Origin of the sequence: Halobacteriovorax sp. CON-3, from assembly GCF_043196995.1 — a bacterium.
GTDB lineage: Bacteria > Bdellovibrionota > Bacteriovoracia > Bacteriovoracales > Bacteriovoracaceae > Halobacteriovorax_A.
Map to the genome: position 1 here is coordinate 1,433,409 of NZ_JBEBNA010000001.1, position 57,671 is coordinate 1,491,079.

Consider the following 57,671-nt stretch of genomic DNA (forward strand, 5'->3'; position numbering starts at 1 on the left):
TCAGTATCACGCGCTCCATTCTTTAAATAAATAAGATATTTCCATTTTTAAACGATACTCTAGCGCTGACCTGAACAGTAATCGCAAATTAATCAAAACCTTTCTTTAAAAATAATTAAATCTTATCTGCTAATAACTCCTCTTATAATCATCTTGAAAGAAAAGCTTATAAGGAGAAAAAAATGGCGATTAAAGATATGATTCAAAAAAATACTGTCATCATAAATTCCAATGCGACCTTGAAAGACGCTGCTAAGCAGATGTATGAAAAACATGTGGGCGCTATCGTTGTTGTGGATAATGTTACAGGAAAGAAGAACACGCCTATTGGAATTTTAACCGATAGAGACATCGCAATTTCATTTGGCAAAGAAGGAAAGATTGAACCAAATTCAAAAGTGAGTGAAATCATGACTCAAAATGTTGTTCTATGTACACCAAAAGATAGCGTGGTCGATACGATTAAAAAAATGCAGGCCAATGGTGTGAAGCGCCTTCCCGTTGTTAATGGAAGGGATCAGATTGTAGGAATTATTTCGTCTGATGACATTATTCAAACAATTGGTAATGAGCTCTATGACTTATCTCAAATTGTGAAATTAGAAATTGAAAAAGAGTCTGCTATCCAATGTCCAATCGATGAAAAGCGACAAGTTAAGATTGCCTAAGAGGAAGTGAAGATGTTCAAGAGTCGAAACGAGGCAGGCAAACTACTTGCTGAAGAATACAAAGATAAAATACTCGCAGATAGTAATACTGTGGTGATTGCACTTCCTAGAGGCGGTGTTCCAGTTGCCTATGAGATTGCAAAAAGATTCGAGTTACCTCTCGATGTGTTCTGTGTAAAGAAAATTGGGGCGCCAAGAAATCAAGAGTTGGCAATTGGTGCTGTTACTGAGTTAGGTGATATTTATTACAATAAAGAGTTAGTAAGTCACTTTGGCCTCAATGATCTACAACTACGACGATTAACTAATGCAAAAAAGCAAGAGGCAATTGAGCAAGCGAAGTTATTGAGAAAGAACCATACGCCAATGGATCTTTCCGGCCGCGATATTCTCATCGTCGACGACGGTATTGCAACAGGTGCGACAGTAAGGGCCGCGATTAAATTGATCAAACAGCACCAACCGAATAAAATACAAGTTGTTGCTCCAGTGTGTTCAAGAGAGGCATGGAGTAACATCACAAATTTAGTAGACGATATGCTTATACTTGAAACACCTCACAATTTTCTTTCAGTTGGTGAATTCTATCTAGAGTTTCCACAAGTAACCAATACACAAGCTCGAGAGTTCTTGAATGAGATTTACTCCTTAACTCAAGAGAAACGCAAACAAGAACAACTTGAAAGATTTGAAAATGAGGGTGGGCCAATAAAGAAGAGCAGGAATTAATCTTTACTTCTCGCTAATGCAAGGCCAAAAAATAAAAAAGCTGAACCGCTTAATATTTCAACAATGCGCTTAGTTCTCCCCTTTTCAAAATGGCCCTTAAAGAAAGTAATAAAGCTTCCAAATAGGAAAAGCCAAGCTAGATTTAAGCTAATATGAACTAGCGACAAGCCTATTGATTGAGTAAGTGGATTTGAATTAATATCAATAAATTGAGGAAGAAAAGTTAAATAGAAGATTGCAACTTTTGGATTCAATATATTTGTTAAGAGTCCTTTACGGAATTCACTTGAGACAGAGACTTGTCTCTCTTCACTCCTAGAACCGAATACTAAGTTTGAATTACTACCAGTAAACCATGCTTCATATAAAGCACGTACACCTAAATAGATTAGATAGCCTGCACCAATCATTTTAACAACGTGAAACAGTTCAGCAGATTGTTGTAAGATTGCAGAGAGCCCGAGAGATGACATCACAGCGTGAATAAAAAGCCCTGAACAAATCCCCAAAATAGTGGCCATAATATTTTTTCGATTACCACTTATTGAACTTTTTAAAACTAATGCGGTATCTGAACCAGGAGTAATAGTTAAGATAAAACACAAAAATAAAAAAGCACTAAAAGAGTTTTCCATTTGGACATACTACATTCGATAAAGTGTTAGAGTCAATATCTTACAACTTTGCCTCATACTCCTTTTTTGGTGTCTCAATTGTTCTCATCCACTTAACTGAACGCACTTCCCAATTGGGATCGTTTTCTTTTAAAAGTTCAAGAACACCTGAGAAATGTTTTGCACCATAAGTGATGAAAATCTTTTTATTAGAATCATTGATAATTCTTTTAGCAAGTTCACGATTTCTGTAGTCCAAAATAACAGGCTCAATACTTAACACTTTTCCAGATTCCGATTTCCCCATATTCTTAGACATAAAACCACGGCATACAATTCCAGCTAATTTCTTCTGACCTTCGCTTCCAGATTTTAAAAATGATACAAGTGCAGCACTTGGATCATCACCACTTCCCTGCTCAGCAACTTTAAAGAAGTCTTTATTGTTCTTTGCAAATTGTTTATCAGTTTTCATTAAACGTTCAAACTCAGCTTTTAACTCAAGTGCATCAACATCGGCAGTAATATGCCTTTCAGGATGCTCTTTCTTATCAGCTTCAAGAAGTTGAAAGTAATCCAATTGAAACTTTAGTCCACAAGCTTTACCAATTGCAGAGTATGTTTCAGCTAAGTTTTTTTGCCCACCGGTAATCCCGGCAGTCATCTTCTCAAAGAAGTCTTTTGATTCAGGCGAATTAGTTTGAACGCCCTCATAGTAAATAACAAAGCCATTTGCGAGAGCTTCTTCAACATCATAAATAACAGATTTATAAAAATTTTCAGAACCAATATGTTGCATCCCTTGGAATGTAACTGTTTTATCACCGTTAACTAAAACAGTCTGTGGCTGAAGAGCGGGATTCGTTTCTGTTATGACAATTGAATAATAGATTGGTAATGAAACAATCCCAGTAGAAAAGAAAAATAGCCCTAGCGAACAACGTAGCCAATTTGTTTTAAGAGTATGTGAATTACAAATTTTTGTCATTAGCCAGCCGAGTGGTAAAGCTAAAAAGAAACTGGCTATCAATATATAGATATACATTGTAGGCCAATTTAGAATTACAGGTAGACTTGAAAAAAAGCCGAGAATTAGCACAAGCCAAATTATAGTTTGTAGACGAATTTTCCAAAATACTTTTGTATGACTTTGCATTATCTCTCCCGAAGTTAATTCAGGAGAGATTAAACAATATTAAACGATATTAGTAAAGCTTGTTACTATTCATCGTCAGCAAGATATTCAGTTCCAAGGTGAGCAAAACTCGTCCATGGGAAAATATCTGAAGCGACCTCTTTAACACTTTCGTTAATACTTTCAGTATCTTCGATAAGAATTTGAGTATTCTTTAAATCAAAGAATGAATTCTCTACTTGTTTTGAAACGATACCAAATACCGATAAGCTTTTCTTTCTTGAAGATGTTTTTGAGTTAACAGCTGCAAAATGATTCTTGAAGTCGCAAATATAGACAGCGTTATTCACAACGGTAGTCAGTTGAGAAAAGACTTCAACATTTGGGACAGACTTAAACTCTTCACTAATCATCTCGAGGAAATTTCCATTACCTTCAAAGAATAAGAATATTGGCGGTTGATTTCCTCTTAATTCATCAAGAGTTGCAACGATCTTCTTCTTATCACTAAAGCTTCCAACAAAGAAGCGCGCCTTTGTGTCTGGTGATTTAATATCAAAGCTCTTTTGGAATGAGCGGTCAATGCGAGTCATCGCTGTTCCAGAGTTAAGGAATGACATTTTAATTTTGTTCTTAATCTCTTCCGCTCTTTCAGAAAGATTATTAAGAGCAGGTTTTTCAACAAAGTCACATGCACCATTGTTAAGAGTTTCTTGGGCGTAGCGAGTATCTTCTCGACTGGCACTTGAAACAACAATGACATTTGGGTGACCCATACGATAGTTCTTTTTAAGGTATTCAACACCATCCATCTCAGGCATGTGAATATCAAGCGTCATGGCATCGACCTTATTACTTCTAAGAAATTCTTGTGCCTCAACACCATTAGCGGCCGTTCCAACAACTTCAAAGTCCTCGTCTTTTTCAAAGATTTTTGTCAGTAGCTTCACAACTGAAGAACTATCATCCACAATTAGCATACGAATAGGCTTTGGAATGGATGAAAGAATTGAACTCGGTCTTGAAGTCGTTCTCGTAATTGGTGTACCACCATCTTTAACAAGGCTAAGAGTTCTCTCAGTTTTAGCTGGTACTGACGGATCAAGACAGTAAACACTAGGTGCTAATGTTTGAACTTTTAAGCTAGTCCCTTTAAGAGACTCGCTAATCCCCGTGACAAATAAAGCATCCTTATGAAGATACTTCTTAAAATTTACGACGATATTTTCAATTGATTTTTGGTCGAAGTAGATAAAAACGTTGCGACAAAAAATCACATCAAATTTCTTACTTCCTAAGAACTTCTCAGGTGAAAGTAAATTCATAACACCAAATTGACAGTTATCCTTGATATTAGCGTTCACTTTTGCGAACTTTGAAATTTCACCAGAGCCACGCATCCAATTTCCAGTTAAGTATACTGTAGGAATTGATTTAATTTCACGGTAGCGATAGACACCATTCTTAGCAATCTTTACACTTTCCGGATCAATATCAGTTCCGATAATTTCAAAGCGCATACCTGGGTAATTCTTCAAGTGGTGATTGAAGAACATTCCAAGAGAATACACTTCTTGTCCACGACTACAAGCGGCCGAAAGAATTCTAATAGTTGAATCTCCACGCTTCTTAGCATTTGCAACGATACTATCAATATTTTTTAAGAGATATTCAAAGTGTGAAAACTCTCTAAAGAAGTAAGTATGGTGAGTCGTCAGCATCGAAATGAGATGAGACGATTCCTTATTATAATTCTTCGTAAGATAACTATAGTAATCTTCTGGAGTCGAACAACCTAAGGTCATCATTCTCTTTTTTAGACGACTTGTTACCATCGATTGTTGTGCTGGCCCTAAAATGTTTCCACTTTCTTTTGAAACAATTTCTGACACATAATTAGCAAGACTGATAATATCCCACTCAATACCTTTCTTAAAAGCTTCGCTCACATAGTTCTCCGAAATATAAAAAATCCCCATAGATGAAAAATCTATATCTCTACTTATCGACAACTATTACGATTTCTTAACAGTAATTTCAGATAGTTAAATTATAAAATGTAATCGGAACAAAATTTATATCAATCTCGAACTAAGATATTGAAAACTCATTTTTGAATTTAAATTAACCTGTCAGATGTCATGATTTCAACTCCACTTTTTCCCTCAATTGCGGCCATTAACATGGCATTTGCAATTGATGAAGCAGGGTTAATACGCAACTTTTTTGGTAAGACATAGTGTAGTGACTTTAAAATTATTTTCCCGAGAAGCTCACCAGGACGAAACTCTTTTCTCTCTCCACCAATGAGCCCAGGCCTTATGAGATAGAGAGATCTGAACTTTAAATCTTTTAAGGCATTTTCTATTCTCCCCTTAACTTGGTTATAGAAGAATCTTGAGTTTTCGTCTGCACCCATTGCTGAGTTTAAAACAAAGATTTCAACACCGGCCTCTTTTGCACATTTTGCAAATGAGAGAGGGTATTCATAATCGACTTTTGAAAAAGCTTCCCTACTCCCGGCCACTTTAATGGTTGTCCCAAGAGCACAAATGACTGCATCAATATTCCATTCCTTAAGCATAGCTGTCGTTATATGATCAAAGTCGATAATAGGTGCACTTAGTTTAGTGTGTGAACCAATTTCTCGGCGTACGGGTGCAACCACAAAATCAACACTTTGATTCTCTAATGCTTGTTTTAATATTTGGCCGCCAACCAGTCCTGTAGCACCTAAAAGAAGTATTCTCATAAACTATCCTTATCAGCATTTCGTTTACATATTCACGACAATAAAGTTTAATTTATATAAACAAAATTAGACTTAAACATAGCGAGACATTAATGCAAAGATTTGCGATTTTAATTGCCTTTATATTATCAACTTCTTTTCACACATTGGCCCAACATAATTGGGCAAATACTCAAAGCCCCCCTCAAAATTGGTCAACGGTAGAAAATGAGTTTGTTCAAGTTATCTATCCAACAGGCTTTAAAGATAATGCAATTTATATGGCAAATCTTATGGAGCACTACTCAAAATATGTTGGACTTTCATATGGCCTGCAAAAACCAAAGCAAGTAAGCTTAATTTATCGTCCACAGATGGGTGACCCAAATGGTTTTGTTACTCTTGCACCTAGAAGAACAGAGTGGTTCGATTCAACGAACTTTTTTGCTCACGTTAGTACAGTTGAATGGCACGAAAATTTATCCATTCATGAGTATCGCCACATTATCCAACAAGATATTTTCAACAAGAAAACGGTTAAAGCTTTTGATGTACTGATGGGAGATTCTGGCCAAGCGATATTAAGTTATGTAGCTAGAAAACCATGGTATATGGAAGGTGACGCCGTTTACGCTGAAACAAAGTATACTCAGTCAGGGCGTGGACGCTCTTCTCGCTTTATGGCAAGACTTAAAGCAATCCTCTTAAAAGGAGAAACACCAACATATGACCAATTTGTAAATGGTACATACAATGACCAACTCGTGAGTTGGTATATTTATGGTTATGTTCTTATTTCTCATGGTTACAAAAAGTACGGTGATAATTTTTGGGACGTTGTTATGGACAATGTGACAGCAAGGCCATATCCAAATGGTATTGTTGGTGCAATCGAAAATGCTTCAGGTGTCGACTTTTACGACTTCTACTACGAAGCATTTGAAGAACTTAGAAAGAAGTGGAAAAAAGATAGTTTTCCAGAATTAAAAACAACAGAATTTAAGATTAAGACTAACCAATTTAAAAATGGTGATGATTTATATTACTTAGAATATGACCTTAATAACTTCTATCGTTTAATTAGAGAATCTCATGGGGAAAAAGAAGTTCTTACAGATATCCCCTACAGCGAAGATTTAACACGACTTGATTATAGTAAGACTCATGCTATTCAGTCTCACTTTTTACCACATTGGCGCTATGGATTTAAAAGCTATTCTGATTTAAGTCTTATCGATTTAAAAGATGGCAGCAAAAAATATATTACTTCAGGACAGCGATTATATAACCCTCATTTTAATAAAGCTGGAGATAAAATCACTGCGATTAATTTTGACTCAAAAAACAAGTGGCTTGTCCAAGAGATTGATCTTGCGGGAAATATGTTACGTCACATTAAAAATGAGAAGTATAAATTTCTTGAAGCAGTGGCCATTAACAGCAATGAAGTTATCGCTCTAGTAACAGTCGACACAGGTGGAAAGGGAATTGTAAAAGCAAATTTTGAAACACAACAAGTAACACCTTTAATACCAATTAGTTTTAACAATCTATACTGGCTACAATCAGATTTTAAAAATAATATTTTATTTGAAGGGCAATACAACGGTGCGGTAGAAGTTTTCAAATTCAATTTTGATACCAACTCATTAGCGAAGTGTACAACTTCTAAAATCGCGGCCTACGCACCGACAATGACTAATGGTGAAATTCTATTTTCTGAACAAACAATCAATGGAAAAAGAATTAGTAAAGTGACAACAGATAATTGCCAGTCCATTCCTATTTCATACCTTACAGATCCCAATAAATACTACTCTAAAGATAGTCCTAGTGATCGTTTAAATAACTTTGAAAGAGTTGATTTTAAAGATCGTAAAGAAGTCGCAACTAAGAACTATGAACAATACAAAGAAAAAGATTACTCAGGATTTGATTGGAGGGCCTTCACACCTCACTCATGGAGCTTCTTTGTTGGACAAGGTTATGGCCTATCCCTGTGGGCAGACAACTATCTAAGAGACTTTGGTTGGAATGTTAACCTTGGCTATGAAGCTGCTGAGAATACACCTTATTCTTCACTACAAATAGACTTTAAGAGGTATTGGCCAATCTTTAGCTTACTTGCTGACTTAAGAGAAAGAGAAGTAAGTCGTCTCGGTACAGATAATGATGATTACGGTTGGGATGAGAATGCTGTTGGAGCTCAAGTACAACTCCCATTTGTTTCTCGCCATAACTTATACAATCTAAATATTACATTGGGTTACAGCGCAGAGTACGTGCAAACAAAAGACTATAACTCAAATGATATTGATATCAGTGGTGAGGCCGATTTAATTCGTCAAACGACATCGCTGAATATTGAACTTTATAAAGACTTCACTGCAAGATCAATTATTTCTCCATGGAGTTTCTCGCTACTAGGTATGTATCAAGATGCAAGCACGGATGATACGACTGGTCTTGTTGGAGATTATCGCTGGTTTGGTGATATCACACTAACAACGCCAGGCCTGTTTAGAAATAACGGATTTAAATTTTCAGTCACTGGGGAAGAATATGGAAATGGAACGAGTTATCGTTTCCAACCAACATCACAAGAGATTATGGGATATGTATTTTCTCGTGGATATGATTATTTCGCATCAAAGAGATATATTAAAACAAGTTCAAATTACCTATTCCCTCTTTTCTATCCGGACTACAATATTGCAGCTCTTATCTACTTTAAGCGTATCTATATGAATCTCTTCTATGATAATACGAAAGTCTATCCTATTTCAGCGGACAATGGATTTCATATCAGTAGCTATGGGGCAGAGCTTGTCTTTAATACGTCTATCTTCAGGGCAATCCCTGTCGACTTTGGTTATCGTTTTGTTAGAACACATGAAACTGAAGAAAGTATTAATGAAGTATTCTTAGGAATTGGACTTACATTCTAAAAAAAAAAGGCCCTCTTTCGAGGGCCTCATTTTTATCGTTCTTCTAATTTATGATCTAGTTTTAATTTCTTACGTACACTCTTTTTAATACTTGATTCAACAAGGGCCCCCATCGAAACCATTAGTTGTCTAACAACATATGGTGGCATTGCCTGTAGTTCATCAATCGACTCTTTTGCTTTTTCGTACTCAGTACTTGTAACAACAAGAGAAGAGTCATATGGAATGTAGTTAAAGATTAATTCTTCAATTTTTTCAACACGAGTTGATGATTTTGGGTGACTCGAAGTAATTGCTTGAAAGAAAGTCTCATCATAATCAGGAACCGATGAGAAGTACTTTCCAAGCCCGTAAGGAGAATATCCTGCTTTATACGCATATTGAACACCTAGCTTGTCGGCCTCGAGTTCCTGAATACGGCTAAATCCCATAAGTGGAATATCTTCTAACTTGTCATAGACATAGTAAGTTGCAGCTCCACCAAGAATTCCGAAGTTTGCCCAAACAAAACCAGCTCCAACAAACTTAGTAGCAATTGACTTTAAGTTTCTTGTCACAGATTCTGTACCGTGTCTTTCAGTTACGTGCGCCCATTCGTGTCCTAAAACACCTGCAAGCTCTGCTTCTGTTTCTAGAGAATCAACGAGACCTCTAAAGACAAATACATAACCACCAGGAAGAGCAAAAGCATTTTCGATTGGTGCATTAATAAAGAAGACCTTTGGTTCAACTTCAGGCATATCTGATGCCTTAGCAATTTTTGTGATCATTGTTTTTAAGTATTCCGCCATTTCACCATCTTGATAAATATAGCGCGAAAAATTATTTACGATTTCATAAGCAGCTTCTTTCCCAAACTGAGAGTCAGTTGCAAACTTAAAGAAGTTTCGTCCAAAACCATTGTGTAGACGACCTTCTTCACCAATACGATTATAATTTTTGTACTTTCCTACAACTTTACAAGATGCAAGACTTTTGAATTTTGACATATCAACGATAAGCTCACTTCCATCAACTTTGAAATCAACTGTATTAGTACAATTTGTTAATTTTAGTTTATCACCTTGAAGTTTTACAGATCCTGCTTTTCTAAGATCTACACTTCCCTCTTCAGAATCGTAGTTACGTACTTCAAATTCCATATTAATTTCAGTTGCTGAAAGCTTATTAAGCTCAGGCCCATGATTATAGTCTAGCTTTAGCTTTAACTTTCTTGGATACATCGGCTTCACTTCAAATGACTCTTCAGCTGATCCAGATAGATTTAACTCTTGCCCGTTAATTTTCATTTCACCAGAAAGAGATTCCCCCTCTAGAGCATGGACAAATTTAACCTTTGATATTTTCTCGGCATTACATGACACAAGTAGTGCAAGTGTCATCAACGTCGCAATATTGACCATTTTTTTCATACGCTTCTCCCATTTTTGTAATAGTCATTACTACCAATGAAAGCCTGTATATGTCATAGAGTGTGTAATAATGAACACAATACTTAGGCCACATAATTATTGATGAGGAAATCTTGTCTCCTAAATGCCCTAACCCCTTATAAAATGGTATAATTCGAGTGGTAATAAGAGGACTAGTATGATTAAGATTTCAACTATAAGTATCTGTAAAGTGGTGGCGCTTTTAGCTCTTCCAACAATGGTAATGGCCGCTTCAGCAAATGACTTCATCTCCACGATGAAAAAGCACGTTGGTGAATACAAAACCCTAGTAAGAAACTCTGACTTTTGTGATGCTTCAGATATTCAATTTGTTGATGAAAAGTCACCAAAGAAAGGTCTTAGAATTGGTCATCGAATTTTTATCGGTCCCCTTAAAGATAAGAAAGAAGTTGAGAAATCGGATTGTACCTACACTTCAACATTCGCTTATACAAAGACAAAAGTAACTCAAATTAGTGAAGTAAAGAACTGTAAAGTTTCTGCAAAACAGAAAGACTCAATCAGCACACAATCTATAGAAATCAAAAAAGATACGATCAACTATGAATCAAAAGAAAGTGGTATAAAGTGCGTCTATAAGAAAGTTCAAAAGAATAAGGAGGCAAAATAATGAAGTCTCTCATTCTTCTTTCGACTCTATTTTTAAATTTTAATTCTTATAGTAACGATCTCAATTCAAGAAAGACCGATTTCTTGAATGAGCTCAATAGTGTTATCAATAGCGTCACGAACCCTCCCGATGGAAATTGCCACAATTGCCAGGTGGAAGACAATACAATCTCTCAAGGAGATCCTCTTCCTACTGAACACCGCAGAGATGGAAAGTACTTCAACAAGGGCTGTGAGATGTTCATTACTGAAGATGGTAATGAAGGTGTTTGGGGACAGATGATTACGGAATATATCGATAACGAAAAAGGTGCTTCAGAGATGTTTCTCTATGATGAAATCAAGGGAATGACTGCAAGGCCATATACGTGTCCAAATTGGTATAATCTTAATAAAGAACAAAGAAAGAGATTTTGGGTTTGGATGTTCGCTTCCATTGCCCAAGTAGAATCTTCATGTGATCCAACAAAAGTAAATACTGGACGAGTCCCAGATGCTACAGATCGCCCTACTGGCCTCTTCCAATTAAATCGAAAAAGAGATGCGCGTTATTGGCGCGGAAAGAATTGTCAATTTGCCTCAGGATATGAAACAACAATCGAGCCTATCAATCAAATTCGCTGCAGTATGGATATTATGTACAACATCCTTCTTGGTAAGAAAGGTATGTATAAGGCGAATGGTAAGATTTTTCCAACGAACTCTTATTGGGAAAAGCTAAGACCGAATCATAGCCAGACTGGTGGGCCTATTGGAGAGCTTGCTCGTATGTATCCACCATGTAATGCAACCCCTTAATAATTGGAGGGTAAGCCCAAAAAAATTGGCACCTCCAGGCCCTAAATTGGAAATATTGTCCACTTAACTACCTAAATTTCATTTCTTTAATGTTTCGTAATAATATGACGATATGCCACTGTAAACACAGGGGAACTTTGTTGTACGTTAGTAGAATCTTTACATTCATTTTAGCGTTTAGTTTAAGCTTCTTATCCTTAAACCTGCACGCTTCGACAAGTAAGCTCGGTTACTCGGGACGTCTTGTGCAAAGTAATGGAACTCCTATTACAGGAACTCCTAATCTTCAATTTGACCTCTTCTATTCAAATGATCTTTCTACAGTTGTTGCAACCCAAACGATTAATAACGTTCCACTCTCTAATGGAATTTATACCGTTGAATTAGATTTTGCCGGTATTGCAACAGTTATTAATACTATTCCTGTAGGAGAGACCTTAGTTATTCGTGTGACAGATACGACGAACTCAATCGTTTTTGATTACCAAAATATTCTTGCAAATCCAATTGCTATTTATGCAAATCACGCAGCCCTTGCCGAGACGATTGCAAATGATGCGATCACTCCTGATAGCGTTGATTTTACTGGCGCTTGTTCGACTGGACAGGTCGTTTCTGTAAATGCATCAAATGAATTTGAATGTGTGGATCAAACGGCAGCAGTTAGCGTTGATTCGACTCTTGTTGATAATACGGGAGTTATTGGTCAAGCAAACATTGGGTCTGCCGGAACATACACATCGGTAACAGTTGATAACTTCGGACGTGTAACCAGCGGTTCAAGTCCAGAAATTGATTCAAGTGGAATCCAAGATGGCTCGATTATGGATGCAGATATTAATGCATCGGCAGCTATCAGTTGGTCAAAAATCAATGCACCAACAATTGATAAAACTTACGTAGGACTTGGTAATGTTGCCAATGTCGCGCAAATTCCAGCAAGTGATCTTGATAACTCAGGAACTTTAGATTCAGCAACACAAGTTCCAAGTGAACTTGCAGTAAAAGGCTACGTCGATACGACGGCACAATCCATGGCCGATGCAAAAGTTGTTAACTCGATGGCAGGAACACAAACGGATACTGCTCCTTCTGTTGATTCAGTAAAAAATTATGTAACGGCCCAAACTGGTGCTATCACGTCATCTCAGTGGACAACAAGTGGTAGCGACATTTATTATTCGACAGGAAAAGTTGGTATTAATATCAACGCACCAACATCGCAACTTCACATTAAAGAGGTTGATGATACATGGGCGAGCTCTTTTAGAATGGATCGTTCATGGGATAGTACAACTGATTACTTTCAAATGATGTATGACTATCAAGGGCTAAAGATTAGAACAATGGCCAATGATGCTGATGAAGCACATATTATTTTCAAGCCACTAAACTCTGAGGCCATGAGAATAACTGAATCAGGAAATGTTGGTATTGGAATCGACACACCTACTGAAAAACTCGACGTTGCAGGAAAGGTAAAAGCAACTGAGCTTTGTATCGCTGCAGACTGTCGTGCCGCATGGCCAACAGGTAATGCTGGAACAGTTACTTCTATTACAGGTGGAACAGGACTAACAGGTGGAACGATCACGTCATCTGGAACTCTTGCAGTAGATATTGGAACAACTAATGGTAAAATTGCTCAAGTTGGAGCAGGAGATAAATTAGCAGATTCAATTATTAATTATAATCCTGCCATTGATGTTGCCTTAACAGGGTTTACAACAGGTGCAGCTTCAAGTGTACTTGCGACAGATACTGTCCTTCAAGCATTTCAAAAAGTTCAAGGTCAACTTAATTCTCATGCCTCAAATCTTGCAGCAATTTCTGCTTATGACACTGATGATATTCCAGAAGGTTCAACAAACCTCTATTATACTGACGCTAGAGTAAAAACAGCAGCAGTTGTGAATTCGACAGTAGGAAGTGAAACAGACCAAGCGCCTTCAGTTGCTGCTATTAAGTCATATGTTGATAATCGTGCAACTCAGTGGACGACAGCAGGAAGTGATATTCACTATCCGACAGGAAATATTGGAATTGGTGTAACAACACCTTATTCGCTTCTTGATATTAATGGTGTGGATAAAACCGTAAGCCTTGCAGCAGGAAGAGATTTTCCTGCGATGCTACGTTTAAACTCGACTGATCCAGCAATTGGCGCTGAAACTAATATTCTTTTTACATCTAACTACTCGGGATCTTCAAAAGTTGCCAACGCTTCCATTGCTTCAATCCAAGAAACTGATGGTGCGAATGCAAATTACGGACAAGCGGCCCTTGTCTTTAGAACGAGTGGGTCATTAATTGCAGATCTTAATAAAGAAAGAATGCGAATTGATGGTGCAGGTAATGTTGGGATTGGTGTTGCATCTCCAGGCCACAAGCTTACCGTAAATGGTGGTGCAAACTTTGCAACAGCATCTGGTACTCAACCATTCTATATTTCAAGAGCGGGTGCTACAGTAGAAGCCTTTTCTCTGACTGTTGGTGATACCGCATCTTTCTTTGATTTAATTGAAGATAATGGTGAACCTGACTTTCAAGATATGAATTTTCGCCTAATCTATGAAGGTGGTGATACTCATACATATCTTAGGACATTTGCCTCAGGACCTAATGCTGGTGATGTTGATGTTTATCTACAGTCTTCTGGTGGAAATGTTGCCATTGGAAATATCGCACCAACACAGAAGCTTACAGTTGATGGTGGGATGAATGTCACAACAGGCAATGATATCTGTATTGATGGTACAGGCTGTTTATCAACAGTTGTAGCAGCTAGTGGAGAACAAAACACGGCCTCAAGTGCAGCTGGGACTTCTCTTTATAAGACAAAGACTGGAACTGACTTAGTATTCAAAGGCCTAACAGCTTCTAGTGACCTAACGCTAACGGCGAACACTGATGATGTGAATATAGCTGTTAATACTTCAAATGGTGCCAATGAGCTTTTAAGACTTGATGGAAGTGGACGTGTACCAGCATCAAATGTGATGAGCACACCTCTTACAGGATATACCGTTGGAGCAAATTCGGTGCTAGCGCCTACGGATTCTATATTAAGTGCCTACGGTAAACTTCAGGCTCAAATCAATGCCAACTACACAGCAATTACAGGATTAGCAGACACTGATGACCTTGCGGAAGGTGCGACAAATTTATATTTTACAAATGGGCGTGCTCAAACAGCAGCAGTTGTTAACTCAACAGCTGGAACTCAAACAGTACAAGCTCCTTCAGTTAGTGCGATGAAAAGTTATGTAACGACTCAAATTGGTGGAGTTAATCAATCTCAATGGACAACAACAGGGAGTAATATCTATTATAACTCTGGTAACGTAGGAATAGGAACGACTACACCACAAAATCAACTACATGTAAGTGGAGCTCTTAATTCTTATATTTACCTAGAAGATCGTTCCGGTGGAGTCGATAACAAGATCTGGTCTTTCAATAATAACGATGGCTTCCTATATCTTGGCCAAAGAAATGATGATGCCTCTTATAAAAATACACATATGACAATTACCCCTGCTGGAAATGTCGGAATTGGAGATACAAGTCCAACCTCTAAGCTCACGATTAGAGGAAATGATGATGCAATTACTGGTCCAAATATAACTCTTTCAGGAGATGCAATTAATCAATTTGAAGGTGGACGAATTCGCTTTACTGAAGCGAATGGAACCTTCCAAGGTGGATTTATCCACTACGATGGAACAGGCCCAGATTATCTTCATATTGGAGTTCATGAAACTGCAGACTCAAATATCTTGAATGATGTAAATTCAATTAGTATTCGTCGTAATAATGGTAATGTTGGTATCGGTATCTCAGCTGCAACAGAAAAACTACATGTTGCTGGAAACGTTCTTGCAGCAGCTTACCTTTATACTTCAGATGAAAGATTTAAAGAAAACGTGGAAACGATTATTGATCCACTTCACAAGGTAAACTCTCTACGTGGGGTAACTTTTGATTGGAAAACAGATGAATTTCCAGAAAGAAATTTTCCAAAAGAAAAGACTGTAGGTTTTATCGCTCAGGAAGTTGAAAAAGTTCAACCAGAATTAGTAAAGACAGGACAAGATGGATATAAATCTGTTCAGTACGGTAATATCACGGCACTTTTAGTCGAAGCAGTAAAATCAATTTCAAATAAAATTGATAAGCTCTTTAGTAATGATGAAGAAGTTAAAAGAGAGATTGCTTCACTTAAAGAAGAAAACGAGCAACTTAAAGCAGATATGCAAGAGATGCGCAAAGCAATTAAAGAGTTACAAAAAGCAAATAAGAAATGAAAATTCAAATAGGTTTTCTATTTACTCTACTCTTCTCGCAAGCTGTTCTTGCGATCAATACTGTTGATACTGGTTTTAAACTAGCAACCAATGAACTTAAAACAATTGTGGCCCATAATACTTGTAAGAAAGTATGGAATACATCAACAACAAATGAACACTTTGTTTCAACAAAGACAAATCCAGAGTGGATGAATTTCTATGCCAATGCACCATCTGATATTGTCGTTCGCGACTGCCAGGTTTCATGCTCGACATTAAATAAAACTGGAACATATCCAAGTGGTCTTTACACAATTGATATAGACGGCGCAGGACCTCTTGCTGCCTTAAGTGTTTACTGTGATATGGATAATAATGGCGGTGGCTGGACGAGGATCTATAAACATGATGTCGCCGGTGGATTCTTCCCTACTACGAATTCAGCTCTACTCTATAATCAAGCAGCACCGACTGGTGACCTCTATTCTATCGTTCAGTATATTGATGAATTTGAAAATCTTAATCGCTTCACTTTTTGGATTAACTACCCAAATGAAGGTAAGAAAAATATTTGGTCACAATTTACAAATCCAATTTACGACACTCCTGTACGTGGCTATCGAGGAATTGATATTGAAATGAATAGTCAAAGATGGGGTGGCCTAGAGCTTGGGAATAATAGTTTTGGTTACTCAAATGGCGATGCTTCATTATTAGATGGCTCAGTTAATCATTCAAATTGGTACTTTGCAATCGGTTCAGATCAAGTTTATAAAACAGGAATTCCTTCAGATCATAATAATGACGTGGGGACACAATTAGTAGAGCTCTATCTTCATGATGAAGGGATGAGACCGATGTCATGCCAACATCTCGTTGAGCTTGGTGAGTCCAAAGGCTCAGGTCTCTATACAGTATACCCTGATCAAGTAACAGCTACTCAAGTTTACTGTGAAATGGATATTGATAATGGTGGCTGGACTCTTTTCTATGCCAACGCAGCAGATCCTACAATGACGACAAAAAAGTCATACAACACGATGAAAAACGAATTTGCTGGCATCAATATCAATAGTACAAATTATGCGGATATGAATACAATTGGTATGCATAATTTCTATAATTTCTCGGCAACCCAAATGATGGCCCGTGATATCGGTAACTGGGGAGCAACTGACTACTCGACAGTTGAGTTCTTTAACCCAGAGGACTTTAATCTTGTTGTTGATATTAAAGCAGGACCAAGTAGGACTACTCCAGGAGATTGTGACATGTTAACTGGTGGCTCACAATTTCGTTTTAGAAATAGCAATGGAACAAATTACTATTTAGATAGGCAAACGAATTGGGCCGGCGTTGGCTTTGGTTGGGGAGACTGTCTTCCTGCATATACTCAAACAGGAACATCTGACGTACACGATCAACCACGACACTATATATATCATACAAATGGTAGTGATGACCTTAACCGTGTTCGTGGCGTTGGAGGTTTCAACACAGGACAAGCAACTGTTAAGGCACGCTACTTTTTAAGAGAGAAATACGACCGACCAAAGAACTGTATGGATATTCTCTTAAGTGGTAAGTCACGTGGAAACGGTTCTTATACGATTTATCCAGAAGGAACGGCAGTTACAGTTGACTGTGATATGACGACAGAAGGTGGTGGCTGGACAAAAGTATGGCACGGCTACCCAACTCACGCTGCACGAGGAGAGACTTCAGCAGAAGTTTACTCAAAATCAAATTCAATTGCTTTTAATCAAATGCGCATCGAAAGCGTAAATACTGGTTTAAGTATTACAGATAACACTTGGGAGACAGCTTACCTCGATAAGACTATTCCAGATTATTTTCAACAAGTAATTTCACAGGCAGATGCGACAAGTCCTCAAGTTAAATTTGCAGATATGGATGGTACAGAAGATGTAGAACTTGTTGGGAAGTATTTCTTCCATGGTTACGGAAACAACTGGCGTGTCTTTTATTCATGTGTAAATGTGGATCCAAATACTACAGACAGAATCTTCATTGGTGGAGGTTACGGAAAGAGATGTACACCTAGAGACTCAATGGTTCGAAGTGATTTTTCTACTTGTACTTCTACCGCTAATAGCTATTGTACGAATGCTTATAATAGTACAGAAGTTGAATCAGGCCTTGGGCTTACTCTTAAACAATATCAAGAGACACGTGTTTGGGTACGCTCACTTCCTTCCATGAAGTCATGTCGAGAAATTCTTGATCGTGGCTATTCAAGTGGAACGGGTATTTACATAATTGATCCAGATAGCCCACTTGGCGCAACTCCTCCTTTTCCAACAATATGCGATATGACAACTCACGGTGGAGGATGGACTCTTGTTTGGGGAAATACTCGAGAGGGAACAAATAAGCCAACGACAAATCTTACATATGCTGATTCAATTAATACGACTCCGCGTTGTTCATATGATCGATCAGCATCAAATGACTTCACGGGAAAATGTTCACCAATCTCTAGGCCAGGAATGCCAGAGGCACAGACAATAAATTATTACTTAGAATATTTCAATTACTTCGTAGGTCTAAAACACTGGGATTCGATCTCTGGAAATAATGACTTTCAACTCCTCTACTCTTGGTCACCTGATTACGAACAACCGATTTCACAACAGGCCATGATGACAGTAAAAAATTTTGATCCAGCTGATAGTTACCGATTAAATATCGAATCCTACACTCAATTAATAGGAACAGTGAATGCTGCAATTGCTACAAGTCATGATGGGATGATGTGGTCGACTTCAGATCAAGACAATGATAATCACACAGGAGTTTGTGCTACCTTCTACACTGATACTCCGTTTTGGTATGCAAATTGTTGGAATGGAAAAATAAATGGTGGTGGTGAAGGAACTGAAGGTGGCTATTTTAACGGTGCCTACTGGAATGGAACGGCCAAACAATGGGCAACAGATCCAGCGACAGCAATTGGTGCAGGGAACGCTTGGTTTATGATTCGTGAATCAAACTCATACGGAAATTATAAATCTTCTTGTAAGCAAATCCTTGAAGAAAATCCAAATGCTCCTTCAGGTAATTACACTATTAACTTCTATCCTGGTCAAAATGCTCTACGAAGCGTCTATTGTGATATGACAACAGATGGTGGAGGCTGGACATTAGTAGCACGCTCAAGTGGAGTTACTGATCTCGATAATTCAATCATGGTAAGTACTATTGCTGATAACCTTATAACTGAAAGAACTCTTCCTGCAACTAGAGCTTCAATTAATCCTGAATACTTCTCACGTGCCAATGGAACAACAGATGCCATGTTTATCTCTCCTTCTTACAATGCTGGTGCTCCAATAATTGAAAACGGCAATGGAACTTGGGATTACGACTATACCGACTGTGTAGGGAATCTACGCCATACAAGTCGAACGGCAGGATGTTCAGGGCAAAATGCTAACGATAATTACAATAGTGCTGATGCCTTTAATATAGCGATTAATTCCGGTAACGAAGGTGTCGTCCCAGCTTATGGAACTGAAGTCTGTTACTCAGGAAAAGGTGCCTGTAGCTTTGAGTTCTACCTACGCTAATCTAATCAGCTAAGAGCTTTGCCAAGAAACAAGTCTTACCATCAGAGTGTCTAACTCCTTTATAGACGATATCGTGATTTAACTCCCCTGCATCATTTCGAGCTCGATAGATATCGATCTCATCCCCTAGATGAGTTTCGGCCATGAAGTTAATTTCAAATTCATTAAGCTTTGCCGTTTTATGAAGTTCGATTGGAATCGAATCAAGAATCCACTGTGAATACTTCGTATTATTCACATGCATATTTAAATCAAGATCACTATTTCGTACTGTAATGGTATTAACTTTTTCAAAGTTATCCCTTACCTCAACTTTATGAGCAATATAATCTAAATGATAATCAGTGCGAGGATTTATTTTATCCATTGGAAAGTCAGGTTTTTTCACCTTTCTTGTCAAACCATCTAGAATCATCCATACCGTTGAACAGTCCCCAATCTTCTCACCATTAAGGAAGATCTCAAATTCGCGAAAGGCATACATCCCCTCAGGTGCTCGAGACCACGTCTTAATCTCAATAACCTCATTCCAATGAGGAAATCTGTCCATGCGAAGCTTTTGTCTAACTAGAACCCAAAATGATTGATCTCGAATCATATCTTCTAAACCAAAGCCCATCTCTTCGGCATGAACTGTTGCAATATCTTGCAGATAACCGAGCATTCCAAAGAGTCCAAGACGCTTGTTGATATTCACATTATTGATACTGACCTGATAAGTCTTTTGATAGATTGGATTTTTCATAAAGATATTAAAGCAAAAGCGCATTGGTTTTGGCCAGTGTCTAAAATATGAACAGTATCCATGGCATTTTTGCATGGTTTTTGGCCTTTTTCTTGGCATAGCAGTTGCATCTAATAAATTGAATCAAATTCTTGGGAGGAATTTATGAAAGCTTGTTACAAAAAGCTATTTATTATGAGTGCATTATTTCTATCGAGCACTTACGTGCAAAATGAAATGTCTATCACTGATAGCTCATATCAAAATGGCCATTACCGCGAGATAGCTGGAGAAAAGCAAGTCTCTGTAACATCTTATCAAGTCCACCAAAAAGGTATTTTTGATCTTTGGTTTGATACTGCTAAGCTATTTGGCAAGGTTGAAAATATTGTTAAAATTGAAATTAAAGACGTCGATGAAAAGCTTGTTAAAGACTTCAAAGACTTATCAAAAAGATATGAGGACCTACAAGGTAAATCTGACACTCTATCACAAGAGCTTGCAAAAAGCAGTGAAGAGATCTCTAGCCTAAAATCAAAATTAGCAAACGTACAATCATCTGATCCAGTTGATGATAATATTCGCCAAGAAAAAATTAAGGCACTCGAAGAATTAATCGAGCAAAGAACGGCCGAACTTGATACGGCAAAAGAGGCAATTTCTAAATTTGATGAAACAAGAGAAAAGCTTCAAGAGATTAGTGAGAAACTCTCAACACTAGAATTAGAGAATGAAGAATTAAAGAAAGAGAATGCGATCTTAGTTTGTGAACTGGAGAATGCAAAATCAAAAGTCGATACTGATGAAATTAAAAAGCTTCAAGAAGAACTAGCAAAGATTACGGCAGAACTTGAAGACTACAAGAATGATTCAGCTGATTTAGAAGAAAAGGAAGTTATCGCTGAAGCAGATAGCAAAGAAATTGATAAAGATAAGCTAAAAGCAAAGAAGAAAGATAAGAAAGAAGATAAAAAAGAAGACGACGAACTATCAGAAGCTGAGCTGGCCCTAGTTGAATATATCAGAGAAATGAAGGAGCAAGCTGAGTACCAACGCCAACAACAGCAAGAGGCCATGGCCATGCAACAATTTGTTAGCATGCTTACTTCTCAGTTTACGCAACCACAGGTGAATTCATACTTTGGTACATACGATGCTCTTAACCAGAGACAAGAGAGCTTCTCAAATATGGTGCGCGATTTTAGAGAGCAATCTTATATGATGCAAGATATGAATCGTCTCAATAATTGGAACTATAGTTACAATGATTACTACGGAGCGAATGCACCAATGCTGAGAGTAAGTGAATCAATGCCTTGGGGTAACTACTACACTCCAGAGCAATCAATTCAGGTACAAAATTTTGATTACTCTCGACATGGTTATAATTGGAGTAGCGATATTCCAAATCAGAACTTTAATATGGGAATCAATACTGCAAACAGTAACCCAATTCTTAATAATTACACGACTGCTTTAGACGCTACTAATAGCGCTAATATAAAGCTTTTTTAATACCCCTCCCCCCTTTTATTTGATGACAAAGGCCGAGTTACATACTCGGCCTTTACTTTTTTTCGGTAATTATTGCCGATTTCTCTAAACTTATTCACCTATCTTTCGAAGAGGTATGTACTACATCTAAAGGAATTAAGGTTAGAATGATGAAAGAAATTAATATGGAAGTTGCTAAAAAAAGAATTATTAAAAAGTGTCATGTTTGTGGCCACGTGCACGATACGGCAACAGAAGTTCAAAAATGCCAAAGCTGCAAGAAATCATTCTTACCAACAAAATACTTTGATAAGGTCCACGCAAAGAACTCTTCTGACTTTAAGCTACTGTTTTCAGATGTTAACGAGCTGCACGAAGAAGATATTATTAAGGGTATTACCGTACTTTGGTAAGACTTTATTAATTCTCGATCAAGTTCCAACGTGATATCGTTCTCTAATGGAGAACACAACACACGCAACTCAGAATTTTAATTTACATCCAGTCGTTCAAAGACTCTTTCACAAAAGAGGAATGGGCGTTGAAGAAATCCAAGAGTTTCTTTCTTGGGATCTAAAAGCATTGCCAAATTTTGGTGAGCTCATCGATATTGATATTGCCGCAGATGAAATCATCAAGGCCATCGATAATAATGAAAAGATCGCTATCTATGGAGACTACGATGTAGATGGAACGACGTCTTGTGCTCTCTTCTACCAATTCTTTCAAAAGCTAAATTTAGAAGTTGATCTTATTCAACCTTCTCGCTTTGTCGAAGGATATGGCCTTCACAATTGTTCAATTGATCGTGCTATTGAAGAAGGCATTGATCTAATGATTACAGTTGACTGTGGTATTTCAAATGTTGAAGCTGCAGCTTATGCAAAAGAGAAAGGCCTAAAGCTTATTATCACAGACCACCATAAGGATGGACGTGAGACGATGCCAGAAGCGGTTGCCGTAGTTAACCCTTCTCGTCGCGATGAGCCTGTTGACTCTGAAATGAAACCTCTTGCAGGTGTTGGAGTTGCCTTTGCTATTTGTGTGGAAATTAGAAAGAAATTATTAGCGCGTGGACAAGAGATTCCATCTGTTTACGATCTCCTTCAATATGTCGCCATTGGTACAATTTGTGACCTTGCACCACTTAGTCCTATGAACTTAAAACTCGTTCGTCATGGAATGAGACTGATTAAGAATACCCAATATGAAGGGATTAAGGCCTTCTTTGACCCTACAGATCGTGGAAAAGATATTATTCCAAGTGAGAAATTATCTTTTAATGTTGGGCCACTAATTAACTCAAAAGGTCGACTTGACCACCCTGAGGTGGCACTAAAACTTCTCATCTCTAAAGATTATAACGAAGCTCGTGAATACTACCACCAGCTTGTTAACTGTAATACTGAACGCAAGGCCATTCAAAGAGAAGTTTTTGAAGAGGCCAAAGAACAAGTCATTGATGAACTTAAAAGAGATGGTGAGTTAGATATTGCTATTGTCTATGCTCCACACTTTCATGAGGGTGTAATTGGTATTGTCGCTTCAAAACTTGTTGAAACTTTTAAAGTTCCGGCCATCGTATTTAGTGACGCTGAGGACGAAGGTGTAATTAAGGCATCTGCTAGATCTGCAGGCGAGCTTGATATTTATAAACTCCTAGATGAGCACCGTGAACTTTTCTTAAAGTTTGGTGGCCACAAGGCTGCGGCCGGTCTTTCAATGCCAGTTGAAAACCTTGAGACATTCAAGGCCTCAATGAATGAAAAGCTTCAGGCCATTCCATTAATTGAAAGAACTGTGCAAGATTTCTATGATCTTGAAATCACACCAGATGAAATTGATCCAAATCTTCTTAGAGGACTTGATGCTCTTGAACCTTTTGGAATGGGTAATGCGAAGCCTATCTTTAAATTAAAAGGTGCAAAACTTAAGAGCTTTGATCTTTTAAAAGATGTTCACGTAAGATGGAATTTTACTTCGATGACAAATCAGAAAATTAATCTGAAAGGGATTAGTTTTAACTATATGTCTAAGTGGGGAGCGCTTACACCAAATGAAATCTTTGAGCGCCAAAATGATCCAAGTGTTGAAATGGATGTTTTCTTCACGCTTGCTCTAAACTACTTCAATGGAAATAAGTATATTCAACTCATGGTTGAAAGAGTGGACCTTAACTAAGGTCCACTTTAGATTATTTCTTATCTTTCGAATTATCTTTCAATCGTCACTTTTTCCATAACGATGTCGTGCATTGGACGATCGTGCATTCCAGTGCGAACTTCACCGATCTTCTCAACAACATCCATACCTTCAATAACTTTACCAAAAACAGTGTGGCGTCCATCTAAGTGTGGTGTTGCACCAAGAGTGATAAAGAATTGAGATCCATTTGTTCCTGGCCCAGCATTTGCCATTGAAAGAATCCCTGCACCGTCGTGACGAAGATCTGGACGACACTCATCTTCAAATTTATAACCTGGTCCACCCATTCCTGTTCCATCAGGGCATCCACCTTGAATAACAAAACCAGCAATAACTCTGTGAAAAATTAAACCATCGTAGTATGGCCCTTCTTTCGCTGGAGTCTTTTGTCTACCTTCAATAAGGTTGGCAAAATTCCATACTGTTTCTGGACATTCTTTTGCATAAAGTTCTACTTTGAAATTCCCCATATTTGTTTCAAAGTTTGCGTATAGGCGATCTAGATCCTCTTTGTGGGCATCTTTCTTAGTTCCAAAACCGAACATAATTACTCCTTAATAATTGATATATTTAAAGCGTCCCTTTATAAAGTCTGGGCGTTTTTTATGAGAATAGACACGACGTCTTTTTACACCTGAGCTTAGATATTGATCTAAGTAGAAATTCTCTTCTGAAGACAACTCTCCTTTAGGTGTATAATAAGTTAAATAGCGATAGTCGACAAAGTAAGCACCTTCAAAATTAACACTGGCCTCTTTAAGCGCAGCTTTTACTTCATTGTCTTTAAGACATAGAGAAACAAATACAGGCCTTCCTTCTAGCATTGATTGTGAAGACATGAGTTTCTTCAGTTGGGCCATATTATCGCGGTAGCTATCAAACCAAATGATATTAACTTGCGAAAACTTTGGTTGTTTTAAATAACCACCAGTGGCGGTAACAAAGTCGTTAGCACTAAAGAAGATTTGCTCAACTTCTTTTAAAGTTGGACTTCTCTCCATATTTTGAGCACGCTCTAAGTACAAGCGATTAAAAGCAAATTGAATTTGAGAAGCACTTTGGTGATCAATTGAGAAGCTATCCATAAGGTTTAAAATATTCAAATACCTCATGTCACTTGTGCGTTTACACTGCCCTTCACCTGAGAAATTTCTCCACTCAGGAAGAATTGGAAGCATATAAACAGCGGCACCAGAATCGCGGTAGTACTCATCTGTTTGCACTCTTTTGTACTCGCGATCAACGGCCGTCGTACAAGAAAGAAGTGCTAATATGAATACGATATAAAGTAGTCTCAATATAAAACCTAGTTTTCAATTATTGCTTAGAAAAATATTTTAACATATTTTCTTTAATTTCTTCTAACGCCATCTCATGAAGAGAATAGAATCCCTCTTCATCACTCGTTAGACCTTTTACCTTACTAGACTCAACACTCACGCCTTGATCGACGCAAATACGGTCGCAGGCAAGAGTTTTAAGCTGTTCAGCACCACCCAGTAGATCACTTCCCTCGATCGTTACAAATAAACCTTTACGATCTAAGAGCTTATCGACAGATGAAACAACAGCGCTGTTATAAATCATAAGCCTTGGCTTCGGCTCAGCAGGCGTCGGAGTCTTTGCCTTAATATGTGGCTCAAGAGCTCTCCACTGCATAATCTTTTCTTCGAATTCTCTTTTCTCATCGTCAAATTGCTGGCGATCCTTCGCTAAAAGGTCACTAAATTGAGAAATTTCATCTTTATATTCTTTAACTTGTGCTGAAGTTAGGTTTCCAAATGGAACTTCTTCAGAAGTGATAATCTGTAGGGTCTTAGTTAGATCTTCAAGATAGTCTTCTTTTATTAAACTTAGAAGCTTAAGGTTTTCAACTCCTGTTCCTACTAAGCACAGGTTTCTCGCGGCCTTAATAGCAGAAAGAGATGCTTCGTGCTCACTGTGATAAGTGATTCTTTCATCATCAGCAAGAGCAAGTTCATTTAAAGCATGAACTTGAGCGGCACCCATTGGGTTTGCCATCGTTAATTCGTTTGAATAGCAAATGAAGTCAAAGTCCTCAAAAGACTCAATTGAATTCTTAAGGGAATCAAGAACATCCTTACCAAGCTTTTCAAAGATCTCAGGGTTCTCTAGTTTTTGGCGCTCAATTTCAGGTGTTGCATCTACCTTAAACACAACACGAAAAGTATCGGCCACGCGAGAGCGATTTTCTAAAACAGAAGATGGTGCAAGGAAGCGTTTATGAACACGAATTACCTCCACATTACGATGGGCAATTTCTCGAAATCCCTCAAGGGATTCACTTGGAATTTGACCAATAATCTTAACGTGGACACCTAAGTCTTCAAAAAAACGATAAGCGGCAAGGGCCTGCTTATCACTACCTAAAATCGCGATTTTCATGGCCCGATCTTATAAGCTTAAAGGCTTAATGACAATTAGATACCATTAAATAAAAAGAGATTTCATCTCTCCATTATCCACTACTGAGTACTCAGAGAATGTATAAATGAAGTTGATAAATTGCTCCATGGCCTTGAATGAGTGCATCGACTTATCGAACTCACAACCATATTGCATATAAGTGACACCGTCGGCACCTTCAACTAGTGCACTGTGACGAATATTAACGATAACAGGGATATATGATCCTTTTGTGAAGTAGAATTTAAGCTTTAGCTCATCCCCTTCCTTAAGCTTTGCATCTGTCTTATCTGTCCACGGAACATTAAATGATAGTCCATCGTGAGAGATATCAACCATATTGATTGCATAAGAATATCCATCTGACTCAATTACCGAGTAAGCTCCCATAAAGTTATTAAAGCAAATACGCTCAAAGCTTCTACGCTTCTTCTCGATATTCTCTTCTCTCTTTGCTTGGAAGTTAATTACTTTGTTATCAGACATTATTACCCCTTATTACAGATATTTTAGCTGTCTGACTTATCGTCAAAAGAGCAGAAATCATGAGGTAAATAAGAGATAAATCTCGCGCTAGGCAAGAAGGTCCAAATGTTAAAAACTAAATAAAATTGAACACTTAGCGGTATTTCTTCTTTTTCTGCCAAAATGGCGTCGAAGAAATTTCAGAGTGAATAAGCTGATAGCTTTCAAGCCTTGAGTGAACCATGAGCCCCTCTTCAGTCTCTGGATCGTATTCCTCAGAATAGAAGGCACAACCTCGGTTCTCTGGCTCGTGGTTACAATTTGAAAATTGGCAGTGGCGAGCAATCTCTTCAAGATCAGGAAAAAGCTCCAACAAGTCGTCTGGATCAATATCATCAAGAGAGAACGAACGAATTCCTGGAGAATCAATAAGATAGAAGTCACCAAGATCGACAATTTCTGACCAAGTTGTCGTATGTGAACCTTTACCTACTTTTCCAACCTGCTTCGTCTTAAGCTCGACTTCTCCCTCTGAGAGACATGAAATCGTTTGCGACTTTCCTACCCCAGACTGGCCAACGAAAAGAGCTGTCTTCCCCTTAAGGGCCTCTCTGAACTCACTCATTCCACCCTTTAGGTATTGAGTCTCGTAATATTTATCCAGAGCGCAGATCTCAAAATACTTAACCCCTAGCTCTTTAAGGCGTAGAACTTCGTATTGAATATCAAATTCATCAGGATCGTATTGATCCATTTTATTGAAAACAACAATGGGCTCCACTCCCCACTGGAAGGCACGCACAAGAAAGCGATCAATAATCCCACGCTTAAACCTAGGCCTTGCAGCACTCGAGAGAATCACAAGGTAGTCACAATTAGCGGCCGTTACCTTGCGTTTTGAAGTTCTCACTAGAATTCGAAAGATTTCATTGTGACGAGGCATGGCCTCCTTGATGATAAATTCGCCTGTTTCAGCTATCGTATCTAAATAAACATTATCGCCAACGACCAGAGTTTCCCCCTTCTTAAGAAGATTCCCAAGCGCCGTGGCCTTGACTACTTCTTTAGTTTCGTCGATGAGGCAATCGAAGTCGCGTTGGTGCGAGCGAATAATTTTAGCTTTTAGTACGTTATCTGACATAGAATTCCACTGTGTAAACTTTCTATAAACTTTACCATCTCTTCAACATTTTTACATCTTATATTGACAAATGTGGCGTGTGCCATTATTTTAACTGAACACAAAGTCCAAGTACGCACTCGTAGCTCAGCTGGATAGAGCATCCGCCTTCTAAGCGGACGGTCTCAGGTTCGAATCCTGACGAGTGCGCCATTTTCTCAACGACTTTCTATGAAACAACAATCTCTTAAATTTACAATTATCGTGGGCAGCTTCTGGATGCTTATCATGGGTATTATAAACCTTGTGTTTAAGCCTTATGGAATTGATTATAATTCAGGCTGGGCCCCGACATCAGCTTTCTTCATTGCCAGTGCTCTGATCTTTAATTACATCACAAGTTCAATAAAAATATCTAAAGAGCATATAAGGTCTTACTTGGCTGTGTGTATCACCTTTTTAGCAATGGCCGTTTCAATTAATTACTTATTTCCTATTTCATTGATTAAGAGATTTGAAATTATTAATTCAGAAATTCTCTTTCCACTTTTTAATTGGAATGTTTTTATTTCGAAGTCTGCGGATATTATCTTTCAACAGCTACTAATTAATATTCTAATTGAACACTATCTGAAAATTTATAACCGAAGAGATAGTGTGAAATACTTTGGGATTTTTTTCGCTATCATTCACTTTCCTCTATTTTATATTTTTGGAATGAATGCCCTTTACTTCATCCTGCCATCAATTGCAGGAGGACTGCTCTTTGCTTACCTCATTTCTTATTTCTATCGTGGCTACCTTCTATCCCTTGGTTTTCACTTCGCATTTTATTTAGCCTTAGGTCTATTTTTAAGATATTTAAATTAATTTAATCGTCTAAACTATTTAATTTACTTAAATAAAACTTTGACAGTTAAAGGAATTTTCATGAGCTGACGATAAGTAGGACATGAAACGAATCACTCTAGCGCTACTTTCAATTTCCTTCCTGGCCTCGTGCTCACCTAGCTATCACGTAGCATATGATGTGGATACATGTGTGAAGGAAGTAGATAATCGCTATGCCGGGACAAACCGTTCCCCAAGTTCAATCTACAGAGTTGATGACGTGACAATAAATCAAAAGAGCAAAGAGCCAGAGATCAAGGTAAGCTCGTGGTCTCACTCCCAATGGTTTTACCAAGGTAAGAAACCACACTACTTTTTCAAAGATACAAAATTATTTTCTTATCAGGAAGTTGATTGTCCAAAGAGATTCGGTGAAGAATATCGTAAGAAGAATCTTGGTATAGATAAGCGAATCAAAAAGATCGACCTGTAGTCGACCTTTTTAAAATCCTTATTCAATTCGTTTTAATAATCTATCGTAAGCTGTTTTCTTATAACGAACAGAGATTGCTTTCCAAATATCAACATTTGAATCTTCAATAATCTCACCTTCGCCGTCTTCATCCATAGCAGCAATCGCATCCTCATTTGCTGCAAATTCTGAATTCTTTTGAAGCGCGTATTGATCAGCACCACTCTCACCAAAGTCAAACTTAAATCCACCATTCTTAGCAGCACCAGCTGCATCAAGACCTTCTCCACCTTTAGCATCAACAGCTAGGCCATCTTGTAATTCCTCTTCATCTTCATTCTCATCAAAGCTTGAACCTTGATTTGGTTGAGAAAGATATGGCAGAGCTGACATAAGTCCACTTGAACCACCAGCTCTCTTGTTTAAGTTTCCAAACTTCCTACCAAATGAAGCAAGTAAACTCTTAGCTACAGGTTTCTTCTTATTTGCCTTTTGTGCGCGCTCAAGTGTTTTCTTCATAACAGCATTTGCTTTCTTATTAAGAGCATTAGCAGATGAACCAAGAGCATCGAATGCCTCTTGCGTTGTAGGTGAAACAGAAGTTGTATCTTGAATACCATTAGCTGCATTAACAAGTGATCCCACTAAACTATCTGGCATCTTAAATCCAGCAGCGTTTAATTTATCAGTTCCACTTACAATATACTTCTTCGCATTTGGACACGCTTTAGAACCATTATTTGTCGCAATCTTAGGAAGGCCACCAATACACTCAAACTTCTCACCAATTTGTTGAGGCGTATAAGCACTTAACATTGTCGTCTTCTTCTGCATTGTTTTTGCTTGGGCACTTGTTACAGAATCAGCAGATCTAAACTTCGCTAAAATTGCATCAATCTTATCGATATTTTTTTGAATTGCATCTGCTTCCTTATCCATTGCTTTCGATGAAGCTAAAGAAGTCCCACTCATTGCAAGCCATAGAGTTCCTCTTTTCATACTTGAAAGCATAAACGTATCCATTGCTGTTCCAACAGGTAGTTTATAAGCAGCAATCAATCCACCAAGGGCCCCTATAAGGCTTCCATAACCAGCGTGAGCTTTATTAATAAGCAGTTTAAGAATCGATGCATAGAAACCAGCTTTAGTACTTGGTTTTATTTCTGATACCTTATCAATCCCTTTCGATTGACCTGAATTTTTTACTGTTTCTTTTGTATGCATTAAACATGCAGACTCAAGAGTTGCCTTCGTACCAACAAGTGCTCCATTAGCTGTTTGAATTGTTGCATAGGCAGCTTTTAACTTAACAAGAAGTGCTGCAGCAGCTGCGGCGCCAGGCCCTGTTGCAGCGGCTGCTTTAGCAGTAGCCTTAATCTTAGCTTCACACTCTTTTATTTGAGTAGCGGCGTAAGTATCTCCACCTAAAGTACATGTTTGTTTACTTGATTCTTTCGTCGTAATCAGCTCCGTTAAGAGAGTATATTGAGTAGCTGATTCTCCTGGCTGTAATTTTAAAGCCTCAATACTTTCGGTTGTTACTGCAGTAGCCTCACATGCTACCATTGGAGCTTTAGCACCTGCCGCCGTTGAATTGAAACACGCGGCTGCACCACCTTCTAGGGCCATAATTGTTTTCGCTCTAGCGTTTACGGCCGCAGCACATGCTTGTGCCTGAATTTGCTCGCCATTGCCTTGAACAAATGCGATCCCAGAAGCTACAGCAAATGCCGCGGCAGCTGCCTTTTGATATTTTGACTTATCTTCGGCCGTTCCTTTAATTTCTTCTAGAGCAGCTTTTTCTTCTTCAAGCATCTGCTTTTGAGAAACATCAATTTGCCCGTCTTCATCAAGACCTTCATATTCAATTCGATCCTTACGATCTTTAAGTGACTCGTTTTGCTTAAAGGCACTCATCACTTCATTTAGTAATAAGATACCTGCACCTAGAGCTGCTGCATATACGTCATAAGGCTTACTTGGTTTAAAGAAAAGCCAGATCTTTGCAACTAAGAAAGCGATTGTAAGCATAATAAGAGGTGCAAAAAGTTGATTACTGAAGATTCCAAGTAGTCCCCCTCCACCTTCTTCCTTAGTGTAGGTCCCACTATTTTGCTGACGCTTACGGGCCATACTATCGCTATCAGATTCTTGAGCATTCTTTAACTTGAATGACCCATCCCCTGACATCGAACGATCTTCTTTAGGAAGTGTACTTTGTGCCATGGCCTGCTGGCCTGTGATATTAAAACGCGCCTGCTCGATATTGATGGCAATATTGAGGTTGATCATCGTGAAGATGATGGTCGCCGTTAATAATTTATTGAGTACGTTTAAGCTTCTCATAAGAATCCCTCTTTAATAATTTATATTTTATTATAGGGCCTTAAGAGTTCCTAAAAAAGCCGGAACTTAAGTGCATTCTCTTTAATATTAAACACTTAGCTATATCTATTGATGCCAAAAAAATGGGTTATTTGAGAATAAAAGAGCGGTTTTTCTTCTCTCTTACCAGAGCGACTCTCTGCTTATCCATTTTTCGTCCACGATATGTCGGAACATTGGGATCTGAGGCGATATCGATTTGTTTTTGAACCATGGCCTTGAACGCATCAATCATCGAATCTTCATTACCATCGAGATCTTCAACTCCATATTTCCCGAGTTCTTTGATTAACACATGAACAGACTCAACAGTTGAAAGGGCCTGCTTATGGGGTTGGTGCTTAATGAGAAACGCTGATTCCTTGTCAGATGAAAATGAAATTCGAGGAAGTTCGTTAATATTTGTCGATAACTTCATCATCTTCTTAGCACACGGCCAAGTTCCATCAATGACAAAAATCAAAGGGACTTTATTCTTTAGTAATTCCACTTCGTCACTTGAAGGTGCAGAAATATTAAGTGCGTCTTCACCTGGGTAAAGAACCATTGGATAGTATCTTTCATCATTTAAAAGATCATTTACCTTCTTATCATTAGTAAAATCAATTCCCATGATTAATTCACTATTTGCTAATCCAGTATGAGTAATTCGACCTGTTCCGAGTTTCTCTTTCTTCGCTTCCATTGGATGAATCAGAATCACAATCTTTGAGCGAATTTGAGAAGTCTTAATTAGGCTGCATACACAAAGTGTTTTGGGCCTAGAGCAGCCCATACACTTTATGCGATATGAATTTGTATCTTTTAAATCTTTAAGCATAAATTAGAATAACTGATCCCACTCTTCTTGTGTGAATCCTCTAAGAGTTTTCTTACCTTTTTCAAGAATAGGTCTTTTGATTGCAGATGAGTTTTCAATTAAAAGAGAAATTTGTTTTGCTTTTGTAGCACCTTCAAATTCTTCTTTAATCTTTCTAAAAGTTGGACCGCGCTTATTTGCAGGAAGCTCACCAAACGCCTCATCCCATCTCTTTAGATCATCTTTTGTTGGAGGTGTTTTCTTATAATCAATGAACTCATAAGTTGCACCTTTTGCTTCAAGGTACTTAAGAGCTTTTTTTACAGTATCACAATTTTTAATTCCGTAAATTTTCATGATAAATCCTTTTTTAAAATAACAACTTGGCGACTCAAGATCTCTAAGCTCGCCCCTAGTTCCTTAGCAATATAGCTAAAGACTGCTTCGTTGTAAAAACCTACATGAGTCTCATCACGCAGATACCACCAGTTTGAAAACTTCTCTTTATCTTCAGGGATAAAGTAAGTCATCACTCCGAGGTGTCCACCAGGTTTCACGAGATCCCAGCACTTCTTAATATCTTTTGCTGGTTCGTAGAAATGTTCCCAAACTTCTGTTGAAGTAACAAAGTCGTACTGCTTTTCTAATAACTCAGGTTTGTTGGCGTAATAAATATCGTAGTCTTCAACATGATGACCACGCTTCTTCATTTCTTTAGAAATTGTAGGCCCTGGGCCACAACCAAAATCTAGGCCATAACTATTTTCAGATAGTCTTTCACTCAACGGTAAAATAAGTCGATTTAAGAAATCAACGTAACCCTGATCTTCACTATTATTCTCATGAGTATCATAGCGAGATTTTTCAATATCACTTGAAAGTAGTTTAGTGCGATCCTTAAAAACATAAGAGCAGTTCTTACATTCAAAGTAGTCACTACCTAATGTATTGGCATACAGATGAATTGAGTTACTATGACATAATGGACAGTGCATGAAGTATTTTTATTACATCGCACCACTAATGAAAAGCTCTTTTAGCCTTTTAAAGCTATTCTTTTTGAAGTTCTTCTTCATTGATTTAGATAATTTTTGTTCCCCAAATTTATTTAGAGACTCGACAAGCATTAAAGGTAATGCCCCACCTTTTGAGCTTAGATTAAAGGCGGCTATTGTCACAAAGTCGGCCTTACTTGTTTTTAATATCCTAATGGTCTTGTACTCACCATTTGACGTATCACAATGTCTGGCATCACTTATGACATAATTTGAACGACAAACACTTGGACGGTCAGAATAAACTCGACATGCACCCTTATCATCTAAGAAGACACAGCCTCTTTGTTCATATGGAATTGCAAACCATGCAGCAGAATCATTACCAGCAGCAAATTGTGTTGCCAATGAATCGATATCAATCCTTATTCCATCTTCTAATATACGAGTTGCCAAAAGTTCCGCCTCGTCTTGATTTACCGACACCTGAGTATGGCAGCAGGCCGAACACCCTTTGCGACATGAAATCATGGATTCAGCAGTAGGATCTGACTTAGCTTCATTAGTAAATTGATCAACTAGTTCATGAGATAGTTGGGCCCTTTCAACAGGATTTGCCCTTTTCTGAAGACGATTGTAGAGAGCAAGATACAACTCTCTAAACTCATTTAGTTGTGAGTATTTCTTAAAAGTTTCAAGTGCTCTTTGTGGATAATTCAGCTCGACCTCCGGTCACGGCTTACTCTCAAATACCATTATATCTCACTCTCAAACTATATCTTGGCGATAGGCAACAATGTTCATTTATAAAGAGAAACCGTTCGGCCATAAAAATGTTTGGCACATAAACCAAACTGTAGTAAATTTCAAACAAGCGTTTGAATCAAACAATCGTTTGAACATATAAGGGAGTAATTTAATTATGAACAAGTACTTACGCCACGGACTTAAATTCTCTGTCCTCATGGTACTAATCACTGGCACTTCGTATAGTTGGGCCAATTCTCTTCCCGTCATGCTCAATGAAGATCAACTCATTCAGTGGGCCGAGGAAGAAAACTTTAACCAGTTAAGAATCTCTTTAGAGGAGCTTGCTAAGAAACAAGAAAGAGCAATGTATGATGAAAACTTTGGTTTCAAATTAGATGCTCAAGCTAATTACCAAGAAACCAAAGAGAAATCTTTTGCACAATTCATTCCTGTAACCTCCCCTCTAGCAGACTTCCAAATGAAATTAAGTAAGAATTCTAAATACGGACTTTCTTACGGAGTCATGGTTAATTCAAACCAGTACTCAAATAATTTCGTTAAGGATGGAACGACTTCTTCTGCTGGAGCCTTTCTAGCTCTAGATATCTACAAAGACTTCCTTGGTTCGACTTCAAGAGCACAGGATGCAAGCCTTATGGTGCAAGAAGAAATTGCTAAGAGACAAAGAACTATTTCTTCTCATGCCTTTGTTCAAGAAGTAAGAAAGCTATATTGGAAGATCGTTGCTAATAATGAATCGACTAAGATTGCCAAGGCCCTTTTAAAAACAACAAAGGAGCTACAAAAAGATACAAGAAAGCGTTACCGCAGCAATATTGCAGACAAGGGTGATCTTTCACGTATTAGCTCTCAAGTAGAGGCCAGAAATGGGCAGCTTTATCTTTTAGAATTTGAAAGAAATGAGCTTTTAAAAACACTAAAGTCTCTGTTCCCACAAAAGCTTGGTGGAAAAACTGTTCAACTAGCAGCGTATAACCTCGATCGTACAGTTGATGATGTAATGGGATGCACACAAACAATTGCACAACACTCATCATCACTACCACTTGAGTACACAGAATATGATGAAGTATTAGGACTTCTTCAAAAAGACTTAGAGCTTTCTCAAAAAGTTAATAATAACTATGATAAGTCGGATCTAAAACTAACAACTCAATTCGAAGTTGTTGGAAAAGAGTATAGCTATTCAAACAGCTTCCAAGAGCTGACTGATAATGGAGACAATCGCTTCTCAGTTGGTATTCAATGGACAATGCCGATTGGTGGAGAAAAAGATAAGACTAGAGAGATCCAAGACCAGATCATCAAACGTCAAAATCTTGCACAAGCTCAAGAAGTAAAAGGTAAGCTTGATGCCTTCCATGCCCAAACTCTTAGATCAGTACTAACTCTACAAAATGTTATTAGAGCACAAAAGAGAAACGAAGTTCATTTAAGAGATACTTTAAAAGATTCAAAGAGAAAGTTTAAACAAGCACGTGTGACGTCACAAGACCTACTTATTGATGAGAACCAGCTTCTAAACTCAAATCTTGATGAAATCAGCACAAAGTATCAAGTAATAGAAACTATTATTAATTACTTCACAGTTTTTAACCAAACACCGTGTAAGTTAAATAGAAGAGCGAAACTATGAATCAATTATCGAAATTCTTTATAGAGAATCATAAGTTTACAATTGTTGTAACGTTTTTCCTTTTAATCTATGGATTAATGGGACTTAATAAAATGACGTCTGAGTCATACCCTACCGTTTCATTTGCAACAGCTGTTGTAACAACTGTATACGACGGTGCTTCGGCAAATGATATCGAGATTAAAATTACCAAGCCAATAGAAGATGAAATTAGAACTGTTTCAGGTGTGAAAGATGTTAAGTCAACTTCACAAGCAGGGCTTTCAAAAATTATCATTCGTGTCGATATGGATAATGTCGACAGTGTTGATGATGTTATGAGTGATCTTCAAAAAGCAGTTGACCGAGTATCAGATCTTCCACAAGACCTTCAAGATGCTCCACTTTTCCAAGAGATTAACTCGGATGAAATTCCAGTATATCAAATTGCACTAGTTGGCCCTAATACGATTCGTGAAAGAGATGAAGTTGCAGATATCTTAAAAGAAGATATTGAAGACATTAAGGCCGTAAAAGGTGTTACTCTTGATGGTTTTGCTAAGAGAAAATTTGAGATTATTCTCGATTTACAAAAACTTGAAAGACAGCATATTGGTATTGACGAGGTATTAAATAAGCTACGCCTTAGAAATGTAAACGTTCCTGGTGGAACTTTAAAAACTGTTGATGATCAAAAGCTTGTTCGTATTGAAGCGAAAGTTAGAGATGTTCAAGAACTTAAAAATATTCTAATCCGTTCAAACTTTTCAGGAGCTAATATCTTCCTAGAAGACGTTGCTCAAGTAATTGATGGGAAAGAAGAGAAGAAAGTCATCACATCATATAATGGTGAAGAAGCAACACTCATTACGATCTCAAAAAAATCAGGTGAAGACACTATTGCCATGGTTGAAGAGATTAAAGCTCACATGGAGAAGTTTGAAAAACGTTATCCAGAGTATAAATTCTACGTCTACAATAACGAAGAACTTAAAGTTGTTAACAAACTAGAAGTCCTAGCTTCAAACGCTGTATCAGGACTACTTCTTGTTATTTTCTTCTTATTCATCTTCCTACCAGGACGTATTGGACTACTTGCTAGTATGTCGCTACCACTTGCAGTATTTGGAACACTTGGTTTCATGCCAGACTATGGACTTACACTGAATGCCATGACTGTTCTAGCTCTTGTAATTGCGCTAGGTATGCTTGTTGATAATAGTGTTGTTATCAGTGAGAACTTCACACGTCTAATGAATGAAGAAGGATATAGTGCAAAAGAAGCTGCCCTTTCAAGTGTTAAGTCTCTGTGGCTTCCAATTACTGGTACGGCAATGACGACAATTGCGGCCTTTATTCCGATGCTTGTAACAAAAGGAATCATGGGGCAATTCATCATGGCCATTCCTATTATTGTGACAATGTCCCTTATTCTTTCTCTAGTTGAATCATTCTTCCTATTACCAATGAGACTTGCAAAGTACTCAGGTTCAGCGAAGAAAACTGGAGCAGAGAAGAAGGCCGATTGGTTTACAAAATTTCAAACGAAGTTTGAATCTCTTATGAGAGTTGCGATTAGACATCGTTATATCTCTGCATTTTTCTTCACAAGTATTATCATTGGTTCTCTTGTTTTCATGGCCGTTGGTAATAAGTTCATCCTCTTCCCAGCTGACCAAACAGAAATCTATCTTTCTCGTTTTGAAGCAAAGAGAGGAACACCAGTTGAGATGACAGAAGAGTATATGCTTGAAGTAAGTCGCAAGATCAAAGAAAAGATTGGAGACCAAGCTAAGCATATCGTAGGATTTGCCGGAAAGGCTGCCATTGGTTTCTCTGACCCTAAAGACAAAGAAGGTAATAACGTTGGCCTTCTATTCATTTACGTAAACGATTACGCTAAGTTTAATATTGCTGAAACGCAAATGCTTAAGAAGCTACGTGAGATTAAAATCCCAGAGCTTAAGTCGTTAACATTCGAATCTCAAGTTAACGGCCCGCCTGTTGGTGAAGATATTCAAGGTACTTTTAGAGCAAATAGCTTTGAGCAGCTTGATGCTATTATCGGAGAGATTTCAGCAGAGCTTGGAAAGATCGATGGTATTCTCGATCTTAAGACAGACGATGTTTATGGAGACGAAGAAGTTTACGTTGATATCGACTACGTTCGTGCAGATCAATTAGGTGTTTCAGCATCACAAATTGGTACGGCCATTAGGGCAGCTATTGCAGGTAGTATTGCAAGTACAGTGACACTAGATAATAAGGACGTTGACCTAGAAGTGCGTTTTAAGAAAGCACTAAGAGGAAAGCCAAATGATATCCTTAATATTCAAGTCATGGATAATCGTGGAAACCTTATTCCATTGAAGTCACTTGCTAAGATTCGTAAAGAAAATGGGACACCAAATGTAAAACGTTATGACTTCAAAAGGTCTAAAACATTAATTGGTTCTGTTGATAATATTAACGCTACATCTGCCATGGCCAACTTTAAGCTTAAGCAAATCTTTGACAAGGTATCTTCTAAGTACCCAGGTGTTTCACTTCGTTTTGGTGGGGCAGCAGAGAGTACGAAAGAGTCTCTTGAATCACTAGCACAAGCAGGGGTCCTAGCGGTTATTGCAATCTTTGCAATTCTCGTATTCCTATTTAAGAGTTTTCTACGTCCAATGATTATTATGATGACAATTCCTCTTGGATTCATCGGTTTCTCAATTGCCTTTGCAACACCGATTCTAAGTGGTTATCCAGATCGTTCACGTCCGATCAGCTTCCTTGCCCTAATTGGGATTATTGGTCTAGCTGGTATCATCGTAAACTCTGGTATTGTCCTTATCAGCTTCATTGATGAGCTTAGAGCAGAAGGGAAACTTAGTTTAAATGAGATCCTTGTAAAAGCTTCAGGACTAAGGCTAAGAGCCGTACTTGTAACATCTCTTACAACAGTATCAGGACTTCTACCTACTGCTTACGGAATTGGTGGATCAGATGCCATGCTTGTTCCAATGACAATGTCGATGGCCTGGGGCCTTACATCAGGGACAATAATGACTCTGATCTTTATTCCTTGTGCCTATGCGATTATCGAGGATTTCGTTGAGTTCACAGATAAGATTGCAAATAAAATTTTTAAAAGAGATGCTGCTAGTGCTTCAAATAATGAAGATGAAGCACCTACTGAGATCGTGGAAACGAAAGAGGTAGAAGCATAATGAGCAAAACAACAAGAGATTTAATATTAGCAACTGCGAGTCGGCTATTTGCCGACCGCGGTTATGATAATACCTCAATTCGTGACATCGCCAAGGAAGCAGATGCGAATGTTTCGGCCATCAATTACCACTTTAAGTCGAAGGCCGGGCTTTATGCAGAAGTATTAAATGAAAATGTTTTACGTATGCGTGAAAAGTTAGACGAGATTAAAGGTAAGATTACTTCAACAGAAGACCTGGCCATTGAAATCTACAAGTACTTCATGGATGAAAGTAATACCTTCTTTAATTCCATGAAACTCTTTCTTATGAATACACTACCGCTCGATGAAGCAATTATGCCTCCAACGTGTCTTGAGGAACCAATGGGCCCTCCTGGGACGCATGTTTTAATGGAGCTCATTCAGAAAGAAATTGATTACACTGGTGATGAAGAGAAGCTTATTTGGGCCGCCAGAAATATCATGCATAATATCATTATTATTTCTCTTGTTGCCCAGTCTTCTTTTATAAAACTCATGAAAGAAAAGGTCTGCAACTTCTCTGAAGAGGAAAAAATTGAGTCTATCAAAAGAAATGTTCGTTCAACTTTAAATTTTATTAGATAAAACCGATCAGACACATAGAAGGAATATTTTCTATGTGTCGATTATTTGGATTTAGATCAGTTATATTAAGTCAAGTTCACCAAAGCCTTGTTCAAGCAGACAATGCCCTTGAGGTTCAAAGCCGAGAGCACCCACATGGTTGGGGTGTTGCCTATTATGTGAGAAACTCTCCCCATATCATTAAATCGACTTGTGCAGCCCTTGAGGATAAGATCTTTAAAAAAGTATCAGGTGTTGTCTCATCGCAAACTGTCCTTGGGCATATCCGTAAAGCGACGGTTGGGGAAACAAATATCCTAAACACTCACCCATTTCAGTATGGCCATTGGACTTTTGCACACAATGGAAATATTAAAAACTTTGATGAATGTCGTGATAAGATCCTAGAGCATATCCCTGAATATTTTCAGAAATTTATTCTAGGAACAACTGACAGTGAAGTTCTCTTCTACTTTCTCCTTTCAAAGATCTCAAAAGAGATCAATTTAAGTGAAGAAGAAATTGATATCGAATTTGTCACAAATATTATCAACAGTGCGATTAATGAGCTCATTGAAATTATTGGAGATCTCAACTTTGATCCCAAAGCACCACCAACAGATAATTTTATTTCATTTATCCTAACAAATGGGAACCTAATGCTGGCCTTTAATGGCGGTAAAAAGCTCTTTTATTCAACTTACAAGAATAAATGTCTCGATCGCGATACTTGTAGTAGCTTCTCTCCAGAGTGTGAGGCGCCAACACAAACAGGATTCGTCAATCACCTGATCTTTTCAAGTGAGCCACTATCGGGAGATAATATCTGGATTGATCTAAAACCAATGGAGATCATGGGAGTTGATTTTAAGATGAGATTATTTAATAAGAATCTTAAATAGCTCGATAGAACTTACCTGAGTTTAGATACTCATGGTAATCATCCATTTTATAGACTTTCATTTTACAGATTGAATAATCATAAATAACAGATTGAAGCATTTGTGGGTTTAGACGAGATGAAGCAAACGCTTCCCACAATGCCTTATACTCATTTCCGTCAATAGTTTCATCGGCAAAAAGGATATGACAAATGGCCAAGTATTTTAGCTTTGAGTCCTCCTTCTTTATCCCTTTAAAAACTCTTTCAATATAGTTCTTATTTAAGAAACCATTTATTTTTTCAAGATCATAGCGATCGTTTAGAACGAGGTTGATGATCAGAAGAATCTCCTCCTCAACAACTTTTCCAGATAAGATCTCATCAATACCTTCAACGATCTCTTTTTTTCGTCCAGATTTAATAAAGTCCGCGAAGGTTGTTAACCTATTCTCATCTAACCTTAGAAAGTGTTTGGCAAATGTTAAAAATAACATATTGGCCATATCATAGAGCGGTTTTTGATCATGCCACACTTTACGAATGAATGAACGATTCTTCTTAAAGACAGTCGGGACTTGAATTAAAACACTGAATAACCAAAAGACTTGCTCAATATTATTAACAATAAAATTTTCATCGTAGTGTTCAAAGAACCACTTCTCTTCTTTTTCCGTTAACTCGTGATCTGCAAGTAGGACAATGAGAGAGATAAATGGTGAAACAACTTCCCAGCTGTCATCATGAAACTCTCCAAGGTGCATCTTCTTAACAACTGATTTCACAGCTGCAATTTCTTTCTTATTTACCTCTCCATCAGATTTCACGGCCTCCACAACCTCACTTCTCATTTTTAGAATTTCTTCCTTTGAGTAAGCGTTTACGGCCAAGACATTTTTTATATCAAATGAATGGATCGGAACCTTCGGCATATGTCCGCTAATGTGACGTAAGATCTTTCTTAAGCTTTCAAACTCGGCTTGATCGAGAATACCGTCATTTGAATATGAGATCATTAATGAAAACAAAAGCGCATTAGAATAATCTCTTAGGCCCGCTTGATTAAAATATTGAGTGCGATAAAAGCTATCTCTAATATATTCAAGATCAGACTCTTCGATCTCTAGATGTTCATAGGCTTCACGTAAAATATGAGGTGCCTTCTTATTTCTTATCTTAGTGCTAAAGATATCAAATAGACGAAAGAAGACCTGCTTCTTTTCTTCATAGCTAAACTTAGCATTCATATACTTAAATGAACTCTTCCAACGATTAAAAAATGATTGATCATTATCGATATCGCTAATAAGTTTTTCTACTTGATTATATGAACTAAAAGACCATGAGTAGAAATAAGCAAAGAAGTTCTTACGAAGTACCTTATCAATATGTAAGTCTTCACATATCTCATGGCACATCAATAGGATGACATCTTCTTTAATCAACGCTTACCTCTTTTCTTTCCGTTGAAAATCTTTATCTTCGGAACATACGTATAACAGGCCCCTAAATAAAAGGAACATATAATATAATAAACCCAAATCATCGCCACGAGTAGGTTATAAAAACTTCCGTAATCACTAACTAAATCATCTTTAAAATACTTAAGATAAACCCAATAAGTCGACTTCCCAATGAAGAAGCACATAACGAAGACACATGCTCCACAAAGAGCATCTTTATAACTTACCTTGATTTGCGCTGAAACCTTATAGACAAGAGCAAAGGTTGTGATGGTAAAAGGTAGTAAAAGTAATTCGATAAGGTAATAGAGTTCATTAGAATGATTGGTTATATTTGATAATAGGCCAACGATGACATTCTTTTCCATAAGAAAAGACACCACTAGAAAAAAGAGAGCTAAAACGATGCCAAAAATAGCAGACCTAAGATCGTCTTGAATCATCCCACCGTCGATATCGACTTTTGAAAGAGTGTTAATTCCAAAAATAAATGAGGTGCTAATCCCTAGACAGGCAAAGAACCAGAGTCCTAGTTGGTGCCAATCGACAAATGAGCCCTTCACCTGCTCTTCAACCAAATGCTTAATTGCATTTAAAACAGACGTATCGATTTGTGGAAAATTAGAGAAGATCATAGAGATAATATGTTCTTTGGCCGTATCACTATCACCTAAGTAAGCACCAATAATAGAAATTAAGATCATGATGGCCGGGCCAAAACTTAAGATGGTAAAGAACGTTGTCGCCCCAGCAAGAACCTCGCCCTTTCTCTTCTTAAATAAGAAAATAGAAGCAATTAAGCGAAGTACGAATGTCTTACAAAATTCAAGAAAGTCTTTTTCAATTTTGTCAGGATCGAGCCTAACGGCGTTCATATACTTTTTCATTTTCTATTCAGGTACGAATACCCGACTCCCCATCTCTACTTTTCATCGATTCCTATATATATTCATCGGTTATAAATCCCTGAATTTTAGTCTGTTCATTCTTTTTTTTAGCGCAATTTTAAGTACCTATGAAAATCAGCCGATAAGTAAGATTAGCTGATGGTCAAAGATTACCATCTCAAACTGCCTTTAAAATGGTGGTAAAATACTAAGGTGGCCATCGCCACTTCTAGGATGGAGAAAATAATGGGTAAGTTAGTAATCGCAATTTCATTAATGTATTTATCGTCACAATTTTCTTTTGCAAGAAAGCCAGCGGTAGAAGATACATACTCTTCTTCAATTGAAGAATATAAAGAAGTTGAACCTTCAAAAGCTAAGGGTTACGATTTTTCTCCAACAAGGAAGCCTTCGACAGCAAAGACTGAAAGAGTCCATAGCCCAGAACTTTTAAAAGTAGAAAGCTATACAGAAAGTAATGCTTCAGAAAGTCTACTCTACCTTTTCTTTATTCTTCTTCCTATTGCTGTTAGTGCCTATACATTCTTTAGAGCGAATAAAGACTCTTACGCAAATAGTTTAAAACGTGAAGAGTCAACTGATCACTCTAATGTAACTCACCTATCAGATAAGAGAAGCTCTAAAGAATCTGATGAAGTTAAGAAAGCTTCATAAGAATCATTCCAAAGATTTCAATTTTATTTTTTATATGTTTGAGACCACTTACTCCCATTAATATGGGAGTAAGCTTTATAGACTGAACCACTAGAGATAACGACATCCAGTTGTCCATCTTTGTTAACATCCATGAAGTTTACGAGATGTGCTCGTTTATAAAGGCCATAATTATCTTTATTCTCTTGCCAGATTTGGCCAAAATTATGAATTTTAATATTATCTAGCTGACCATCTTCAACAACAATTCCCCATAAATTAGATGAGCCATAAGTATTGATATAATTAGTGCTGCCGTTGAATTGATAAAAGAGTGTTGCTGTCTTATTATCAGCAATCTTTCTTTTTTTGATTCGATAGAGATGAGAGTTAAATCCTGAGATTGGAAATTTATAACTAAAGATAAGTCGCTTCTGTACGTCATAGATCTGAAGAGTTGGTATTCCATCAACAATTGATGTCCCAATATACTCTCTTACGATATCCCCATTAATATCAACTTGATATAAGGCCGAATCTTTCTTGTAATGTACCTTCTCTTTTTTCTGCTCAACTTCCTTAGTCCCTTGAGTATAGAAATCATCGAGAAGCCAAGCATCCTGAGCAATACTATTTGTTGAAAATAATAAGATCGGGCAAAGGCCAATCATCCACTTTAATGACAACATATGTTAATTATAACATTGAGTTCAAATATCCACAGCACTATGCTCTTTTATTCCCCTATTTAACCAAAAACAGCTACAAACCTTGTTCCTGCGGGCATACAGCATTGACGTATGCTCGACTAATTCGATAATATTTTGCAATAGGACACACAGAGGGGACATAATGCAACGCCAGATTGGTTTTATTAAAAATCAGAATCAAATTATTATCAGAGATCTAAACAGCACGACTAAGAGCAAAATTGCTGATGTATCAGAAGTGTCTGAAGAGAACTTTGACTGTATTTTCTATTCTCCTGAATTATTAGAAGAAGAGAGCGTCCACAACTTTCTAAAGAAAGAATCAAAATATACTCCCCTTCATGAACTCGGTACGTTCTTTGAAAACTCTGAACAATTTGAAGCGGAGTCAAATGAGAAGCTTGAACAAGTATTTAATAAGATCTCAAGTAATTGGATCCTTCAAAATAATATCGTTCTCTTAGAAGAACTTTTTGAAGTTGTTGATCACCTTAAAGCTTTATGGCCAAATGATAGAACTGCTTTCTTTGAAGAGCTATGGCATATCTTTAAAATCAACCTTGGTGCTAACAAGTTAAAGCTTATTTATAATGATATTGAAGACGTTTCAAAAAATAGCGACAAGAAAGCATTAGTTCACATCACGATCGATGGTGACAAGAAGCCAAATCCTGTCAAAGGTAAAGATTTTGAAGCAAAGCTTATGAAACACTTTGAAGAAGAATTCGTGAATGCTTTCCAAATAGTCGAGTATAACGAAGATAAGGGTGAGCTAACAATTTGCGGAAATATTCTAAAAAGCCCTTTTATTATCATGGCAAATATCGGCCAAATTACAAAGCTTCAAGAGTCAGTTCTTGCAACACTAATCAAAGCATTATCAAGATAAAAAAAAGGCCCGTTTAACGGGCCTTTTTTATAATAATTTACAAAGATCAACAACTTTAGAATTCTGAATCTCAAAGCTCACCTTGTGTGGCACAGAGCTCTTTGAGTCTTTAATGACGACTTCATACTCTTTTGGAACACTATCACCTTGCGAGTTCATACCTGTCGCAAAAGGAATTCCCGGAACAAAGCGAATTGGTAATTTTTCTTCTCTTTGCTCTCCAAATAATTCAAAGCTAATCGATCCACGGATACATGCAGAGCTTGTCTGTAGGTAACCATAATATGCCTTGGCCATCGACTCAACTTGAATATTGCGAGACTCGCCTTCCTGAACAGAAATATCTTGTGCAATAAAGTGCTCACGTCCTGTCTTTTCAACTCGAATTGTCAGTAGTTCATTTGCACGAACTTTTAATCGGTTTAGAACATCAACACTTTGTTCAACACCATTGATATATAACTTATCTTTATTTCTACTGAAGTTTTTAAGCGTAATCGTTCCATTTTGATTACTTGTTGGAGCGCGCTTAGTTTTCGCTTTTTCACCTGGCGCCTCTACAACCTCTGTCGGAGCTGACGACGAGTCTTTTAAGAATGGAATATGATCCTTAGCGAAGTAAACTCCTGCTGCAATCGCTGCAATAGAAGCAACATGAATGAAGTAATTCTTCTTCTTTGTTTCAACTTTCTTCTTTTTCTTTATACGCTTAATTTTTGTACTCGCACTTGTTTTATTAGAACGAATATCAATCTTATTAATCTTTGTTTTTGCCGATCTTGATGCCATATCAAGCTTAGGTATTGAACCTTCAACTTGGATATCTGTTTGTTCATCAATATCAAGCTCAAAAAGGGCCTCTTTCTCTTTTCTCTTCTTAGCATCAGAAGATTGAGTTGCATCAACGCTAGCATTTGAAGTAGGCTTGCCTTCTGTTTCATTCTTATAGTCTCTAATATATGGGCCTAGTTCAATTTGACCAAACTCATACATTCTTTCGCGATCTACTTTAATCTCGTCTTTAAATAGTTCTTTCGCGAAGTACGAAAGATCTGAAGAGTTAAAGTCTGGATACGTTGAGTATAGGAACTTATTAAGAGCGCGAGCAAACTCTTCAAGGGATTGATAGCGCTTATTACGATCTTTATGAAGTGCTTTTAAAATGATCTTATCAAGTTCTTTTGGAACCATTGGATTGATTGAAGAAGGAACTGGAATTTTACATTCCTGAATCTTCTTTAAAACAGCTAGATCATTTGAAGCTTTAAATAATTTTCTTGAGCACAGCATTTCCCAAAGAGTAATTGCCGTTGCAAATAAGTCATAACGTGGATCAAGGTCTAATCCATCTAAGTATTCAGGAGCAAGGTAAGATAACTTCCCTTTGATTGTTCCCGCTTGAGTCGCTTCAGAGTTTGTTTCAGACTTTGCAATACCAAAGTCAATAACCTTAACAGAGCCATCAAAAGTTAACATGATATTGTGAGGTGAAATATCACGGTGAATGATATTAGCAGGCTTCCCTGTCAGCTTGTCTGTAAATGTGTGAGCATAGTGAAGACCTTGAGCGGCCTGAATCGTAATGAAAGACGAAATTTCTACTGGAAAAACATAATTATGTTCCTTCAGTTTATCGATATATTGTTTTAGGTTTCTCCCATCACAATATTCCATTGCAACGAAAAGCTGGCCATTATGAAAACCATAGTCATAGGTCTGAACAATATTTGGATGTAGTAAACCAAAGGTCGTTTTAATTTCATCCATAAACATTGTCTGAAATGCTTCATCAGATGAGAATTGTGGTTGAACCATTTTAATGGCAACAATTTTATCGGCCTGCTCCCCCAGAAAGCGCGCTCGACAAATCTTGGCCATACCACCATCAACTAAGTGATCTAGAATAAGGTATCGACCAAATCTTTCAAATTTCTTTTCTTCACTCATTACTAAAGCTCCTCGCATTTTTATCGGAGCTTTTAAGTTCAAACTTTAGATAAGTTTTTGACTAAAAATGCAGAGTTCTCGTTCTGAAATTAGGAAATTTGATCTCTAAATCACCGATATCAGATGTCGCACAGAGTGTTTTACTCTTGTATAAAGACAAAAAGAATTTATTGAAGTCAGGATGATTAGCAATGGCCAAATCAAAGTCATTTGTTACGACTGGCTGAAGCTCTTTCGATAAAACTTGATTATAAAACATTGCATGTGAAATTCGGTCAGAGTCTAAACTAAATGTAATGGAAACATAGACCGCTTTACACTCTTTTAGACGTCTTGATTCACTTTCAGAAAACCACTGCCAAAATGGAGAGCTTGGTTCCATTTTTGTTAAGAAAACATCATACATAAGATTTAGTTCTGAGTACCAAGATAGACGTTGAAATGTTAGTGCTTCATTCCAAGGCTTAGCGCCAGCAGTACCACCCTTGATAATTGATTCACCACTTTTGACAAAGTTCTTTGTCATATTTCCGCATGAAGTTAATAAAAACAGGGCAAAAAGAGCTAAAATTTTAGTTTTCATGTATCCAATTATAAGTTTCTTTGAAAATAATGTCTTGTTTTTTTATGGTCTTTACAGAATTAAACTCTGGGATCTCTATTTCATCTCTAAACTCACTCATAATCGTCTCAAAGATAATACTATCCTTATTACTACTAAAGATTAAGTTTCTACATTCCATGAAATAGACGTCTAATTGAACTTTTTTCAAGATTTGGTTAAGAACGATTAAGGTTCTCTTTGTAACAAAGTTATTAGCTGTTAAATCATTACTCTGCTTTGATAACTTAATATGAGAACGTGACAGAAAGTTTGGTTGCCAAGGTATTTTGGAAATCAATTCATTTTTAAGATTCTTATTAAACTCTGTGCGAATCTTTGGATTTAAAAAGATATTACCTTTTACATTATCGAATAAAGTAGAAAAAAGTAATGATATCAATGCCCCCTGATTAACGGACAAAGTATAGACCTCATCGCCTTGAGCAAGTTTACTATGGTGATAAAGTTCATTTAAAAAGTTCTTAACTTGATTGATACTTTCAAAGTGTCCACGTGTCCCAGAGCTTAGTCCATGGCCAAGATAATCAAAGGAAACAACATTAACTCCTTCTTCGACAAGCAAAGGAATCAAACTATCATAGGTATAGTGGCCACCACCAATATCATGAAAAAGAATGAGGGTTTTAGCACCCTCTTTATCACAGCGATACTCACGAATATAGATCGAAGTATCCATCTGAGATTAACCGATATAGCTTTTGATCGAGCTTTCTGCTTCATCAGATAAATTAACAAAGCGTAGAGCAAAACCTTGGTTTTCATTTAAGTGACGAACCACAAGTCCAGAAGCAATAAAGTGGTAATCAGTATTTTCAGGGTGAACATTTAACGTTACTTCATCCCCTACATTGAATGGAAAGTTTGAAACAAGAACTTGCATTCCACCAATTGAGATATCGCGACAAACACCTTCAAATACTTGTTGAGAATCATGGAAGAACATACGTGCCACAAATGGCTTGCGTTGATTAAGTCTTCTTTCATCGTCAGTAATTAAAGGAGGAACAGAGCCCATGACTCTTTTTGCGATTGGAGTTTCTGCAAGGAAAACCCATTCATTCTCACCTGGAATATAAGCGAGAGTTTTTTCATTGATACGATTTTGTTGATAGGCCTTTTGTAAATCAATCACACTAAATGGGCCATACTCTACTTCATCTGTACCGCGATCAAGTCCAATTTTTATGGTAATGATTTTTTCATCATCTTTGATATCGTCCCATGAATAGAGAACAACATGCTGATCATCAATAACAGGAGGCATATCAAGCTCAGGAGGTAGCTCATCGACTACTCTTTTATTTAACAAGTGTCCTAGCTCAGTGGCCTCAGAAATTAACTTCCAATTATCAAAACCCTTTGTCCAAACATAGCTATCAGGTGTGAGCTTCCCCTTTCCAAATAGAACTTCAACCTCTTCCAATTCGACAGGTCCTACTCTTTCACCTTTTTCAACGTAATACCATTGTGCCATATTCTTCTCCGTTTGCTTTGACCTTCCTATTTTAACCTGTTGATATCATTAACAAAATTAATGAAAAATATTGCCCCTAAGAAGCATCAAATGGGAATAATACTTTAGTAAAAAAGGCCGAATTATATTTAAGTTTTATTTTTTCTTAACCGAAGAGTTAATTGATGAAAAAGATCTTAATCGTTTTGACATTATTATTTATGGCCTCATGTGCGAAAGAAGAATTTGCGACTCGCAAGAATTCAGACTCATTTGGGACAGATCCTACTCAAACAGTTAACAGTGAAATGTGTTCTAGATTTACCTATATTAGGCCACCTGTTGATCTTCTCTTTGTATGGGATAATTCAAAAAGTACGAGCTTTATTAGCAACCAAACGAAGACTGCATTAAATAATGTTGTTAATGATATTGCGGATCGATTCGACTACCAAGTTCTTATGGCGCCACTTATCGGTTCGGGCAATAGTGAAACCTACTTCTTTTCTCGTGAAGGAATTAGTCCTTCAGGGGTGACGACAGTTTCTCGCTATGCCGCTTCAAATGTTATCTCAAATTTCAGTCCGGGATCAGGGACTCGTGAAGGTGGACTGTCACGAATTAATGAGTTGGTAAAACTTAATCAATTAAATGGTGCTCTTAGAAAGAATGCCCATACAATTATTGTCATCATGTCTAACGAAGATGATAACTCTTGGAACACAACAGGAACAAATTTATCAAATAATCACGCACTCGCTGTTAAGTATCGTAAGGCCATGGCCCACGACCTTCTTTGTATGCGTGGTAATTATAATGGAGCGCTATACTCTCAGTCTCTTTACTCGAGTTTTGACAAGCAAATGCTAGGAACAACTCGCAATACAGCGGCAACTTTTAATGAGTCATGTAGTAATGTCGGAAGCTATGAGCTTAACTCATCAATGCTAAGACTTATCTCACTTGCACCATCTGTTGACCCAGAGTCTTATAGCTGTCCACAGATCTCTAAAGGTGAGAAGAACTTTAATTATCATGGTGCTAGTGACCTGATCTATAATCAGCCTTATGAAAACTTAAGTGGAAGTAATCCATATCCATTCCCACGTTCTAATAATTCATACAATGGCTTTGGTTACAACGATAATGTCGATGTTTGTACTCAAAAAACAAGCTTCAATAATGTTTTTGACCATGTCTATAACTCAATTCAAGATGCAATCTTACACCATAAGTATAACTACTGGAAAGTTGCTGAACCAGGAGCTCGTATTGATACGAACTCTCTTATTATTACAAAGTATGTAAGAGGGAGCTCTCAAGCTGGAACACCAATTCTTGAAGGTACAAGTAATGGCTATACATATATTGGAGAGAGAGGAAATTTTGCGACGAGATACTCTCCTTCAGTTGGAGAGGAGCATTCTGGTCACTTCATTCGTCTTAATGGGAATGCCATTGTGGAACATCCAGAATGTTTAGTTGTCAGTTACCAAACACCACAAAACTTCTATGGATATGTGAAGCTTAATAGTAAGCCTGTTGAAAGCTCGATTACACTTAAGATTAATGGCCAGACTATTAATAAGAGTTCAACGAATGGTTGGCAGTTAATGAAGTCAGGATCAAATCCTGCTTACTACTCTAACTTCAATATTAAGATTACAAGTCCGACAGATGACACACCAGCAATTCCAGTCATGAATGAGACAGGATATTTCCTAAAACTTTTTGGAAATGCTGTTTACAGTGATGGAGCAAACGTTGAAGTAAACTTCTATCCAACAGGAAATTAATAACTATTGCCGGCCTTTTCTTCATTGATACGTTGCCAAGCAACTTGAAAGATTAGGCCCGGTAGAGTTTTAATTAACTTATCGATATCTACCATATTCGTCATATTACCTTTATCATCCACAAAAATATCTTCCACAATTCCAGTAAGGATAGCGGGACGAATATCTTCAGGACTGACAATGGCCTCACCTTCTTTTAGCTCAGCTATAATTGCAGTTAAGTCGGCAGATGCTTTTCCTTTAGTAATACCTTTAGCAAGGAGTTGATTCTTCATTCGAGAAAGAATGAGATTACATTTCTTTGATGTTTTTGTTTTCTTATCATCTGTTTTTATTTTTTCTGCATTAACAAAAGCAACAATACTTCGAAGATTTTCTAAGTTAGGAATCTTAACAAGTTTTGGTTGTCCATCCTTATCATCTTCCATGCTAATTAAGCCTTCTCTTTTTAGAAGTTCAATCATCTCTTCAAACTTGATTTCTGAAACACCAAAAATATCGAATAAGTAATAACGAATAGAGCTGATATGAATGCGGTGGGCACCGTCCTCACCTTTTTGAGCGTGTACTTTTGATGAAAGATAAATTCCTGCAAGAATTCTTAGTACATCAGTTGTATGAAAGAAAACATACTCACCAACTTTACCATCTTTACCAAAACCAACAGAGTTGGTCTCAAGTGCTTTTACACGATCATTCGTCTTCCTCAAGCGTTCAGCAAGAGTATTAACGATTGTTTTAAACCACGGATTAAGTCCCTGCATCGTCTTATCGAACGCAGAAAATGTGACACGAACAACATCTGTAGGAACAATGGCCGCAGCAGAACAACTTCTTCTTGAACCTTTATTATCAAAATAGGCCATCTCACCAATTACTTCACCGGCGCGAAGAATAGCGATTTCAACAAAGCCCTGCCCTTTTGGGATATAGAGTCTAATTTGTCCTTTTTGAATAATATAGAGAGAATCTGCTGGATCGTTTTGGTTGAAAAGAACTTCACCCGCCTTGAAACGTACGATACCAGATTTATGTTGTTTTTGTGTTTGAGCTTGGGCCATCCATAGTCCTACTTAAAAAGCAGGACTACGAAAGTCCTGCTTATTTATTTAATTTTTTCTAATATCAATGATAACGCTTCACCGCCACCGATGCAAATAGAGGCCAAACCGTACTTTGCATTTTGGTTTTTCATGGCAGTCATAAGAGTTACAACAATACGAGTCCCTGAAGTTCCGATTGGGTGACCAAGAGATACACCTGAACCGTAGATATTAAGTTTTGCGTGATCAATTCCCATCTCTTCCATTGCGGCCATTGGCACAGCTGCGAAAGCTTCGTTGATTTCAAAAACATCAATATCTGAAAGTTTTAGTCCAGTTTTCTCTAAGTTCTTTTTCATTGCTTCGATTGGAGCAGTCGTAAACCAAGTTGGCGCTTGAGCGTGTGATGCCCAACCAACGATTTTAAAATCTGCTTGGTCTTTATACTCTTCACCAGCAAGAACAACAGCAGCTGCTCCATCATTAATTGTTGAAGCGTTAGCAGCAGTGATTGTTCCATCTTTTTTGAAAGCTGGTCTTAGACCTGGAATCTTATCAAATTTTGCTTTGAATGGTCCTTCGTCTTCAGAAACAACAGTGTCACCTTTACGGCCTTTGATTGTTACTGGAGCAATTTCATCTTTAAAGATCCCTGCTTCAATTGCAGCTTGAGCTCTTTTAAAAGACTCAATTGAGTATGCATCTTGTGCTTCACGAGTAAGGTTATATTTTTCAGTACACTCTTCTGCACAATTTCCCATTGCTTGGTCAGAGTAAACATCCCATAGTCCATCCCATTGCATAGCATCTTTAACTTCTGCTGCACCAAATTTTGCAACACCAGTTCTAGAATTCATTAGTAAGTGTGGAGCTTGTGACATATTTTCCATACCACCAGCAACAACAACTTGGTTGTCTCCTGTCATAATTGACTGAGCACCAGAGATGATTGTTTTCATTCCTGATCCACAAACTTTATTAATTGTTGTACATGGAGTTGCTTCACTTAGACCTGCAAAAATCGCAGCTTGGCGAGCTGGAGCTTGTCCAACACCGGCCTGAACAACGTTACCCATAAATACTTCATCAACTTTATCTTTAGCGATTCCTGCTTTTTCAACAGCAGCTTCGATTGCAGTTGCACCTAAACGAGTTGCTCCAACTTGAGAAAGTGAGCTTAGAAAACTTCCACTTGGTGTTCTTGCACCTGATAAAATATAAACGCTCATTATTTACTCCTTTTATTTAGTCTTAATTAAAGTCCAGATATATTGACACACAAACGGTGGCTTGTTAATTATCTTCTACTTCTATATAGATTTTCACAGCGTTAAAAAGGATATTGCGAATGCTTTCAAGAACAAACGGGCCATTTTTAATTGATCTTCCAAACGAGTGGGCAGATTCGGTACTTGAACTTCTTCAAGATACATATCGCAACGAGTTATTTGACGCAAATAAAGTGTTCGAGATCTATGGAAGACTCTATAAAGGTGAAGTTCTTGTTATGGCCTCTCTTGTTGATACATCAAACGATGCAGCCGCAGCAACAACTTACTTCGCATCAATGGACCTTGAAGAAAATGGGGACCACACAAAGCTTCTTGAAGGCCTAGTAGACTCAATCGGTGCTTTCTTCGATCAATTCTTTGCAGACGAAAACTGGGACGACTACCAGGACATGTGGAAGGAAGAAACTTTCAAGGGAACAACTCTATACTGCAAAGTGACAAGAGAGAATGTTGGCCTCACAATCCAGGCCGATAGACTTCTCAATCAATAACACACAGCACCCACAGCTTAACTCACGTTAACTTGCCAGAGCCACTTATCTCTAATAGCATTTTTATATAAATATTCATTAGAGAGGGATTTTTATGAAGAAGCTACTTTGTTTAGCGCTGCTACTTTTTCTAACTCAAAAGATTTGGGCACAAGAAGAAAGACACCGCACAGTGGAAGGTCAAATTAACTGGGGACCTTTTGTTAATTGTGAGATCTACAATAACTCACATCGACGTATGACAGTTCTTGATTATCAATACACGATTACATACACAAATGGATTTCAAAGAACTTTTAATTACCTTTGCCAGCATGGCTGCAACGTAAGAAGTTTTGATTTCACAAGGTTCTCAGGGCCAACGAATCATCCAAATATCATGGCCGCAACTTGCCGTGCCCATGTTTTTAAAGAAAGAAGAAATCGTCGTCATTAAAATAACGAAAAAGAAAGCCTCCATAATGGAGGCTTTTTTATTTATATAATTTTGCTCTGTACTTAGGCTTAATTAAGTTTTCAACAGATAAGACTTCATCAAGCTCTTCTTCAGATAGTAGCTTCTTCTCAAGAACTAACTCACGAATCGACTTTCCAGTTTTAACCGCTTCCTTTCCAATAACATCACCCATATGGTGACCAATAAATGGATTTAAATACGTAATGATCCCAACTGAGTTAAGAACCATATTTGTCGTATGTTCTTCATTGGCAGTAATCCCCTCGATACATTTCTCTTTTAACGTCGTGGCCGCATGGCTTAGAAGATCAACTGATTCAAAAAGAGACTGAGCAATTACTGGCTCCATTACATTTAGCTGAAGTTGTCCGGCTTCAGCTGCCATCGTTATTGTCATATCATTTCCAATGACCTTGAAACAAACTTGATTAACAACTTCAGGAATAACTGGATTTACCTTTGCTGGCATAATTGAAGAACCGGCCTGAAGCTCAGGAAGATTGATTTCATTTAAACCACAACGAGGTCCAGAAGATAGAAGTCTTAGGTCATTACAAATTTTTGAAAGCTTAACGGCTGTTCTTTTAAGTGAGCCCGAAATCATGACATAAGCTCCACAATCTGAAGTCGCTTCAATAAGGTTTTCAGATTTTACGAAATTTCCATCTGTAAATTCGGAAAGAAAACCAATGGCCAAGTCAGAATAACGATCGTGAGCATTGAGTCCTGTACCAATTGCAGTTGCTCCCAGATTAACTTCAAGAACTAAGTCACGACAACGAGATAGTGATCTTACCTCTTCTCGAAGGTTAACCGCCCATGAGTGAAATTCATCACCTAGAGACATTGGAACAGCATCTTGAAGTTGTGTTCGTCCCATCTTTAGAACCTTTTCAAATTCAATACCTTTCTTTTCAAAGCTATCTGAAAGTCCTTGGATGCGCTCAATTACTTTAGTCATATAAAAGTAAACTGCGACACGAAAACCTGTTGGGTAAGCATCATTAGTTGATTGTGACTTATTGACGTGATCATTTGGATTTAGAACGCCATATTCACCACGCTTATGTCCATTCATCTCAAGTGCTACGTTAGCAATAACTTCATTAGTATTCATATTTACTGAAGTACCTGCTCCCCCTTGAAAGACATCAGTTGGGAAATATTTAAGATAATTATCTAAGTTGGCAAGGATCTCATCACAAGCGGCAATAATCATGTCGCACTTATCATCTTCCATTGTACCAATTTCTTTATTAGCAGCGGCCGCAGCCTTCTTAGTAAGTACCATTCCCTTAACAAAGTTAGGATAGTCCCCAATTTTAGCATTTGATATTTGAAAATTATTTAGGGCCCTTTGAGTGTGAATCCCGTAGAGCATTTCGTTATTTATTTCTAATTGTCCTAGTAAATCTTCTTCGATTCGATTCTTCATATAAATCTCCTATAGGAGTATTTAAACACAAGAACATAAAAAAGGCCCTCAAAAGAGGGCCTTCAAAAGCATAGGAGTATGAGTTATTTATTAACCCTTAATTCTGAAAATCTCTTGCATCATTTTATCTGCTGTAGAGATCGTCTTAGCATTAGCTTGGAAGTTTCTTTGAGACGTCATTAGATTAACGAACTCACTTGCGATATCAACGTTTGAAAGCTCGATCGATTTAGAAAGAACTTGTCCACGTCCCGCTTCACCTGGTTTCCCCATTGCTGGTTGACCAGAGTTTTTAGATTCTTTGAAAAGGTTTTTCCCCATTTTGAAAAGACCTTCGTTATTATCGAATTTTGCAATAGCGATTTGAGCGATATCTCTTGTCTCACCATTGTCATATACTGCTGTAAGGATACCATCATCATTGAATGATAGAGATCCAAGAGTTGCGGCAGAAGCACCATCTTGAGTGTGTCTAGCAACTGCAGAACCTGAACCATACTGAGTTGAAGCATCAGTACCATCTCCACCTTCAGAGATTGATTCACCCCAAGAGAACTCAATTTTTTGACCTTGTTGTGCACCTTTATTGAAGTTGAAAGAGTTTGAAGACTCGATCTCTTCTTGAAGTTGACCCTTATCGTTGAAGACAAGTTGACCTTGTGCCATTTCAACCATCTTACCAGCTTCACCACCTTGAGCATCAGCACCATCGGCCATGATTCTATAAGTCCAGTTATTATCAGCTGTTTTGTTATAGTATGCAGTTACAAGACGAGCCGTACCTACGTTGTCATATACTGTAATTGAAGAAGAAAAGTTTGAAGTTTCTTCTGGATTATTTGGATCGAATTGTTTTACAGAAACTCTTGAGTCAAGGTTCATTGAAAGCTTAACTTTTTCAGTTGCTTGAGCTGGAATTGTCGTGTTCCCTAGCTTAATTTCACCTTCTTTATTAGTAAGTGTTCCATCTTCATTTGATTTGAAACCAATTACTTTATATCCGTCACCGTTAACAAGCTCACCGTCTTTGTTAAAGTGCATTGAACCATCTCTCGAATATCCATTTCCGAATGGAGCTTTTACTTTGAAGAAACCATCACCTTGAATTGCAAGGTCAGTGATTGATTCAGTTCTTGCAACATCACCTTGAGTCATGATCGGCTTAATGTGAGCTAGTTTTGTACCAGCACCGAATTGATCCCCACCTTCGATCCCTTTTAGAGAGACTGCAAGTACATCTTGGAATTCTGCTCTTGAAGCTTTAAAACCGTTAGTTCCAGCATTTGAAATGTTATCTGAAACAACGTTCATTCCCGCTCCTGAAGCGCTTAAACCAGATACACCAATGTTAAATGATCGTAAAATACTCATTCGTCCCTCCTAGACTAAAACCAAATCTAAATTTTTAGATCTAAAAACGACTAAATGGAATAAGGATTTTAAAAGGTGTGTTTACAACGACAGGCAAACACAAAGCTTCCGTTAGGACCAGCTAATTAAATCTTAAACCAATACAGTCGAATCAATTTTTGTAAAAACGTTACTCTCTATACTTCCCTTATCTATGGCCGTAACCACCTTCTTGGCCGGCACGTCCACGATATAGGCTGCTTTATCTGTAATCACTAAAGAATCTCTTCCCCCCTTACTTTGAAGTTTCTGGAAAGCATCCTTTAGCTTAAAAAATTCATTACTATCAATATCAATATTTCTCTCTTGCAGCCTCTTCGCCGCATGAGTCGAAAGTTGAATTCCGTGTTCTCTTTGAGTTTGCGCTAACTGATCTAAGTGATGCGCTTTATTGATCTTCTCATTCGAGATCTGATCATTCAGAAGATTCTTAAATTCTGACTGAGCAGCTTCATTACCACCACTAACGTTACCAAGACGATTACGAAGATCAACTTTCTTCGAACCAGGAACCTGGCTTACATTTGGAATATGAAAATTTGAAATATCTTTAGTTCCCATTTATTTCC

At 37.6% G+C, this 57,671-nt stretch carries 49 protein-coding genes and 1 tRNA gene; 22 read left to right on the forward strand and 28 right to left on the reverse strand.

What is annotated here, in order from left to right; genetic code table 11:
• Positions 1–182: 182 nt before the first annotated feature.
• Together ABMA72_RS06750 and ABMA72_RS06755 are read left to right on the forward strand one after the other, a co-directional pair.
• A complete protein-coding gene (locus tag ABMA72_RS06750; protein WP_392857313.1) occupies positions 183–668 on the forward strand; it encodes a cyclic nucleotide-binding/CBS domain-containing protein in 486 nt (161 codons plus the stop codon).
• Positions 669–680: 12 nt separating this feature from the next.
• Entirely contained in the window at positions 681–1,397 is a 717-nt protein-coding gene (locus tag ABMA72_RS06755; RefSeq protein ID WP_393056602.1) for a phosphoribosyltransferase, read from the forward strand.
• Here ABMA72_RS06755 and ABMA72_RS06760 read toward each other — a convergent pair.
• The 4 genes from ABMA72_RS06760 to ABMA72_RS06775 form a co-directional block, all read right to left on the reverse strand.
• Positions 1,394–2,032: a LysE family translocator gene (locus ABMA72_RS06760; protein ID WP_393056604.1), complete on the reverse strand. Its 639-nt coding sequence runs from the start codon at positions 2,030–2,032 to the stop codon at positions 1,394–1,396. The genes ABMA72_RS06755 and ABMA72_RS06760 overlap by 4 nt on opposite strands.
• 40 nt (positions 2,033–2,072) lie before the next feature.
• Positions 2,073–2,999 (reverse strand): hypothetical protein, encoded by a 927-nt coding sequence (locus ABMA72_RS06765; protein ID WP_393056605.1) that lies wholly within the window; start codon positions 2,997–2,999, stop codon positions 2,073–2,075.
• Between the two features lie 233 nt (positions 3,000–3,232).
• Positions 3,233–5,095, reverse strand: coding sequence for a CheR family methyltransferase (locus ABMA72_RS06770; protein WP_393056607.1), 1,863 nt, complete (start codon positions 5,093–5,095; stop codon positions 3,233–3,235).
• Between the two features lie 170 nt (positions 5,096–5,265).
• Positions 5,266–5,898 carry an NAD(P)H-binding protein gene (locus ABMA72_RS06775; protein ID WP_393056609.1) on the reverse strand — a complete coding sequence of 211 codons (633 nt, stop codon included), beginning with the start codon at positions 5,896–5,898 and terminating at the stop codon, positions 5,266–5,268.
• Between the two features lie 92 nt (positions 5,899–5,990).
• Between ABMA72_RS06775 and ABMA72_RS06780 the strand changes: the two genes are divergently transcribed.
• Entirely contained in the window at positions 5,991–8,825 is a 2,835-nt protein-coding gene (locus tag ABMA72_RS06780; RefSeq protein ID WP_393056611.1) for a hypothetical protein, read from the forward strand.
• Between the two features lie 32 nt (positions 8,826–8,857).
• On the opposite strand, the gene ABMA72_RS06785 is transcribed toward ABMA72_RS06780, so the two are convergent.
• Positions 8,858–10,237 (reverse strand): M48 family metallopeptidase, encoded by a 1,380-nt coding sequence (locus ABMA72_RS06785; RefSeq protein WP_393056613.1) that lies wholly within the window; start codon positions 10,235–10,237, stop codon positions 8,858–8,860.
• Positions 10,238–10,415: 178 nt separating this feature from the next.
• Here ABMA72_RS06785 and ABMA72_RS06790 point away from each other — a divergent pair, with 178 nt between their 5' ends.
• The 4 genes from ABMA72_RS06790 (at position 10,416) to ABMA72_RS06805 (ending at position 19,565) form a co-directional block, all read left to right on the forward strand.
• Positions 10,416–10,889, forward strand: coding sequence for a hypothetical protein (locus tag ABMA72_RS06790; protein ID WP_392857323.1), 474 nt, complete (start codon positions 10,416–10,418; stop codon positions 10,887–10,889).
• Positions 10,889–11,686 (forward strand): hypothetical protein, encoded by a 798-nt coding sequence (locus ABMA72_RS06795; protein WP_392857324.1) that lies wholly within the window; start codon positions 10,889–10,891, stop codon positions 11,684–11,686. The genes ABMA72_RS06790 and ABMA72_RS06795 overlap by 1 nt, the downstream gene beginning before the upstream one ends.
• A 140-nt stretch (positions 11,687–11,826) precedes the next feature.
• A complete protein-coding gene (locus ABMA72_RS06800; RefSeq protein WP_393056615.1) occupies positions 11,827–15,993 on the forward strand; it encodes a tail fiber domain-containing protein in 4,167 nt (1,388 codons plus the stop codon).
• On the forward strand, positions 15,990–19,565 hold the full coding sequence (locus tag ABMA72_RS06805; RefSeq protein ID WP_393056617.1) for a fibrinogen-like YCDxxxxGGGW domain-containing protein: 3,576 nt from the start codon (positions 15,990–15,992) through the stop codon (positions 19,563–19,565). Before ABMA72_RS06800 ends, ABMA72_RS06805 begins: the two co-directional genes overlap by 4 nt.
• 1 nt (position 19,566) lies before the next feature.
• Here ABMA72_RS06805 and ABMA72_RS06810 read toward each other — a convergent pair whose 3' ends face one another.
• The gene (locus ABMA72_RS06810; protein WP_393056619.1) at positions 19,567–20,310 is read right to left on the reverse strand and encodes an acyl-[acyl-carrier-protein] thioesterase; all 744 of its coding nucleotides are present in this window, start codon (positions 20,308–20,310) and stop codon (positions 19,567–19,569) included.
• A gap of 144 nt (positions 20,311–20,454) precedes the next feature.
• Between ABMA72_RS06810 and ABMA72_RS06815 the strand changes: the two genes are divergently transcribed.
• The 3 genes from ABMA72_RS06815 to recJ all read left to right on the forward strand — a co-directional run bounded on the left by ABMA72_RS06815 (position 20,455) and on the right by recJ (position 23,964).
• On the forward strand, positions 20,455–21,804 hold the full coding sequence (locus ABMA72_RS06815) for a hypothetical protein (RefSeq protein WP_392857333.1): 1,350 nt from the start codon (positions 20,455–20,457) through the stop codon (positions 21,802–21,804).
• A gap of 146 nt (positions 21,805–21,950) precedes the next feature.
• Positions 21,951–22,196 carry a hypothetical protein gene (locus ABMA72_RS06820; protein WP_021265840.1) on the forward strand — a complete coding sequence of 82 codons (246 nt, stop codon included), beginning with the start codon at positions 21,951–21,953 and terminating at the stop codon, positions 22,194–22,196.
• Positions 22,197–22,242: 46 nt separating this feature from the next.
• Positions 22,243–23,964, forward strand: a complete 1,722-nt coding sequence (gene recJ / locus ABMA72_RS06825) for a single-stranded-DNA-specific exonuclease RecJ (RefSeq protein WP_392857336.1) — start codon at positions 22,243–22,245, stop codon at positions 23,962–23,964.
• Between the two features lie 32 nt (positions 23,965–23,996).
• On the opposite strand, the gene ABMA72_RS06830 is transcribed toward recJ, so the two are convergent.
• From ABMA72_RS06830 to rsgA, 5 genes are all read right to left on the reverse strand, one after another.
• Positions 23,997–24,533 (reverse strand): peptidylprolyl isomerase, encoded by a 537-nt coding sequence (locus tag ABMA72_RS06830; protein ID WP_392857338.1) that lies wholly within the window; start codon positions 24,531–24,533, stop codon positions 23,997–23,999.
• A gap of 9 nt (positions 24,534–24,542) precedes the next feature.
• Positions 24,543–25,286, reverse strand: coding sequence for a hypothetical protein (locus tag ABMA72_RS06835; RefSeq protein ID WP_392857340.1), 744 nt, complete (start codon positions 25,284–25,286; stop codon positions 24,543–24,545).
• A gap of 19 nt (positions 25,287–25,305) precedes the next feature.
• A complete protein-coding gene (locus tag ABMA72_RS06840; protein WP_392857342.1) occupies positions 25,306–26,394 on the reverse strand; it encodes a hypothetical protein in 1,089 nt (362 codons plus the stop codon).
• Positions 26,395–26,439: 45 nt separating this feature from the next.
• Positions 26,440–26,901, reverse strand: a complete 462-nt coding sequence (locus ABMA72_RS06845) for a PilZ domain-containing protein (protein WP_392857345.1) — start codon at positions 26,899–26,901, stop codon at positions 26,440–26,442.
• A gap of 133 nt (positions 26,902–27,034) precedes the next feature.
• Entirely contained in the window at positions 27,035–28,021 is a 987-nt protein-coding gene (gene rsgA, locus ABMA72_RS06850) for a ribosome small subunit-dependent GTPase A (RefSeq protein ID WP_393056621.1), read from the reverse strand.
• A 115-nt stretch (positions 28,022–28,136) separates the two neighbouring features.
• On the opposite strand from rsgA, the gene ABMA72_RS06855 reads away from it, so the two are divergent.
• The 3 genes from ABMA72_RS06855 to ABMA72_RS06865 all read left to right on the forward strand — a co-directional run bounded on the left by ABMA72_RS06855 (position 28,137) and on the right by ABMA72_RS06865 (position 29,324).
• Positions 28,137–28,213: transfer RNA gene (locus ABMA72_RS06855), tRNA-Arg, on the forward strand.
• An 18-nt stretch (positions 28,214–28,231) separates the two neighbouring features.
• A complete protein-coding gene (locus ABMA72_RS06860; protein WP_393056623.1) occupies positions 28,232–28,870 on the forward strand; it encodes a hypothetical protein in 639 nt (212 codons plus the stop codon).
• Positions 28,871–28,952: 82 nt separating this feature from the next.
• Positions 28,953–29,324 carry a hypothetical protein gene (locus ABMA72_RS06865; RefSeq protein WP_392857351.1) on the forward strand — a complete coding sequence of 124 codons (372 nt, stop codon included), beginning with the start codon at positions 28,953–28,955 and terminating at the stop codon, positions 29,322–29,324.
• Between the two features lie 18 nt (positions 29,325–29,342).
• Here the strand turns inward: ABMA72_RS06865 and ABMA72_RS06870 are convergent, their stop codons facing one another.
• The 5 genes from ABMA72_RS06870 to ABMA72_RS06890 form a co-directional block, all read right to left on the reverse strand.
• Positions 29,343–31,649, reverse strand: a complete 2,307-nt coding sequence (locus ABMA72_RS06870; protein ID WP_393056625.1) for a hypothetical protein — start codon at positions 31,647–31,649, stop codon at positions 29,343–29,345.
• Positions 31,650–31,776: 127 nt separating this feature from the next.
• On the reverse strand, positions 31,777–32,508 hold the full coding sequence (locus ABMA72_RS06875) for a tRNA-uridine aminocarboxypropyltransferase (RefSeq protein WP_392857356.1): 732 nt from the start codon (positions 32,506–32,508) through the stop codon (positions 31,777–31,779).
• Positions 32,509–32,511: 3 nt separating this feature from the next.
• Positions 32,512–32,844: an arsenate reductase family protein gene (locus ABMA72_RS06880; RefSeq protein WP_392857359.1), complete on the reverse strand. Its 333-nt coding sequence runs from the start codon at positions 32,842–32,844 to the stop codon at positions 32,512–32,514.
• Positions 32,841–33,482: a class I SAM-dependent methyltransferase gene (locus ABMA72_RS06885; RefSeq protein ID WP_392857360.1), complete on the reverse strand. Its 642-nt coding sequence runs from the start codon at positions 33,480–33,482 to the stop codon at positions 32,841–32,843. The genes ABMA72_RS06880 and ABMA72_RS06885 overlap by 4 nt, the downstream gene beginning before the upstream one ends.
• A 12-nt stretch (positions 33,483–33,494) precedes the next feature.
• Positions 33,495–34,136 (reverse strand): YkgJ family cysteine cluster protein, encoded by a 642-nt coding sequence (locus ABMA72_RS06890; RefSeq protein WP_393056627.1) that lies wholly within the window; start codon positions 34,134–34,136, stop codon positions 33,495–33,497.
• Positions 34,137–34,404: 268 nt separating this feature from the next.
• Here ABMA72_RS06890 and ABMA72_RS06895 point away from each other — a divergent pair, with 268 nt between their 5' ends.
• From ABMA72_RS06895 to ABMA72_RS06910, 4 genes are read left to right on the forward strand one after another with little or no spacing between them, the layout of a single operon-like run.
• A complete protein-coding gene (locus ABMA72_RS06895; protein ID WP_392857364.1) occupies positions 34,405–35,889 on the forward strand; it encodes a TolC family protein in 1,485 nt (494 codons plus the stop codon).
• On the forward strand, positions 35,886–39,083 hold the full coding sequence (locus tag ABMA72_RS06900) for an efflux RND transporter permease subunit (RefSeq protein WP_393056629.1): 3,198 nt from the start codon (positions 35,886–35,888) through the stop codon (positions 39,081–39,083). Before ABMA72_RS06895 ends, ABMA72_RS06900 begins: the two co-directional genes overlap by 4 nt.
• Complete coding sequence (locus ABMA72_RS06905; protein WP_392857369.1) at positions 39,083–39,691, forward strand: TetR/AcrR family transcriptional regulator; 609 nt, start codon at positions 39,083–39,085, stop codon at positions 39,689–39,691. The genes ABMA72_RS06900 and ABMA72_RS06905 overlap by 1 nt, the downstream gene beginning before the upstream one ends.
• Before the next feature lie 32 nt (positions 39,692–39,723).
• Positions 39,724–40,572 carry a class II glutamine amidotransferase gene (locus ABMA72_RS06910; RefSeq protein ID WP_392857371.1) on the forward strand — a complete coding sequence of 283 codons (849 nt, stop codon included), beginning with the start codon at positions 39,724–39,726 and terminating at the stop codon, positions 40,570–40,572.
• On the opposite strand, the gene ABMA72_RS06915 is transcribed toward ABMA72_RS06910, so the two are convergent.
• Together ABMA72_RS06915 and ABMA72_RS06920 are read right to left on the reverse strand one after the other, a co-directional pair.
• Positions 40,565–41,995, reverse strand: a complete 1,431-nt coding sequence (locus tag ABMA72_RS06915; RefSeq protein WP_392857374.1) for a hypothetical protein — start codon at positions 41,993–41,995, stop codon at positions 40,565–40,567. The genes ABMA72_RS06910 and ABMA72_RS06915 overlap by 8 nt on opposite strands.
• Entirely contained in the window at positions 41,992–42,900 is a 909-nt protein-coding gene (locus ABMA72_RS06920) for a YihY/virulence factor BrkB family protein (RefSeq protein WP_392857376.1), read from the reverse strand. Before ABMA72_RS06920 ends, ABMA72_RS06915 begins: the two co-directional genes overlap by 4 nt.
• 246 nt (positions 42,901–43,146) lie before the next feature.
• Between ABMA72_RS06920 and ABMA72_RS06925 the strand changes: the two genes are divergently transcribed.
• A complete protein-coding gene (locus ABMA72_RS06925) occupies positions 43,147–43,575 on the forward strand; it encodes a hypothetical protein (protein WP_392857379.1) in 429 nt (142 codons plus the stop codon).
• Between the two features lie 23 nt (positions 43,576–43,598).
• On the opposite strand, the gene ABMA72_RS06930 is transcribed toward ABMA72_RS06925, so the two are convergent.
• Positions 43,599–44,243: a hypothetical protein gene (locus ABMA72_RS06930; RefSeq protein ID WP_392857381.1), complete on the reverse strand. Its 645-nt coding sequence runs from the start codon at positions 44,241–44,243 to the stop codon at positions 43,599–43,601.
• A gap of 163 nt (positions 44,244–44,406) precedes the next feature.
• Between ABMA72_RS06930 and ABMA72_RS06935 the strand changes: the two genes are divergently transcribed.
• Entirely contained in the window at positions 44,407–45,153 is a 747-nt protein-coding gene (locus ABMA72_RS06935) for a hypothetical protein (RefSeq protein WP_392857382.1), read from the forward strand.
• A gap of 27 nt (positions 45,154–45,180) precedes the next feature.
• On the opposite strand, the gene ABMA72_RS06940 is transcribed toward ABMA72_RS06935, so the two are convergent.
• From ABMA72_RS06940 to ABMA72_RS06955, 4 genes are all read right to left on the reverse strand, one after another.
• Positions 45,181–47,100: a serine/threonine protein kinase gene (locus ABMA72_RS06940; RefSeq protein WP_392857384.1), complete on the reverse strand. Its 1,920-nt coding sequence runs from the start codon at positions 47,098–47,100 to the stop codon at positions 45,181–45,183.
• Positions 47,101–47,161: 61 nt separating this feature from the next.
• Entirely contained in the window at positions 47,162–47,683 is a 522-nt protein-coding gene (locus tag ABMA72_RS06945) for a hypothetical protein (RefSeq protein ID WP_392857386.1), read from the reverse strand.
• Positions 47,673–48,401 carry an alpha/beta hydrolase gene (locus tag ABMA72_RS06950; protein ID WP_392857387.1) on the reverse strand — a complete coding sequence of 243 codons (729 nt, stop codon included), beginning with the start codon at positions 48,399–48,401 and terminating at the stop codon, positions 47,673–47,675. Before ABMA72_RS06950 ends, ABMA72_RS06945 begins: the two co-directional genes overlap by 11 nt.
• Before the next feature lie 6 nt (positions 48,402–48,407).
• The gene (locus ABMA72_RS06955; RefSeq protein WP_392857390.1) at positions 48,408–49,199 is read right to left on the reverse strand and encodes a GYF domain-containing protein; all 792 of its coding nucleotides are present in this window, start codon (positions 49,197–49,199) and stop codon (positions 48,408–48,410) included.
• A gap of 164 nt (positions 49,200–49,363) precedes the next feature.
• Between ABMA72_RS06955 and ABMA72_RS06960 the strand changes: the two genes are divergently transcribed.
• Positions 49,364–50,974 (forward strand): hypothetical protein, encoded by a 1,611-nt coding sequence (locus ABMA72_RS06960; RefSeq protein WP_392857392.1) that lies wholly within the window; start codon positions 49,364–49,366, stop codon positions 50,972–50,974.
• Here ABMA72_RS06960 and ABMA72_RS06965 read toward each other — a convergent pair.
• Entirely contained in the window at positions 50,971–52,035 is a 1,065-nt protein-coding gene (locus tag ABMA72_RS06965) for a Crp/Fnr family transcriptional regulator (RefSeq protein ID WP_392857395.1), read from the reverse strand. The two genes, ABMA72_RS06960 and ABMA72_RS06965, sit on opposite strands and share 4 nt — an antisense overlap.
• A gap of 44 nt (positions 52,036–52,079) precedes the next feature.
• Positions 52,080–53,246 carry a thiolase family protein gene (locus tag ABMA72_RS06970; RefSeq protein ID WP_392857397.1) on the reverse strand — a complete coding sequence of 389 codons (1,167 nt, stop codon included), beginning with the start codon at positions 53,244–53,246 and terminating at the stop codon, positions 52,080–52,082.
• Between the two features lie 119 nt (positions 53,247–53,365).
• Between ABMA72_RS06970 and ABMA72_RS06975 the strand changes: the two genes are divergently transcribed.
• Together ABMA72_RS06975 and ABMA72_RS06980 are read left to right on the forward strand one after the other, a co-directional pair.
• On the forward strand, positions 53,366–53,800 hold the full coding sequence (locus ABMA72_RS06975) for a hypothetical protein (protein ID WP_392857398.1): 435 nt from the start codon (positions 53,366–53,368) through the stop codon (positions 53,798–53,800).
• Between the two features lie 94 nt (positions 53,801–53,894).
• Positions 53,895–54,236: a hypothetical protein gene (locus ABMA72_RS06980; protein WP_392857399.1), complete on the forward strand. Its 342-nt coding sequence runs from the start codon at positions 53,895–53,897 to the stop codon at positions 54,234–54,236.
• A gap of 37 nt (positions 54,237–54,273) precedes the next feature.
• Here ABMA72_RS06980 and aspA read toward each other — a convergent pair whose 3' ends face one another.
• From aspA to ABMA72_RS06995, 3 genes are all read right to left on the reverse strand, one after another.
• Entirely contained in the window at positions 54,274–55,692 is a 1,419-nt protein-coding gene (gene aspA / locus ABMA72_RS06985) for an aspartate ammonia-lyase (protein ID WP_392857401.1), read from the reverse strand.
• A gap of 90 nt (positions 55,693–55,782) precedes the next feature.
• On the reverse strand, positions 55,783–57,063 hold the full coding sequence (locus tag ABMA72_RS06990; protein ID WP_392857403.1) for a flagellar hook protein FlgE: 1,281 nt from the start codon (positions 57,061–57,063) through the stop codon (positions 55,783–55,785).
• A 132-nt stretch (positions 57,064–57,195) separates the two neighbouring features.
• Positions 57,196–57,663, reverse strand: coding sequence for a TIGR02530 family flagellar biosynthesis protein (locus ABMA72_RS06995; protein ID WP_392857404.1), 468 nt, complete (start codon positions 57,661–57,663; stop codon positions 57,196–57,198).
• Positions 57,664–57,671: the final 8 nt, after the last annotated feature.

Bases quoted from the DNA above. Each gene is read 5' to 3' on its own strand.
- ABMA72_RS06945 (WP_392857386.1), bottom strand. From the start codon at position 47,683: ATGAAAACTAAAATTTTAGCTCTTTTTGCCCTGTTTTTATTAACTTCA.
- ABMA72_RS06760 (WP_393056604.1), bottom strand. From the start codon at position 2,032: ATGGAAAACTCTTTTAGTGCTTTTTTATTTTTGTGTTTTATCTTAACT.
- ABMA72_RS06860 (WP_393056623.1), top strand. From the start codon at position 28,232: ATGAAACAACAATCTCTTAAATTTACAATTATCGTGGGCAGCTTCTGG.
- ABMA72_RS06935 (WP_392857382.1), top strand. From the start codon at position 44,407: ATGCAACGCCAGATTGGTTTTATTAAAAATCAGAATCAAATTATTATC.
- ABMA72_RS06920 (WP_392857376.1), bottom strand. From the start codon at position 42,900: ATGAAAAAGTATATGAACGCCGTTAGGCTCGATCCTGACAAAATTGAA.
- ABMA72_RS06880 (WP_392857359.1), bottom strand. From the start codon at position 32,844: ATGAAAATTTACGGAATTAAAAATTGTGATACTGTAAAAAAAGCTCTT.
- ABMA72_RS06755 (WP_393056602.1), top strand. From the start codon at position 681: ATGTTCAAGAGTCGAAACGAGGCAGGCAAACTACTTGCTGAAGAATAC.
- ABMA72_RS06805 (WP_393056617.1), top strand. From the start codon at position 15,990: ATGAAAATTCAAATAGGTTTTCTATTTACTCTACTCTTCTCGCAAGCT.
- ABMA72_RS06810 (WP_393056619.1), bottom strand. From the start codon at position 20,310: ATGAAAAATCCAATCTATCAAAAGACTTATCAGGTCAGTATCAATAAT.
- ABMA72_RS06830 (WP_392857338.1), bottom strand. From the start codon at position 24,533: ATGTTCGGTTTTGGAACTAAGAAAGATGCCCACAAAGAGGATCTAGAT.
- ABMA72_RS06995 (WP_392857404.1), bottom strand. From the start codon at position 57,663: ATGGGAACTAAAGATATTTCAAATTTTCATATTCCAAATGTAAGCCAG.
- ABMA72_RS06750 (WP_392857313.1), top strand. From the start codon at position 183: ATGGCGATTAAAGATATGATTCAAAAAAATACTGTCATCATAAATTCC.
- ABMA72_RS06955 (WP_392857390.1), bottom strand. From the start codon at position 49,199: ATGGCACAATGGTATTACGTTGAAAAAGGTGAAAGAGTAGGACCTGTC.
- ABMA72_RS06780 (WP_393056611.1), top strand. From the start codon at position 5,991: ATGCAAAGATTTGCGATTTTAATTGCCTTTATATTATCAACTTCTTTT.
- ABMA72_RS06885 (WP_392857360.1), bottom strand. From the start codon at position 33,482: ATGCACTGTCCATTATGTCATAGTAACTCAATTCATCTGTATGCCAAT.
- ABMA72_RS06865 (WP_392857351.1), top strand. From the start codon at position 28,953: ATGAAACGAATCACTCTAGCGCTACTTTCAATTTCCTTCCTGGCCTCG.
- ABMA72_RS06980 (WP_392857399.1), top strand. From the start codon at position 53,895: ATGAAGAAGCTACTTTGTTTAGCGCTGCTACTTTTTCTAACTCAAAAG.
- ABMA72_RS06840 (WP_392857342.1), bottom strand. From the start codon at position 26,394: ATGAAAATCGCGATTTTAGGTAGTGATAAGCAGGCCCTTGCCGCTTAT.
- ABMA72_RS06905 (WP_392857369.1), top strand. From the start codon at position 39,083: ATGAGCAAAACAACAAGAGATTTAATATTAGCAACTGCGAGTCGGCTA.
- ABMA72_RS06910 (WP_392857371.1), top strand. From the start codon at position 39,724: ATGTGTCGATTATTTGGATTTAGATCAGTTATATTAAGTCAAGTTCAC.
- ABMA72_RS06870 (WP_393056625.1), bottom strand. From the start codon at position 31,649: ATGAGAAGCTTAAACGTACTCAATAAATTATTAACGGCGACCATCATC.
- ABMA72_RS06775 (WP_393056609.1), bottom strand. From the start codon at position 5,898: ATGAGAATACTTCTTTTAGGTGCTACAGGACTGGTTGGCGGCCAAATA.
- ABMA72_RS06765 (WP_393056605.1), bottom strand. From the start codon at position 2,999: ATGACAAAAATTTGTAATTCACATACTCTTAAAACAAATTGGCTACGT.
- ABMA72_RS06795 (WP_392857324.1), top strand. From the start codon at position 10,889: ATGAAGTCTCTCATTCTTCTTTCGACTCTATTTTTAAATTTTAATTCT.
- ABMA72_RS06895 (WP_392857364.1), top strand. From the start codon at position 34,405: ATGAACAAGTACTTACGCCACGGACTTAAATTCTCTGTCCTCATGGTA.
- recJ (WP_392857336.1), top strand. From the start codon at position 22,243: ATGGAGAACACAACACACGCAACTCAGAATTTTAATTTACATCCAGTC.
- ABMA72_RS06970 (WP_392857397.1), bottom strand. From the start codon at position 53,246: ATGAGCGTTTATATTTTATCAGGTGCAAGAACACCAAGTGGAAGTTTT.
- ABMA72_RS06930 (WP_392857381.1), bottom strand. From the start codon at position 44,243: ATGTTGTCATTAAAGTGGATGATTGGCCTTTGCCCGATCTTATTATTT.
- ABMA72_RS06925 (WP_392857379.1), top strand. From the start codon at position 43,147: ATGGGTAAGTTAGTAATCGCAATTTCATTAATGTATTTATCGTCACAA.
- ABMA72_RS06960 (WP_392857392.1), top strand. From the start codon at position 49,364: ATGAAAAAGATCTTAATCGTTTTGACATTATTATTTATGGCCTCATGT.
- ABMA72_RS06900 (WP_393056629.1), top strand. From the start codon at position 35,886: ATGAATCAATTATCGAAATTCTTTATAGAGAATCATAAGTTTACAATT.
- ABMA72_RS06965 (WP_392857395.1), bottom strand. From the start codon at position 52,035: ATGGCCCAAGCTCAAACACAAAAACAACATAAATCTGGTATCGTACGT.
- ABMA72_RS06785 (WP_393056613.1), bottom strand. From the start codon at position 10,237: ATGAAAAAAATGGTCAATATTGCGACGTTGATGACACTTGCACTACTT.
- ABMA72_RS06950 (WP_392857387.1), bottom strand. From the start codon at position 48,401: ATGGATACTTCGATCTATATTCGTGAGTATCGCTGTGATAAAGAGGGT.
- ABMA72_RS06790 (WP_392857323.1), top strand. From the start codon at position 10,416: ATGATTAAGATTTCAACTATAAGTATCTGTAAAGTGGTGGCGCTTTTA.
- ABMA72_RS06940 (WP_392857384.1), bottom strand. From the start codon at position 47,100: ATGAGTGAAGAAAAGAAATTTGAAAGATTTGGTCGATACCTTATTCTA.
- ABMA72_RS06820 (WP_021265840.1), top strand. From the start codon at position 21,951: ATGATGAAAGAAATTAATATGGAAGTTGCTAAAAAAAGAATTATTAAA.
- ABMA72_RS06990 (WP_392857403.1), bottom strand. From the start codon at position 57,063: ATGAGTATTTTACGATCATTTAACATTGGTGTATCTGGTTTAAGCGCT.
- ABMA72_RS06875 (WP_392857356.1), bottom strand. From the start codon at position 32,508: ATGCTTAAAGATTTAAAAGATACAAATTCATATCGCATAAAGTGTATG.
- ABMA72_RS06845 (WP_392857345.1), bottom strand. From the start codon at position 26,901: ATGTCTGATAACAAAGTAATTAACTTCCAAGCAAAGAGAGAAGAGAAT.
- rsgA (WP_393056621.1), bottom strand. From the start codon at position 28,021: ATGTCAGATAACGTACTAAAAGCTAAAATTATTCGCTCGCACCAACGC.
- ABMA72_RS06815 (WP_392857333.1), top strand. From the start codon at position 20,455: ATGAAAGCTTGTTACAAAAAGCTATTTATTATGAGTGCATTATTTCTA.
- aspA (WP_392857401.1), bottom strand. From the start codon at position 55,692: ATGAAGAATCGAATCGAAGAAGATTTACTAGGACAATTAGAAATAAAT.
- ABMA72_RS06975 (WP_392857398.1), top strand. From the start codon at position 53,366: ATGCTTTCAAGAACAAACGGGCCATTTTTAATTGATCTTCCAAACGAG.